Below are 57671 nucleotides of genomic sequence, written 5' to 3' on the forward strand. Positions count from 1 at the left end.
GTTCACAAATATCTTTAATAATTCTATCGGTCACGTTTTTTTTACCATTTTCAAGACCAGATATATGTGCTTTTGATTTAATTCCAATTCGATTTCCGAATTCCTCTTGTGAGAGATTCAAATGAAGTCGAATCTTTTTCAACCTCACGCTGATGTTATCCATGTTTTCAACTCCTCACCTATACTATACTACATGTATGTTCTCAATGCAAACTATTTGCACTATAAGCGTTGACAAAGTACTCTAAAAGAACTATAATGTACCTATAGAGAACTTTGTAGTGTTAAAAAGAAACTGTGGGGTGGATGAATGAAAGTGTCACCTAAAGAATCACAAGACAATTTCAATCGGCGCGCAAATGATTCCATTGAAATCGAAAGAGCATTTAAAAAGCTATCTCCCGCCGCCAAAGCACGCATTAAAGATATTATCATGGGCGCGTTAATCATACAGGAGACAGAAGATAAGGCGACCGGGTGAGCTACGACAACGGTCAACATAAATTCTGGAGGAATGCTCTTTGTGTACCGACGATAGAAAGTAATCGTCAAGGATGCTGACCGAATGATTAATCGACGGAAATTTGTTCAGTTGACCGCTGACTATCTTAGAAAAGGTGCTCCGAAAGCATATTGCAAGATGCTCCGCAAACACATTGATGCCCGAAAAAGCAAAGCACGAAGATGTCACAATATATTATAATCCCACGCCACACGGTAGTCAATAATTTCCAAAATCGATAGCGTTAACAATGAAAACGAACAAGCAGGATAATATTTTGATAAAGGTGCCCAAGCCATTGGCATATAGATAGACTGAGGTGGTAATCATGGAAACCATTATCAATGGCATTCGTTGTCGGAGTCATGTGTACAGTATCAGCACGGGTGAAACAAAGGACTTCCGGCCGGATATGTGCCATGATGTGCTGAAATCTTATTTGAGTAGATGTAGTGAAGAGGAAATCCATGCATTTCCGGTAGCATCCAGAGACAGCGAAAAGTCTGTTACCGTGGTAATTAAACAAGGTTGTGTGGTAGAAGTGAGAGATATAGAATCAAAGACCGCAATATGACAAACGCCCGAGTATTCGGGCTGCAAATAAAATGGACAAGCAATTAGACAGGAGTGTTGACAATGAAAAAGCATCTCAGGAGTGTTGCCCAAATCTGGAATGACTTTGAACAGTCGCCTGACCGGGAACAGCAAGCCCTCCCGACATCCTCCGAAATTCACGCTTACCAAGACGGCCAGAAGGTGCGCTGTGTGGCCAGCTGCACCCCGGAGTTGGCGGGCCGCACGATTGCCTTCCTGCTCCGTATATTCACAGATACCCCCTCCAGCACCTCCAGAATGCTCCAATCGGCTTACGAAAGCCTTTCAGACCGCAAAAGCCAATAAAGAAGCGGACATAAGACAGGAGAGGTAGACAATGAGTAAAGCATGGTACATCATCGCATCACGTAAACAGGACGAGCTTGAACTGCTGCTGGATCGCAAAGATATTGATTACTTCAACCCCACGGGCATACAGGCCCGCACAACCCGCCAAAAACTGCAATTGCAAGAGCAAAACATCATGGGCGGCTATGTATTCGCTTATTTGGATATCTCACAGGAGTACTACTACCTCAAGCACAATGAGATGTTTTACGGCAACGTTATTGCCATCTTGGGCATGGACAATGGCATTGCCGGCACGGTCGATGAGAATGAGGTTATCGAGTGGCGCCAACTGGCAGCGGTAGTTTCCGTTCCCCTGCGGCTGCGCTTTATAAAAGGCAAGTATTGCATTACCAATAAAGGGCTGCATAATACCAGAATCGTTCACTACTACCGCCGCAAGCTCAGTGCATTAATAGAGGTCATGGTGGCCGGGAAGATCCGTAAACTCATGGTGGCCGCCTATGACGTCGGCAACAGATCTGCCGCGGCGCTGGAACTGGCTTCCATCTACAAGAATTCACTGTACCTGTTGAAATCAGGAACCGGTTCTCGTTTTCAAAGGAAACGCCGGATCGCTGCCTTTTTGGAAACTGTGCGCGAGAATACCACCAATATTATCGCGGAACTGGAAAAATCCCGCCTCAAGTCTCACAGAATCACAATGATGATCGTAGATAACCCCAAGCAATACTTAAAAGACCTCAGACGGTCCGCAAAATACCGGATGGTTTCCTATGGGCGATGGAGGATCGCGCCGTTTAACAGTGATTGGCTCTACGTTACAAGACACAATTTCGCATTTGCCCAGCGCTTTCCGGTTGCAGGTTAACTTTTCATTTTGGATATCCACGTTTCTTTCGTGCCTCCCATATGCCTCCCCATGCGCCGTTCGTGCTAATGGCACCCGTCGCTTTGTCACTTTGATACAGATTTTTGTAATCCTGTATCGAAATGGCGAAGCTTGCCCATATCAGTATACCATTTTTTGGATGCTATTCAATACTCAATCGGAATATGATCACCGACATCAAGGAGGAAAACATTATGAATATCGGAGAAAAACAAGCAGCGGAAATCAAAACGATCAAGGAGCGCAACATCGCGCTGAAGCTTTCGGACGCCGATGTGGAACGCCTTTTTATCAAGGCGGGCGGGGCAGGACTGACCGTCTCGGAGTTGCTGGAGAACTTTATAGGTGATTTGGTAGGCGGCACCTACAGCAACGGCTCCGACGAAAGGGATTACGCCGAGCGCTGGTTTGACCGATGCTGGTTCAGCATGGGGTTTGGAGATTTCACGTTTTTACAGTGGTTGATTTCAAATGACTGCGTGGACGAGGCCGTGGATCTCTGGGAGATCATACAGGATTTTGCCGAGCAAGATGTTCTGGACGATGACGAAACGAACGATCTTGCCTGCGCGCGCAGCGAACTTGCCGATATCTTCAATGAGTATCGTCAGGAGAAACAGTCGGTCAAGGATTCCATTGTTGAGAGTGAAATGCCCAAGGTCATGCGGTGGTGGAACGATTTGCGCAAGATGAAGGTCGGGGAGGTTTAATATGCAGGAACTTGTCTATATTTGCTCACCACTCAGGGGTGATATTTCCGGCAATATTCTTCAAGGCGCTGAATATTGCTTTGCAGTTGCCCGCTGTGGAGATGTTCCCATCGCCCCGCATGTATATTTCACCCGTTTCCTGCGGGATGGTATTCATCAAGAGCGTGAACTGGGGCTGAGTATGGGACTGACGTTGATGCACCGGTGTGACCGACTGGCGGTATTCCTCAAAAATGGCATATCGGAAGGTATGTGGGGTGAAATTAACGCGGCTAAAGAGGCGGATATGCCGATTGCATACTATAGAGATGAACAAGAATACTTGGAGAGGAATCGAAAGAACAATGGAACGGATATGCTTTGTTAGAACAGGCAGATGCACCGGCTGCCTTCCCGATGAAACATATAAATTTAGGCGGTCATGCATCGGTTGTAATAAATTGGCTCAGTTTTTGGACTCGTTGAAAGGATGCGAAACAATTGAAAGAAACGAGTATCGTGAGAAAAATAGATGATGTGGGCCGTATCGTACTGCCAAAGCAATTGCGTCGGATATTGAAAATTAAAAATGGAACTGAATTAGAGATTCTCGTGGATAAGGATACGGTTGTTCTTAGAAAAATTCAATAAACTGACGATTTTCATGCTTTGTGCTACTGTCAGGAGGGTAGGGATGTTTGTTTCTTTATTTAAAAAACAGTTTGAGCCGCAATACCGTAAGCCATATGACAGAAACCTTGCGTCACACGGCTGCGGGTACTGGAGTGTGTGCTGGGAGCACGGCCGTTCTTGCCCATGTTCTTCTACTTCTGCGGTCATGCAAGGATTTAGTCTAGACACGTGGAGTAGTTTACTGTCGGAAATGGGGCATGTAGCCGAGGACGCGGAAAAGGAGGACAGAGAGTTCTTACATGAGCACGGCTGTACGTTTGAGCAGTATGTCAAAAATGGGTTCAAGGATGAACCGGATAACGATAATCCATGGCCATCAGAGGACTATTGAACGATAGACTCCATTTCATGGTCTTCTGTCCGCCGAATATTAAACCGAAACGGGATTTTGGTCCCGTCTGCCGGGAATGGCCGCCCGGCACTGCGGTTTGCAGACTGCCTATTCTAAATTGTTGGGTGCCGATGACAGCGCTGGACGGGCCCCCCTCCGTGCCGCGCGAGGAGCTTTGGTTAAATGCGCCGGTGCAGCCCAACTTGTGGAATATGTCCACTAAGCCCCCAAGTGCGGCAAATTGTCGCACTTGGGGAAAAAAATCTAAAGACCAGCTTTTTCAGCAACTGCGACAATAAAAGATGGGAGGATGTGTACATGCGCAAAAAAGACATAATAGAAGCAAGAGAAGCAATGAAAGGAACGTATCCGGAAATATTGCGGAAATTAAACGCTCTTATCGCCATCGGAAAGGGCCGCGCTCTTTTTACGGCAGTAATCTATATTGAAGACAATAAGACTTTGACAACTTCTCAAAAGCAATATATACTGAATAAAGTGGAAGCGGCGCAACATGAATGCAGGAGATTTCTGTACATTGGATGGCGCTTTGTCTGGCAGCTTCCCGTAGAAATGCGGGATGGCGTCGCTTATATGGATACGTTCAGATATATTCGATATCTTCCGGCCGGGCGACAACAGTTCAGGCTGCTCTTGAAACTGATAAAAATGGCGAACCATGAAAGCAACCCCGATTTTATTAAAAGCAGCTACAAGAAAGATCTATATTATGATGCGCATCGTGTATTGCGCAATTATTACATAAAATAACATTCCATAGGATGTGATTGCTTGTTCCGTTGCAAAAAGGAAATTGAAGAGCTTAGAAAAAGCAATGAGGAACAAAAGAAACTGTTATGCAAGCAATCTATCCTGTTGAAGGATCATCAGGTGCTTTTGGAAAACGCCGATCGCATACAGCAAGAGGGTGACTTCCATCTATACATCCAAGACGGACATTTGCATTACATACAGATCAAACCGGAAAAACCGGATTTTGTTTATACAGTAACATTTTCTGTTTACAGACTGAGTCAACACTATTATTCCTCTGGAGCCTGGATTTCACAAGCGGTGGGTAATATAGTAATGTGCCAAGATACTGATTTCCCTTATAAAACCAATAATACGTTTGACCTTACAAGCTTAGATACCATACCTGATTACCAAAGGCAAGGTCATGCCAGCCATTTGATTTCTGCGATTCTTTCATTTTCTTATGAGCACAAAGTTCAATTGGTCTCAGGAGACTTATATGCAGAAACACCTATCGGAATAGATAATTTGAGGAATTTTTATCAGAAAAATGGATTTAAGGTAGGGAAAAGCTCATTTAGTATGGCACTAAAATAGAATCGTATCGTAAAAGCAGCCTTCCAACCGGAAGGCTGCTTTTTACTGCGACAATTTGTCGCAGTAGGGCTTGTTATGAAAGGATGCGCCGACATGTGCAAAATGGTCATCGAAAACGGAGAATTAAAGAAATTTAAGGACACAGATACGGATACGGTGGTTACAGTGCCCAATGGCGTACATACAATTGGTTGTGGTGCATTTGCTCAATGCCAAAGCATCCAAAACATTCATTTACCGGAAGGGTTGATCAGAGTCGGAATCAGTGCATTTGAAAATTGCAGAGCCTTAAAAGAAATTTTTCTTCCTTCCACAGTTACACTGATTGAGGATCAGCCGTTTTCCAGCTGCGTTTCCCTCAAAAAGATCGAGGTTCAACCCGGAAATAAACGGTTCCTGTCAATAGATGGCATCCTGTTCAGTCGAGATCTTACAATCCTTTTACGATATCCTTCCGCAAGATGTCATACGGATTATACAATACCGCAAGGCGTTCGGACAATTGCTGACGGTGCGTTTCAGGAATGCTCAAATCTGGAAGCGCTCTTTACACCGGACAGCGTGACAAAATTGGGAAGCGAATCTTTTGGCTATTGCGGTAAACTGCATACGGTCATGCTATCAAATGGCATTACAGTAATTCCCTATTTTGCATTTTCTGACTGTAGCAATCTAAAGTATATTGCATTGCCAGACAACCTTAAAAAGATCGAAGAGGGTGCATTCTCTGGCACGGGGCTGAAATATATTCAGATTCCGGATGCTGTCGAAGAAATTGAATTTGATGCCTTTGCCGACTGCTTGGCACTGGATGACGTGAAGGTTGGCCTTAATACAAAAATGGACACCCATGCAATGCATATTTACAGCGATGACTGAATACCCTCTCCCATTGCTTTTACTTCAGAAGCAAGGTATACTGAATAAAAATGCAGTCGGGAGGATTGCGCGAACATGAGCGAACAAGCCAGTCTGCCGGAAATTATGGAAGTTCCAATTCGGAAAATCCAGACAGATACCGCAATAGATTCAGGAAAAAGATTTTCCAGTAGCTATATAGCGGAATTTATCAAAACGATGGATAATACCAACAGTGATATTTGTTGGCCTATACTCGTTAATTATAGGGCTGGAGTGTACCGGCTGCTTTCGGGTTTATTCTTCTTGGATGTCTACTTATATATGGCTGTAGATAGGGCAGTCTGTATTGTCTATCGTGACCTTACGGAGCTTGATGAGATTCGTTATGCATCTGCCGCACAGATGTGCAAACCGACATCAAGTTCCAGACTCAAGCATTTTATTTACTTGTATCATGGGCTTGGGATTGGAAATGGAATGGGGAAGCACGAGAGACGCAAAGAGATTGGTCGGATTATGTGTGAAACGCCCAGGCAAATTCAAAAATATGAGCGTATATTTTTAAAAGGAGATAAACAGCTCATACACGACGTATTACATGATCGCCTTGGTACGAACAAAGCTATTGAGATAATTAAAGCAAACAAATAGATTGAGAACCGGTTCCAAAAAACAGCCGCCTACGGGTGGCTGTTTTTTTATGTCATGGGGTGGAGGTGTTCTTATGGGCAATGAAATTCAACCGCACCAAGCATTGGCGGTGAAAGAGCTGCTGCAAACATTTGATTTTGCCTGCGGGGGGCAAATAGGATTCTGGAATTGCCCTTGCCCTGAAGAAGACATTATGGCAGCAAGGCGAAAGCTCGAACAAATTTTTTCTTCCGAACAGGAAGGCTTGTATATCGAAGCTGTCAAAAAACTCTGCGCAATCGGCAGATGGCGCTTCAATGAGATTTACCGGAAAAGACATTTTCGGAGTAACACATATTAAAGTGTACAAAAACGACGGATAACCCGGATCTGTGGGGCAAGGATTAGGTGGATTTTTGATCGGAGGGAAAATTCATGAAAAAAATATGTTTTGTGCTTGGCATTCTGTTTGCAATATTGTCTGTCGTGACTTTTGTGTTCAGAGTTTCGAGTTATTTCACACAAGGAATTATGTGTGTGGCATTATGCGTGGATTCATTTGTTATTTTCCGCTTGAAAAGATAAAAACATGCCGTTTCAATTTAGGAATCAGTTCTTAAATTCATATAAGCTGAAATTCCAGCTGAGTTGACAGAAAGAGGTAATGTAAAATGGCAACCACAATCTGTGTCATGAATCAAAAAGGCGGCGTGGGCAAAACAACCACCAGCGTCAATGTCGCCGGTATTTTGGCCACCAGAGGCTTTCGTGTCCTCCTGGTGGACAACGATCCGCAGGGATCGGCTACTGCATACTATGACAAATATTACGAAAAAGACGATCCTGCGGTTCCGCAAGGCATGAGACCATTTAGCATCTACGATGTTTACAATCGAGAAAATACGGTTCCTGTTTCCGAAGCAATCCGTAAAACCAAAATTGCAAGTTTGTGCTTGCTTCCGGCAGATTACAAATTTAAGTACACAAACGGTGAACTATTTCTGATTCAGTCTGGCAAGGAATTTGTCTTGACGGATGCTCTGGAACCGGTTCTCGAATCTTACGATTACATCATCATAGACTGCCCGCCTGCCGACAACAATTTGACGGCCAATGCACTCGTTGCTGCCAACTACATCCTCCTGCCGAACATCGCAGACGCAAACGCAATCAAAAGCATCACGTCCATGATTGCCATGATAAAAAACGTCAAACGCAGCAACCCGCGCCTCAAGATTCTCGGTACCCTCATTACCATGGACGAAAAGACCCGAAACAAAGCAGCCTATAAACGGGCGCTTTTCAACTACACGAATTTTCCCGCCCTGTCCACCGTAATCCGTAAGAACACACGTATCGCGGAGGCAATCAACAACCAGGTGCCCGTGCATGTGTATGATCTCGGTTGCACCGGTGCGGCCGACTACAACGCCCTGGTGGACGAGTTGCTGTCAAAAATGGGGTGAGCTTTTGAACACCTTTTATACTAAATGTGGTCGGTCATTCAAAAAGTTCACAAAAGCCGAAACGACCGGTTATCAGATGGCACAACAGAATGAGGCAGATGGCTCTCTCGGCCGAGTTATGGATATCGAATGTCAGAAATGTCCATTTGTCGTGGATGTGAAAGAAGGCTGGCCTGCCCGGCATAAACGGTATGAGTGCCGGGCAGGAAGCAAACCACCAAACCATCAAAGCGATTGGATCGGCAGTCTTGACGATAAGTGTTCCATTTATGTTCGTTCCCTTGACCACGATCTCTGTGATCGCATTATCTCCTATTGCAAAGAGAATCCATATCTTGCCGCAGCATACAATCAGGATCGCTCGGATTGCCGCAGAACAGTATCCATCAGCTGCACCGCAAACAAAAAGGGTGTTGCAGCCAAAAAAGAAGTCATCAAAACATTTTTCCCTGGCATTGCGGTCGCGCCAGACCCCACGAACGACCCGGACGATCCCGCTTATTCTATGACAGAGGAGCGCAGAAGCATGGGCAAATTCAGTGTTGACGATATAATGGAGTCTGCACAAAAAATCGCAGAAAAAGCCGAAGGATTGGAACCGGTTCCAGAATTTAAAGAAATTAGGTGTAGTCTGGTTGATTTCAATCCGGAAAATGTGTTTGCCAAAAAGGATACGGATGAAACGATAGCGGAATTAGCGGATGACATTGAAACCAACGGTCTTCTACACCCGATTGTTGTCAATCATGTTGGCGGCAGGTATCGGCTTATATCCGGTGAGCGTCGTTTCAAAGCCATCACGTCCGTATTACAGTGGCAGGTAATCCAGGCTAACGTGTATGAGGGACTTGATCAATTTGGTGAAATAAAGCGCCTGTACGCGGCCAATTATCAGGTGCGTCAGTATACGGCGGCAGAATCGTTAAGCCATTACCAACATCTCACGCAATTGCTTTTTGACAAATCCCACGATGATGCAATTTCAACTAAACAAAAAAAGAAAATTGCCGAAATGCTCAATGTCTCAGGCCGGCAGGTGAACAAATACGCAAGGATCTGCCAAGACTTGTCGGCTGACGAGCTGCAAGCTATCGCTGAAAACCGAATGAGCATTAATCAGGCTGATGCCCTTGCCGGCAGCCGGATGGAAACGCCAAAAAAGCCTTCCTCCGCTTTGCATAAACAGGAACCAGTTCCAAAGCAGCAGCAAAAGGTATCGTCAGTTGGTTCTCAAAAGATCACTGAGGTATCCGCACACACGTCTCCACTTCCTTCTTCACCTTTACTAGAAAAACAGGAACTGGTTCCCGAAAAAGCAAATCAGGAATCAGTTCCCGTACCACCTGTACCCATACCGCATGATACGTTGGGTTTTAATGAGTCTACAGCAGCCGACGTGGTCCGTCAAATAGAAGAGATCACAACTGGACTTTATCTTCTTAGTGACATGCTCAAAAAATCTGGCGTTGACATGGGGAACACAATCGATAAATTCATTGAAACAATGCACGAATACCAGCACGAATATCATGATCAAGTAAATGCCGGCAAGTAAAAAGACACTAAAAAAGGGGCGCACCCCCTCGTGCGCCCCGACAGGAAAAGCGGCATATACCAGACCGTTTTTCTTGTCTTGAATAGGATTGTCAAAAATGCAGGAAATTATTCCCGTTGGTCGGAGAGCGTAAAACGTCCCTTTTATACTGCCCTTACCAGAGCAATTGATGATTTTGCGTCTCCCGAAAGCTATTGTATCCAAATGGATGCGAAAATATTGTCGCAAAAGGCACGAAAATAGGCACTACAGAAAAGACAGATCGGAGGAATTTCATGGACAAGATCATATTTTTCGCTGTTACTGGGCTCTTGACACTGTTTGATGTATTATTCGTATTCTGCTGCTGCAAACTTTCCGGGAGAATTTCTCGTATGGAAGAGCGCGCAGATCAAAATATGCTTTTGCGTGCAGAGCTGCAAAAAAGTATTTGAAATTAAAATGTGGAAAGGAAAACAACATGACTATTTCAAAGGTGATCATTCGAAAAATGGTTGATGGGCCAAAGATCAAAGCAATTGTATCTGTGACCATCGACGGTGAACTTGCAATCCACGATATCAAAGTCATCGCGGGCGTCAATCGTCTGTTTTGTGCTATGCCAAACCGCCATTCTGAGGATGGGAGATTTCAGGATGTCGTGCATCCCATTTCTTCTGAGGTGCGGCAGATGATCGAGACTGCGGTTCTGGAGGAATATTATGCTGCAATTCATCGGGAGGCGACAGCCTCTTGAGTATCTTTTGCGCAGCGGATCTCCGACCAGGCGCAACTGTCGTGGTTAAAACAAACCACAACTTTTGTGGTATAGAAAGCGGAACGATAACCGGTCACAGCATTGGCGGCCACGACGGGCTGGTGTGCTATTACAATGACTCGGCTGGCAATCCCAGATGGTGTTTGGTCTCGCAGATTATTGATTTGCGATTGCGGACTTAGGGGGTTATATGAAAATATTCAGCTTTATTTGTTTCACGGCTGTGCTCTTCGGCACGGCCGTTATCGATGCCCGGACAAAGCATATTCCAAAATTTGTCCATTGGCTTCTGCTTGCCATAGGCATTGCACGCATTCTTTCAACCGGGCCTCCAGACCAAATTGTAAATAATCTGCTCTATTCTATCGCTGGAATGGCATTGGGATTTGTCCCTCTGTTTTTACTTGGCATAGCAAAGGGTGGTGTTGGCGGTGGTGACATCAAACTGGCCGGAAGTGCGGGATTTGCTTTGGCACAGCCAAATCTAGTTCTCTTATATCCGGGTGCATACTGGGCAATTCTTGGTTCCCTATTGCTTTTCCTACTGGGAAAACTGTATTTTAAAGTCCGTGATGGCAAACGTTTGAGCGTACCAATGCCTTTTGCACCGTATTTTGCGGCGGCGGGTATTGGTACTTATTTTTTACAACTGATATGGAGGATGATTACATGAATGAGGAATCTATCAAGCCGGAGCAAGCTGCAAATGTGGACAATCCACCACCTAAAGGGAAGGAAAAACATAATCTTTCTCCCGATGCAAAAAAGAGGATCATGGTTAGCGCATTGAGCATCGGACTGGCTGTTGTGGTCGGTTTTGGCGGGGTGTTTCTGGTCAACGAGCTGACGATGGCCACCGTTCCGGTTGTCCGCGCCAGAGAACTGATTTCGCAAGGTACACAAGTTACTTCGAATATGATTGAAATAGATCAGGTCAGCAAATATCAATTACAAAGCAATGTGACCGGTGACCCTTCTCTGGTTGTCGGTGCCTACGCTACTACCGACATATTGCCGCAGGATAACATCACCGGCAATAAACTCACAAAGGCAAATCCTGTGTATACCCTCGCAGATAATGAGATGCTCATGAGCGTACCGGTCAAGAATTTGTCAGACGCCCTCGCAGGACAACTGAAAGCCGGAGATATTGTCAGAATTTCCGCGCTGAAAGCGACCGGTTCCACAGCTGGCAGTAACAATGCGGGCGGTCAAGGCAATCAAGATACAACACCGACCGAGCTTCAATTTGTGAGGGTTGCGGCTGTTGCCGCTTCCGACGGGCAAAACGCCGCTGTTTCGAAAAATCAGTCTAAAACGTCTATTGGTGCCACGACCAACTCCAGCACGTCTAATCTTCCAGCATCCGTCACCCTCTATGTCAATCAACAACAAATTTCCCGCCTGACGCAAATGAGCCAATCCGAGCTCATTTTTGCGCTAGTATACCGTGGTGGCGGCGCAAAAGCCCAAACACTGCTAGACGAGCAGACGCAGATTCTACAGGGGGTGCAGCAATGATCCTGATTGGTGTGATTGGAACACCGGGTGTCGGAAAAACGACGTTTGCCTCTGCTTTGGCTAATGTTCTTGCCGGCAGACACAATCATGTGATTTTGGCAAGTCTCGATGACCATTGCCCCGCCATGAGCGTATGGGAGCCAAGAAGAACAGACGTGTCGTCTTTTAAAAGATTTGTCGAGGAAGACGGGACAATCGATGAGAACCGGATTTACGAGAAAGTGACATTCAGCAGTGCAAACGGAAACGTGATATTGTTTGGTTTTACAAAATCAGACCTCTGCGGTTCAACCCTGATCAACGAGAAGCTCGTTGACAGTATTGTGAGCATCATTACAGCCGATGAATCCGTTGACTTTATGATTGTGGATGGCAGCAATTATGAGGAAGCAATGACCAACTATGCAATCAGCCAGGCGGATATTTTGATCAGGCTGCTTCCTGCCGATTTTACCGGCGGTATCAATTACATGTGCCAAATCATCCGTGGCGCGGAAAGATCCACACAAGAACGATTGAATATCCTATTCCGCCGCGCACGATTTGACGACACCGACGAAGTGATCAGCACAACCAAAATGCCGGTTTTTGCAACGATCCCCTACACGGATGAATGCCATCACAAACTGGTAAATGGCCGCTTGATATCAAAATACCAACACGATACATACCGGCAGACAGTTGAAAAAACTGCTGAGTATATTCGAGGAAGGAGACAATTGTGATTTCCTATTCGTTTTTTTTGCCAGACCAAACCGAACTTACGTACCCGGATGCATATAACCTTGTCCGGTCTTATCTGTCCGAAGAGCACTCGAAAGAGTTTAACAGCAAGCATTCCGATGTGCCAAAACTAGCCGGAATCATCCGGCGTTACTTTGTAAGCCGGGGTATCCACGCAAACGAAGATCTCAATGATGTGGCTGAAAAAATGGCACAGGATATGGGTGGCCTTTCCTTTCTCTCTAAATATCTGGAACACCTCGACGAATATCCCACATTGGAAGAAATTAATATCAATGCATGGAACTCTATTGTTTTACGCTATTCAGACCGCCCGGATGAGTGGCTGTCGGAAAGCTTTATTGATCCCGAAAGTGCCCTTGCGACTATTAATAAAATCAAAAGCGACACGGACACCGACACCCTTAGCCCAGCTTTCCCCGGTTCAATCGGATATGTGTTTGAATCTGTTCGTGAAGCATCCATGTGCGCACCAATTGTGCCTAACTCAGTCGGGATATACGGTAGTATTCGTATTGTCAGACCGGCCCCGCTGTCCACACAATCTATTCTGGGTTCCGGCTGTATGACACAAAAAATGCTGGACCTCATCGTGATGTTTATGAAACACTCCGTTAACATTCTGATCGGCGGCAAACCACGTGCGGGCAAAACAACGATTTTGAATTATTTGCTATCCATTTTAGCCAGCGATCCTAACATTCGCATCGGTATCATCGAAGAAGGCAGCCGGGAAGTTGTCCTGACGACATTTGATGAAAACGGCAGGCCTAAAAATCAGGTTCTGTCTATGTTGACCCGCCCGTCAGAAGTACACAAGCAAAATTATGATTCCAATCGGCTTTTACAGATTTGCCTGCGGTTTGGCTTGGATGTGATCGTTGTACAGGAGATGCGCAGCGGCGAGGCCTACGTGGCCGTTAAGACCGCCAATACCGGTATGGCGGTTTATTCCACCATCCACAGCAACGACGGCGAGAGTACCTACTACCGAGGCGTAGATCTGATGGAGGAAGGTTCGCCGCAGCCGGAACCGGTTCTTATGCGCAAGCTGGTTCTTGGCTTTCCGGTCGTTTTGTATTTTAAACGGATGGAGGATGGCGTTCGTCGGTGCATGGAGATTATGGAGGGCTTTTACGAGCATGGAGAACTGAGATGTCAAACACTCTTTCGCTTTGTTACCGACGATAACGGCCGTGCCGAAAACGGCAAAGTCCATGTAAAAGGACATTTTGAACAGATCAATAATCTCTCCGATCGCACCCGGCGGATACTTTTAAACAATGGTGTCATGCTGGAAGATTTGAAAACGTTCACAAAGGACGGTGATGTAGCATGACGCACGGTTTTCCGCTGCTCCCTGCCATCATTGTATCGGTTCTCCTTGCCGTCGGTCTTGTGATCTGCATCGGATTTCGTGTACAGGACATATTGGTGCTGCTGCCTTCTGGTGAAAACAACCGTCGTCCGTCTCTCAAACGCCGTATCAGCGAAGCAAAGGGCCAGGTCAAACCTTTTTTTATTTTCCGTGTATTTCAAGAGGCAAGAGAAATACTCAAAGACACATATCGTGAAAAGGATTATGAAAACTACAAACGGTTATCCGTGAGAATGATGATCGCCGGTGCTATCATCGGGCTTTGTTTTCTCAATCCTTTTTTGTCAATTGCTCTGGCTCTTTTCGGTTTGTTCCTTCCGATTTTCATGATCCATCTCACAGCGGCCTCTTTCCGCACGCAGTTTGCCGGCGAAATGTACACCTGCATGTCTGTCATATCGACCGGCTGCCAGCGGAAATTCGATTTGGTTAATGCCGCAGAGGAAAACGTCGGCACAATGAATGAACCTATGAAAAGCCACTGGGAAGCGTTTCTGCGGGACTTTAAAAACTTTGACAACAATGTATCCAATGGCATTCGCAAATTACGCAAAAAAATAAATGACCCGGTATGGCAGGAATGGTGTGATGATCTTCTATTATGCCAAACCGACCCAACCAGAAAATTTCTTTTATCCGGTGCGGTTAAAAAAGCAATACAGCAAAGCCGTGTCCGAATGATGCTGGACTCCATTCTTGACGAGCCTATTTTTCAAGCGGTCGGCGTTATGCTGATTGCAATTGCATCTATTCCAATCTGCGGCTTTTTCTATCCGGATTGGGGATATCTGCTTATGCATTCCTGGCAGGGAAAATTGTCGATTGCCATTATCGTTCTTGCATGTCTGTATCTTGCGTTTAAGGCGGTACACGCGAGCCGCCCAATCGATCTGCTGGAGGAGGTGGAAAAGGGTGATTGATCTTTCGTTCTATGCTCATCGCATATTGACCTGCATCGGCGCGGTTAGTCTCCACATTGTTAGTGCCGCAGTTGCCGCAGTCGTTCTTTGCGCGATTTATATCATACTGTCTAATTACTTCGGTTTGCCCAGTTGGCGCAGCATTCTTATTATTCGTGCGCTTACGGCCTCTACACGGGATATGGCATTAAGCGACCGTATTACTTTGCCGATTGCGCATCTCCTTGAACCCTATATCCACTTAAACAGCTACACTAAAAAAGGATTGCAGTCAGATCTGCGTGCAGCAGGCATGGCTGAAATTTCCCCTGAACGGTATACAGCCATGTCAATCTCATTCGGTATCCTTGTAATGCTTCCAGGACTTTTGTTTGTGTTTGTGGGGATTGTCGCACATACCACGCTTTTGCTGATAGCTGCTACAGGGCTGATAACCTGTTCGGTAGTCGTCGGTATCGCCAAGCAGAGGAATGTGAGAAAAATTGCCAAACGACGCCGTGGGCGAATCGAATTGGAAATCCCCCAAATGACCGACTCTGTTTTGCACTCGTTATCTAAAGGCTCCGGCAATGCCGATGTTAAGGAAGTTTTACGGGATTACCAGCGTATCGCAGGGGCAGACATGTCAAAAGAAATCAGCTATATGCTGGCGGAAATGGAAATGGCGACGATTGGCGGCATCGAAAGTGCCTTTCTCAACACGGAGACTCGTCTAAATTCTGCTAATGCTACTTCACTGATAAAAGGATTGATTGGCATCTACCATGGCGAGGATATGCGCGCGTATCTGGAAGGACTCGTGATAGAGATGAACGAGCGTCAGATTGAGTTTGCAACCCGCGCTGCAAAGCGCCGGCCAAATGAGCTCACTGTTCCTATTTGGTTTGTAATGGGTGCAATGGTTGTGATGATCATGATCTTGATTGGATCAACCGTCTTGACGCATTTGCCTGTTGGTTTTTGATATCTTCCGCGCTGGATGATTATCTGGTGCTTTTTTGTTAACAGAAGCAATTGTAGAACTCTATGGAAAGGAGTGGTATCTGATCTGACTGCCACGAAATGGAGGTGATGTGGAGAAAATTGAGATCCGTGTAGTGTACATCAGATTGTAAAGAAAGAGGTTATAATATGTCGAAAATCCACCGCCTGCGAAACTCTGTTAGGCACCACATGACCCGGGGTTATCTTGAGGCCCTGACCGTTCGTGAAAATGTAAAAGGCGCCGCTGTTGCCGTGATGAAAAACGATGACGGATATGTCGATACGGCCATGAAAATTGTGATCGGCGTTGTCATCGGACTTGCGCTGTTGGGTATCTTTTGGCTCATCATCACGGTGACTGGGAATGCAGCACAGACCAAAATCACCAACGGATATAACTACAACGGCTAATCCTCAACGCTACATACCATCCAATGCCGCCCGTACAGGGCGGCTTCTTTTGAAAATAATTGCCGGAAGGCTTTATATAAAATATTACAGAAAGGCAGGCACACCAATGAAAAAACTTCTTGCAATACTGAAGGATAATCGGGGAGATGGACACATCGATACAATCTTTTACATGCTGGTTATGGGATTGACACTTGCATTTGGTATGTCTGTGTGGGTAGCATCGGCAGGCAAAGACAATTCTCATGATCTCGCCGAACTGGCCGCCAGACAGATCAGCGCCAACGGCGCTGTAGACGGGAATACAATCAAAGCGCTTTTGGGCGTTGCACAGGATGGCCGTTATGCTATGCAAGTCAACGCTCCAGATGTAGGTGTATCCATGCAGGTTCCAATCAGCGATTCCGAAACTTCGTTAGGATCAACAGCGATTCAGTATGGCACATCCTTTACGGTTACTGTGTATCAGGTTAAAGATGATAAAATCGGGGTTGATGCCCAAGGTGCGAAGACCGTCGCAGAGGGCGTTACCGTTCCGGGGGTAAGCGAATGCTGGACAAAATGATTCAGAACATCCGTGCACGCGCCATAAAGGGCTTATATGACCATACGGGTTCTTTCGCACCACTGACAGCTATTATTCTTCTCTGCGTATTTCTTCTGATTGGCGTTACGCTGGAACGATGGCGTAGTAATTACACCGCTACCGGCGTGAACGAGGCAGTGCGCTCCAGCCTGATTACCGCAAATATACAGAACGCCGAAACACTCTACAATGGGGAACAGGATATGATCGGCGGCAGCTTTGTTTACAATGCCAGCACGAACACCTGGAGTGAACCAATCGATACCACGCCCGTAACAGATCTATTATCCAGTAAACTTGGCTTGACGCAAGATGGATCAAGCTGGATCAGCGAGGTAAACGGTCAGGAAATCTACAAAATAGAGGACTTTACCGTCACCGAGTTCCAGACGGCCGCGTCCGATGGTTCGCCGGACAGTACCACGGGCCTTACTTTGACGGCCAGCTTTACGCTGGAGATCCCCTATAATGCAGCGGGTACCGTCACGAAAATCACCGTTCCCATGAATGTCCCGGTTGGGACGCAGGGAAAGTTTTAGGGGGATGAATCATGTCTGAAAAGTATCCACCGCCAATTTCAGATGAAGCTCTGGAAGTAATCTATAACCGTTTCTGCTTAGACCCAGCAAAGCATGTTTATCAAGTACCATTTTCAGAGTTTAGCTATGGGCGTGACAGCAAAATTCTATCTTGTATCAAATGGCGCCTTGAACTTCTTTTTGAAGCAAATGGTCTTGCTGTTATTTCTGCACTGGATTATAATAACAGTGAGATTATCATCTGTAAAGAAGGCGAAATGATGTCAATTCCGTACCGGTACACCTTAAAAATACCATATGAAAGCCGGTCGACCTATCTGCCGGCGATTAAAAAGTTAAGTGAGTTTAGTTCGGAATATGCTCGTCTGTTTGTAAACAATAACCCCTATCAGCTTGAAGCGTACCTTGTGATTGAATCATCCAAAAATCAAGTTGAAATAGAGCAAATCATAAAAAAGTATTCAATGGAACGCATTTTTGACAAGGGATTAATGGAGTTCATCATTGAAATGGGTAACCGAAGATGGGATTCAGTATCATTGCCAACACGGGACGGTCTACTTGAGTTGGTATACGCATCCCAATTTCATTTTTCAGAGAAAGAGTATTTGGAGAATAAAGGATATCACCCAGAGATTACGGTGCAACGTAAGAAGCTGTTTATTTCTTACTGCCACGTTAACAAAGCGTCTGTCGAGAACATAACAAGCGCCATGAAGAGTCATGGCATGTACTTTTGGTTGGATGAGCAGGAAATCGACGCAGGGGACGATATACTGGAACGAGTCCAAAACGGTATCCGTGAGAGTGATCTCGCCATCATCTTTATCAGCAGAGCAACTGTTGAAGCAATGTTTGCCAGGCATGAACTATCGACCATTTGGAAAGCCTTTATTCAAAAGCGAAAAGCTTGGTTTATCGTAAGGCTTGACGAAGTAAATCCGGAAGATATACTATTTGGCCTTTCGGATTACAAATATTACGATTTCTTTGAGAGCAATAGTGTCGATGATCTACTGGAAGCTATCAATCGAAAAATTAACAAGCTGTAATTTGTACTTGCTTTTGCAGAGGTGTCTTTAATCAGATGTCTCTTCATGTTTATGTCACGATTCTACAAGCTCATACGCAATTGGGCCTTCTGCAATAAGCGGAAGGCTTTTTTCTATTTATTATATAACCAAAAACGAGATGGAGGAAATGCACAATGGAAAAAACGGCAAAACCTCGCTGGCCGATCGGCGCGGCGCTGGCTGAAATCAGCAAGCTATCCCGCACACTGTTTTTGATCTGGATGGCGCTTTTTGCGCTGCCGGGATGGAAGCAGTTTACCGCAGCCAATCAAATTCCGATGGCGAAAATATATGTTGATGCTTGCGCCTTTGGATTTCTCTTCGGTTTGTTCTTTTACGCGGCAAATTTGATGGTGCATGGAGATGGTTTCCCCGCATTTTCTTTCCGGCTCCTGCCGCGACTTATCATGACGATCATATTAAAGCTCATACAATACAGCATTGTGGCTACGGTAGCAGCTTTCCTGCTAGGCTTCTTTGCTTATCCGTTCCATCACAATTTCCTACTATATGTTTGGGGGACTCTCACGGTCGTGTTTATCGTAACTCATGTAGTTGGTAAGCATCTGGCACGGAAGCGACAGACCGCATCACCCAATACGGAGACACATACCTGTCCCGATTCCCCACCAGGCCATAGCACCACAGACCCACATGGAGCAAAACTTCCATAACAAATAGCGCAGTGACCGTCTCCAATACGCTGTGAGTATGGTAAAATAGGGAGGTGAAAAAAGTGAATTGGAGTGACATAAATATAATGGACGTAATCGCAGGGGCCATTATAAGCGCGGCCAGCGCCATTGTCGTGTTGGCATTATCCATTTGGGCAACAGGGCGCAGAGACCGTGCTCTGGTCGAGAAAGACATAAAAATCAACAGTCAGGAACATGACAAATTGTCTGTTGAGCACAGTCGCATGAAAGAGCGCCTTTCCATGGAGCACCAGAGTATCAAAGACCTGTTGGCTCCCATTCGTGAAAACGCCAAAGCGACGCACAACATCCTGCTTGGCGAAGTGGGTCGCCGTGAAATACAGTACGACAATTTGTCGGAGTCGCAAAAAGATATGAAAGCGCAGTTTGAAAATCTTCAAAAAATGGCCGGCCAATGGGAAGCCCTTATTTCAGAAAACAAAGATTTGAAGGAGCAGATCAAGGAGTTGACAAAAGAGCGTGATCTCGCCCGGGAGAAAAACCGCGAATTGAACAATGACAAGCACCTGGGACGGCCACGGCATTTGTGAATCTCTGCCGAATCAAATACAAAAGGAAAATCCTCGAAAACACAACTTCCTTTGTCGTATAATAGACAATAAGACAGAGGGATGTCGATAGGGCGGTTAGCCACTCTCCCGGAAGGGAGGTGGTGCGAATGGAGTATATGGCGGCAATAATCATTATCTTGATTCTTGCTATCGCATATAACCAGAGCATAAAAAAATAACCGCCCTCCGGTCCAATGGAAGCGGTTATTTAACCTAACCTTGGGCTAACCGTTACTGGTACACCCTCTGTCTTTTATCATATCCATTTTTGATTGGAAGTCAACAGTTCCGGTTTTAATCAGTTGCTTCGTCCTCCGGCAAGTCCTTGTCAATCAGATGGTTTATGTACCCGTTTACCGAAAAGCCAAGTTCTTTTCCCCGCACCTCAATTTTTGCTTTGCGGCCTTTTTTAACCATTAAATGAATATGATCGTATGCCTTTTGGTTGTACTTATTACTCGCACGGCCATGTGCCTTGCTGACTGCCATATGAATCACCTCATTTCTAAGAGTAACACAGGTATGTGCACGTGTACACGTAAATCTTTCACGAATAACCATGTGCATATTCGTGCAATTTACATATTGAGCAACCGTGAACGCGGTTATATAATGCAAGTGTAGGAATAAACTTCCATCGAAACAGGCCGATATATACCAGGAATAGTTTCCTTCACGGCAGAATCGAATAAACCTTTTTTCATATACATGCGACATTATAAGGAGTGCTTCAGATGAAAAAGCAGACCACAGACAAAAGCAAAGTCAAGGAAACCCGGGCAAAACGTTTGATTGTCACAGTTGCCGCCATTCTGGCGGTTACCACATCATCAGTTGGTATTGTTTATGCACAGGCCGCGCCGATCCAGCCGATTATCACGGCCGCAGGGGTGCAGCGGCTGCAAAGCGTGTCCGGTGGAATCACCGACATCGACACACCGACGGCTGGTACCTCTGCGTCCGGTAAGGTCAACATTACGGGTTGGGCACTTAATGCTGCCGGTATTGACCGCGTAGACATCTATGCATGGGACGCAAGCGGCCACGCGCACGGGCTTGGCTCGGTTCCGGGGAGCGCACTTGCGGCAAGACAGGATGTTGAAAACGCATTGCCGGGTTTTGATACGCTCAACAGTGGCTACAGCCTGTCGGTGGATACGACCAAGCTTCCGGCGGGTCAATACACTATCGCTGTTGCGGGCATCGGCAAGGATGGCTCGGTCAACTGGGCAAGTACGCCCATCAGCATTGGCCCCGCGCCGCTGACCGACATTGACACACCGACCGGCGAGCAGGATGGCGCTTTTACGGTGGCGGGTTGGGCACTCAACCACGACGGCATTAACCGTGTGGATGTGTATGCGCTGGATGGCGCGGGACATTATCACGGGCTTGGCTCGGTGGATGGCAGCAAGCTGGCCGCCAGACTGGATGTCGCAAACGCCTTGCCGGCTTTCAACACCCTAAACAGCGGTTACAGCCTAAACGTCCCGGCGGGTACATTACCCAATGGAGGCTATACCCTTTGCGTCGCGGGCATCGGCAACGATGGCGACGTAAAGTGGCAGACAACCAATATTTCAGTTGGCCAGATGAAACCGCTGACGGATATTGATGCGCCAACATCGGGGATGCGCGTAACAAACGGGCAGCTTGCTATTTCGGGTTGGGCGCTTAACGCCGCCGGTATTGATCGAGTGGATATTTATGCACTGGACAGCGCGGGCAAATACCACGGGCTTGGCTCGGTGACGGGCAGTGCGCTTACCGCCAGACAGGATGTTAAAAACGTTTTTCCTTCATTTAAAACACTCAACAGCGGCTACAGCTTGACTGCCGATGTGAGCACCCTTGCGCCGGGCAGCTACACGCTTTGCGTGGCGGGCATCGGTACTGATAACAGTGTACAGTGGGCTACATCCCAGTTTAATGTCGTGGGCGCGACCTCCGCGCCTCCGATCACAGACCTTGATACGCCGTCCACCACTTATACCGGCGCCATTCCGGTTACCGGCTGGGCGCTCAACAGCTCGGGTATTAACCGTGTGGACATTTATGCGTATCCGGCGGGCAGTAGCAAGGCACTTGATCTTGGATCGGTACCGAGTAGCGCGCTTATCGCTCGTCAAGACGTCGAAAACAAATTCCCGGCTTATGGTACCTTGAACAGCGGATACAGCCTGACCGTCCCGGCCGGTACGCTTGTTCCCGGCAACTATACGTTGGCGGTTGCTGGCATCGGCAATGATGGTTCGGTCGCGTGGGCGACGCGGGGCATTGCAGTGCAGAAGGTGGCTAATTATCAAGGCGTGAATGAAACAAGAGCTTTCACCGATGAGATAACCGGTATTCAGCAAACGGTGCAGTTTCTCGGGGTAGGCGCTGGATATTATGAAGTGGCCGCTGGCAATGCCAGCGTTGTTACAACCTCCGCCTTAGGTTCTGCACATTCTGGATTGGCCACTGCGACAATAACCGGAACTAATGGCATAAATCAAAGTAGCGGAACGGCAGTCACAAAAGACGGCAGTGATGGCGGCACATTTACCTTTTCAAATTTGACTGTTGGCACATATACTATTCAGCTTACTGCGAACGACGGAACCGTCGTTGCCAAATACTCGTTCACAGTGGACTCTTTAGGAAATGTGAATTAACATTTCCTAAAACCGCAAGGTCATTGCCATTTAGGAGGTTTTTGCATGGTTCCGATAAAAAATCTGGTCACTCAAATGTCGGTTAAATTTTATAATGTGCTATCGTCCCGTAAAGGTAAAGTCTATTTCGGAATTGGTGGTTGTGTGGTCGCTGCGGTTGTCGTTTCTGCTATTGCTGTCAACAATATTGGTTCTTCCGCCACGGCAGCAAACAATCGATTTAAAATTGATGCGGTTGTATCATCCAGTTTAGGAATCAGTTCCAACAATTCCGGTCCGACGGTTTCTTCCAGCAGTACTAACGATACAGTAAGTATTCCCGTCGTCAGCGCCGCACCCGCGCCCAGTGGGGCTGCACCGAATGCCGCCGCCGCATTATCCACTATACCTGTTACGTCCATCGATTTTAACCACGCCAGCCTGACTTTACAGCCCAGCGAAACTGTGCAGCTTACCGCCAACATTACGCCGACTACCGCCACCGACAAGACGCTTGCGTGGACATCCACTAACAGTGCCGTGGCCACGGTGGACAGCAGCGGTAATGTCAAGGCCGTGAGCACGGGAACGACATACATTCGAGCAACAAACCCGGACGGACAGCGTGATACCTGCGTCGTTACGGTAACAGCGGTCTCAACCGGCCCCACACAGTTGCCTAAAGCAGCCAATAACACCACTGTGGGCAGTCCCAACTCGTCTTTGGCTCCCGGCAGTACAACAAACATTCCTGGCCATGTTGCTAATTATCAAGGCGTGAATGAGACGAGAACTTTCACCGATGAGATAACCGGTATTCAGCAAACGGTACAATTCCTTGGTGTAGGGGCCGGGTATTGTGAAGTGGCCGCCGGTAACGCTGAAATGAAAACGACCGCCGCTTTAGGTTCTGCACATTCTGGATTGGCCACTGCAACAATAATCGGAACTAATGGTATAAATCAAAGTAGCGGAACGGCTGTTACAAAAGACGGCAGTGACGGAGGCTCTTTTACCTTTGCAAATTTAACTGCCAGCACATATACTATTCAGCTTACCGCGCACGACGGAACTGTCGTTGCCAGATACCACTTTTCAGTTAATTCCGGCGGAAACGTTCAATAATTTTGACTATTTTCCAGCAGCCCTCCGCTTATATGTGGAGGGCTATTTTATTTTTTGGAGGAAAAGTGCTTATGAAAATCAAACGCATTCGAGGCAAACCCAAATTTCTATTTAAAAGTCTATTTCTCATCATCCTTGTTGTACTTATTTGTACGACACTGGTATCCGCTTCCGGAACTGGGGCAAATTTATGGCCCGGTGGACGCATTGGTTATCGACTTGACACACACTATGGACAGGTCGCGGCAAATGCGCCTGCAATTCCACTATATAACGATCCTGGTTGTACACAGCCTATCAATCACTATTTGCTGCCAGGGGATTGGGTCGTGGCATATTTTAATTCAGACGGCAGTTTCACCGGAGCCGTTACTTACCCCATCACCGTCCCACAAAACGGCGGCAGCGATGATGGCCTTGAATACACCACCCACTATATCCATCCCGAACATCTGTCCTACATTGTCAGCGGTGTCGGCAATTTCACCGGCACGGACTGGAATCAGACAACTTGGTTCAACCACCTACCAACAAACATTGGCTACACCAGTAAACTTCCCGGCAACGGGGATACCGTTTGGGTAGGCAACAATACGGACGGTGGAGTTGGCGGAGGATTTAACGTTGCATACGCAGGAAATGGATATTACAGGCTATTTTCTGGTGATTATTCCTCGTCTGTAATGTCTCCAACCCTCACTCAATACTGCTATTACGACGACTCTCATACCGACTACGTTAACGCAGATTATAGCTGGAGCCGGCTTTTCCAACCGTGGAATACCAGCGGCTTGCATCAAGGCTATAACCTTATCTCTTACGCGGGCATGGACGCTTCTGGCAACTACACCACCGGTCAGCGGTACCTGTGGTGGGATACCCTTGCACCCGACATGGCCACTAATTTGAACGCCATACAGTGCTCTACCGGTCATCATGGTTGGCTGAACCTCTCGGATTTTAACGGAGGCGGGAGCTACATTATTGTTTCCCGTGACGATACAAGCCAGACCACCGATGTTTCCGGGCTAAATCTGGCCTCGCTGCAAACGGTCTTTGACGGCGTAAACCAGTTCGGCAATTCCGCAGGCTATCAAGGCTTTGACTATAACGACGGCACAAACTGGGTAAAGTCCATGAGCCTGCATAGTACCATGCAGGCAATGGGCGTTCAAAACGATGGCGCCGGCGGCCAAGGAACGCATTCGTTTCAGTTCAGCAGCATAGATAACGCGTGGAACACCGCCGTGATCGGCGCGTCGGTGCAGATCGACACCATTCCCCCGACGTGTACGGTATCCTCCGGTGCGTCAAACTGGCAATCTGCGACCGCGCCAATCACATTGGACTTTGAAGATCCCGGGTCCACAAACGGCACGGGCAGCGGTGTGGCAACGGCACAGTACAGCTGGTCACAAAGCCAGACCGACACGGGAACGTGGCAGAACTACACCGCAGGCGGGCAGCTCACTCCTCCGGGTGACGGGACATGGTACCTGCACTGGCAGGCTACCGACGTGGCCGGAAACAGCGCAAGCGGCGTATTTGGCCCCTATAGCAACAGTGCCGGACTTGCAGTGTCTATTCAAACGCCAAATGCCGCCTATCTGACCGACACGGACGTTGTGACCTCCGCGATTGTCGCGGATAACAGTCCCGTTGCCGTCCTTCCGAGCGATTCCGTTACGCTGAAGCTTACGGTAAGCGCCTCGGACGGCAGTACTTATATCACACAGACAAAAGGCGTGGTTGTCCCCGGTAACGATAAAAACCTCATATGGTTTCGCTGGCACACGCCGTCCACACCCGGCACGTATACGCTCACGGCCACCGCTGCCAGTCCCAGCGTTCCCGCGCAATCGGGTTGGACAAGTACCCTCAAGTGGATCATCAATGCGCCTACAGAATCCACGCCGCCACAGCCGAAGCTATATGATAAAGCCCCACCATATTTTAGCATACAAACACCCGCTTCTTCCGGCTATTTCCCCTCTCTGACATGGAATGAATGGACGTATACCGGCGGCGCATTCCAGAAGGAAACATTTACGGCCAATCTAAGCGCGGCGCTGAAAATTACGCCGGAAATGGGCGAGGATGGCCAATCACGCATTGAAACGGCCACGCAGGATAGCAATGGCGTGTGGACGATGAAAAGTGGCTACGGTATCAATGAGACGGCCACCGGCAACGTTTCCGTCACGTCGGGAACCGGTTCCCAGATCAAAACCGACAGTACCACGCTTGCGCAGCTCACTGAGGGCCGATACCCGGAGTTCAACTATTGGTCAAATGGTTACTTCCGGCTGTTCCAAAACAACGGAAGCGGCAATTTTACGCTCCGACCCAACAAATACAGTGTCCTTAACCTCCCTGTACACTATACGCCCGTCTGGTTCCCGGACGGCCCGTACACAGCACAGGCCACCATATCACAGGCATGGACGCCTGCTGGAATGCTTGGCGACGACGCCACTGACACCATGCAGATCAAGGGCGCGTTGCCGCAAGATTGGTATGTACGTGTGTTCAAATAACAAGCAAAAGCGCCCATCGTGCCGACGTTGACACAATAGGCGCAAATCTGTATACTTTATTCAGACACAGGACAGACGCGGGCGGTTAGCCACTCCCTTGAGAGGGGGTGGTCTTGATGGAGTACATAGCAGCAATCATTCTTATTTTGATTCTCATGTATTTACTGAAAGATAAAACGAAGTAGCCGCCCCCAGCCAAGGATTCGGCTACTTCAACCTACGTTGGGCTAACCGTTTCGTGGTATGCCCTGTGTCTACTTATATTATAGAACTATCTCACATATTCGTCAACATTTAAGCGCCGGGTGCAAAAGCAGCTCAAGGGTGCGTTGCCGCAAGATTGGTATGTACGTGTGTTCAAATAAGCACATAAGCTATGTGGTTGATTCGTCAATATTCAAAGCGCCGGGTGTAAAAGCCCGGCGCTTTTGCTATCTATAGGGTGAAAGTGAAAACAGGCTTTAAACGGGAGGGATCATTATGACCTTACAACGCATGGCACGGGAAAGCAGCGAAGAAACGCTTCTGGTTTCAAGAGAATTTGAAAATTTTCTGAACACTTTACCATTGCAAAATGTGTGGACGAATTTCACGTGGGAAAACAACAGTTTTAAGGCAAAAAAAGAGCACGGCCATTTTTTAATTCAATATGAAGAGTATCGGACGGGAAGCGCCTTTGGCACATATACCTTCAACCGAAAAGGCAAACTGGTGTACTATTTGACCCCCAGGCAAAAATTAAAGAGGATTGCTTCTTTTGCCGCGCCCTTTCTCGTACTCATATTTGTATTTGTTCTGTTTATAGGTTTTCCGGGAGCTGCAATTGCGCTTGCCGCAGCGAGACCTCATGCTCATTTTACCATTCCAGGCTCTCTAATCCCGTACATCTTATGCTTGATTTCACTTGCAGCTTCGATTTTTATAAGCACTGATTCAATTACTAACGTAACCGGAAAAATGTTGGTTGCAATGAGTGTGACCGCGCTTATGATTGTGATTTTTAAGCAATTTTGCCCTTACATCACCTGATCTTTCCAAAAATCCAAATGTGAAATTGTGAAAGGAGATCAAATCTTGACTGAACCAACAAAAAAGAGTGGTAAAAAGAAACATCGGTGGGCAGTTTTACTGCTGACCATATTTATCCCCACGACGGTCTTTGCCGCCGGTATTGCATTTGTCCCGAGTTTCCGCAACGCGGTATTAGCCATTTTTACATCGCAGAACGCGGCAGGAAAGAAGGGACCGACATCATCTGTATCCAGCAAAAAATCACCTATCGGCTCCGGTCCGGATACTGCGGCAGGTTTCGGAGACAGTACCGTAGTCGCATCCCAAGTGCCAGCGACCGCAGACAGAACGTCTTACACACCATCCACGGTGGTGTATGGCACTACCGGAAGCACCACCGGGCAGTGGAGCGCGACCGTCAACTACAATCTCGCAGAGTACCAACAGGCAGTATTTTATGAGGCCGAAGTCGCAACAAGTTATGAAAAGCAGGCTGACGGCACCATGAAAAAGGTCATGACCGACACCAAAACTACCCGGCTGGGCGAGTCTCAGATCATCGGGCCAGGGCAGCATTTTAACAAGATTGTTTGGGACGCACCTTTATCCGGGCAGACCAGGATCATCTGCGCTGAGATGCACAGCTATAAAGTAGTGGATGGGCAGTACGCCGAGGTTACGCCGCTGTTCGTTCAAAACCTGACGCTGGATATTCAATAGAAGTACAGCGATTTAATATCATCTCGCTATCAACCGGCATGACCGGATGATAAATAAATATTTTTCAGGAGGGACTTATATGTCCATCATCAACCACTTCCGCCGACACTTCGGCGGAAAAATCGCAGCCGCAGCTATGGCCGCAGCGCTGATCGCGGGCGCAGCGCTGCCCGCATCCGCCGCGACCACCCAAACGGCGACCGGAACGGGCAGCACGTCTGCAAGTGTGCCGATCACTGGCACGATCAACCCGACCACCATCAGCGTAACCGTCCCCAATAGCGTGGCTTACACGATCAATCCCGACAGCGACACCTTTACCGCACCCACGCTTGCCGTGACCAATAACACGGTCGTACCCGTGACCATCGGTGTACAGTCTCTGACCGCCGACAGCTCCGGCACTTTTACGGACAAGCTGCCGACTGATGAAACATGGGACAGCCTTGGTGCATCCGATAGCGCAAAATACATTGCGCTCGGCGTAGGCGCTACCAGCACCGGTTGGAGCACCGGGTACAACAGTAGCACCGATTGGGCGGCATCCCATTCGGCTGTCACTATTGGCTCTCTTGCATCTGGTGCGACCGGCAATCTTGCTCTGTCCGCAAACTTTGGCCGCGCAATCAGCACCACGCAAACACCCACCGGCGCCGCAGTTTTCAGTGTTTCCCTGTCGTAACGCTACATCATTCGTATAAACCGCTGGGCGGCTGGGAAACCAGCCGTTTATTTTGTTGATTTGCCTTTTGGCTTTATATATCGCCTATGACTACGAAAGGGGAAGAAAATGAAAAGAAAGATTTCTGTTAGAGTTGTCTTCGCTTTAATTTTCACTTTGGTATTTGGTAGTATCAATCCTGTTCTGGCGGATACCTATGTCGGAGAAAGTACAGCATGTAATACAATCGCCGCATCAGATTCTACGGGGTATACAATTGGTGGTGCTAATCATAATTCTTCATCAATACCGGATTATTATCTGCGTTTTACCACATATAGTGCTGCAGAAGGTAGTTCAAACGCAAAAACATACAATGAAACGTCACCAACTAATATAGTTGCTATAAGCAATACTACCCAATATACTTATGCTTGGAATTGCAAAGTAAATATTACAGAGCATAACAACTATTATGGATGGTATACGACAGACATCTCACGGGTTTTAAACGATGGGACTATCGTGGCATATACGTCTGCGACAACGTATGTTTCTCCGATTGATGTAACCTACGCCTATAATTTATTATCCAGTACGGCGGTAAGTGTATCCCTGACGTATAACGATGTTTTGAAAAATTCTATTGCTACTGAGAAGTACGCATCCGGGAATCAGTCATTGTCCTATTTTGAAGGCGGGTCTGGAACTTCGTTCACAGGTACTTCAGTATCACTTCCATCTGCTGGACATTATACGATCTATGCAAAAGATAGTGCGGGGTACGAAAAGACGCTACCGATTGAGGTAAACAATACGCAGGGAGCACTTCGTCTTGGCGTAACACAGGTTTCGACTGTTGCATCTACTACACCGACAGTAAATGTAATGGCTTGGACTGCAAATGATGTTGATAATCAAAGAATTTCATTATCTGCTGGAACTCCAACGCAATCTACAGTATCTGATTCTTCTGCGCCGGAATCATCTGTAACACATATTACCTATCAGGATGATTCGCTCGCTCATAGTTTTTATTATCTCAGTACTGGGCAGGATTTTGAAAATGGAGATAGTATTTTATGCTCTTATTGGTATAAAAGCAGTGACTCAACTAATTCCGCTGTAACGAATGGTGGTATTCATACTGCTTCATGGCAGGGTGTTTCAAACTCGATTTTGGAGAGGACATCGAGCACAATCAAGGATGACAGCTGGCACTTTGGTTACATTATAGAAAAGTTAAATACGAATCTTATAAGTGGGTATCTTAATAATTTTACATATAGTGCCGCAACTGGCGCGCAAGATATTTATTTGAGTGGTTTGCACATCACAAAAATTCCGAATGGCTCAGATTTATCTTCCGGGGTCGTAATAAAAAAGTGGGCATATGGGACGCAAACTGCCAGCTATTTTGATGCAGGAAATGGCACATCATTTTCCGGGAATTCATTCAGTGTAGCACAGAATGGTGTGGTTTCGGTGTTTGCCAAAGATGCAAGTGGAAACGAACTCGTGCGCACCTACACGGTATCCAACTATGATCCCTATGCAGGAGACACTACACCACCAACTGGCAGTTACAATTCATCCACCACAGCATGGACAACTGGCAACGTAACGATCAACGTCACGGCCACGGATGCGCAAAGCGGCGTCAAGTCCATCACAGCGCCGGGCGGCACGGTCGTAACCGGCAACACATGCAGCTACACAGCCACGGGCAACGGCACTTATAATTTTACGTTGACGGATAACGCCGGCAATACCTGCACCTACCCGGTCACAGTGTCTAACATTGACCGGTCTGTGTCCGTATCCTACTCATCCAGCACGTCCTATACGGTCGATCCTAATAATACCGTCAACCCTACTTCGGGCGGAGAGATCACGCTGACCAACAACAACACCCATGTAGGCGCGCAGGTTACATTGCAAAGTCTTACGTCCGCGCTTTCCGGTACCAACGGCTTTACTCTCGGCGCTCAAATAGAAGAATCGGCATCCGGAAACACAACCTGGTCGGAGATTGACAACAAGAGCGTGCAGCTGGCAGGCGGGGCTTCAACCGTCTTGGGAGTGCTTTCTCCGGGAGGTACCGGGCATATCAAGCTGGTAGGGCAGCTCGGCAGCCTGCGATGGCCAAGTGCTGCTGGAGATACGGGCAACATACAGCTGACGTTTACAGCAGTGTCGTAAAGCCGATATATAGTAAGATTTTATTTTAAACCGGTGAGCTTCGTGCTCGCCGGTTTTTTATTACCAGTAGGGTGAAGGGAGGTGATACCATGCAGCCGTTTTCAAAAGAAACCGTACAGAAAGCCAAAAACATCAGCTTGCTCGAATACCTTCAGCGCAAGGGCGTTGAAATGATCAAAGACGGCAAGTATTTCCGCATGAAAGAGCATGATAGCTTTGTGGTAAATCCAGAATCTAATCTGTGGAGCTGGAACTCGCGGAGCATCAACGGAAAAAATGCCATCGACTATTTGGAACGGATAGAAAAAATGACGTTCGTCTCTGCCGTTTCTGAATTGTTGCAAATCGCCCCGGACATCCCTCTAAAGCAAACCAAGGCTTCTAACACCAGCCCGCCCCCAGATAAACCGTTTGCTTTACCGCCCCCAGCACCGGATAACCGGCGCTGCTTTGCCTATCTCCACAAACATCGTGGCATTCTACCGCCCGTGATTAATCACTTCATAAAAGCTGGGGCCTTGTATGAGGGTGCCAAATATCACGATGCTGTGTTTTTGGGCTTCGATGATAAGGGTATCCCGTGCCATGCTCACAAGCGTAGCACAAACACCTATCTACCCAAAGCGGGAACAGATGGTAAGCGCAGACATGATCGATGGGATGTTGAAAGCTCGGATAAGCGGTATGGATTTTCCCATGTTGGTAAATCCAATCGGGTATATGTGTTCGAGGCTCCTATCGACATGTTGTCGTACATATCCATCCGGATTTTAAGGGAAGATGCGCATTTGTGGAAGGAGGACAACTATATCTGCCTTTTCTGTCTGGCTGACAACCGTCTAAAAGAGTTTCTGCGCTTCCACCCCTATATCCACCATATCGTGTTCTGCCTGGACAATGATGTGGATGGTAAGCTGCCGGACGGAACACCGGAAAACCATGGTCAAGTTGCGGAGGATCGTTTGATTGCCGAATACACCCGCAAGGGGTACGATGCAACACGAATTGTTCCGCCACAAGGCAAGGATTTCAATGACGCACTGCTTTTTATAATACGTACAAACACCATACGTGGCTGAGGCCAGTAATGAAACAGGAGGATTTATATGCAAAATCTTATTCAGTGGATTAACAATGTTCAAACGCTTTTGAAACAGCTCGGGGTTCCTTTGGGCATTGTTTTCATGATCGTGGCTGGTATCCTTTTGATGACCGGACAGGAAGGTGCCGCAAAAGGTAAAAAATGGCTGGCCTATATTTTGATGGGGCTGGGTGTCATCATGTTTGCAACACAGATCGTATCGTCTTTTAGCACCTCCGCATTTATTGCGCCTGTAGGCTTGAGGCTGTTTTTCAGGTAAGCAGTCCGAATTTGGGCTACTTTAAAACGAAAGAGGTGAAATTGTTTGCAGGAGGTATACAAGGGGCTTTCTTTTTTACATGGCCATATCAACATCGCTACCCCTGGAATGGATATATTGAGATGGTTTGGATACATCATTCTGTGTGCTCTGGCGCAAGTTTTGGATGCTTTGGGGCAAGCGGTCAATACCGTATTGGGAACAAACCTTGTAGCCAATATTCCTATTGTCAATACCTTTACCACGCAAATGTCTTCAGTCGGATGGAGCGTGTTAAGCGTTTCGCTGGTCGCAGCAGGGATCTATTTTATTGTCTGGGGCAAGAACAATCATACTTTTCAACATTTGTTTTTTGCCGTTTTGCTTGTGATGGCCATTCCCTTTATCTTTACACAGCTTGACAATTTGCAAAGTGCGGGAATCAGTGATTTGTCTGGTCAGCTGTCTGAAAACGGTAATGTGGGTGAAACGATGCTCAAGGGGTATATCGTTGATATCGCATCTTCAGGGAGTACAAAATCCTTGAAATACTTAAGCACCGATAAAGGTGATATCAGCCCATATGGCATGGATATCAATGCCCGCCTTCCATCAGGTGATCCGTGGGGATATAAGGTAGACCATGTCACAGGCAACGCCCAGTCCGGGTACAAATTAATTGGTGAACCGTTAGGAGACGGTTTTTTTGGTCTCGGTGCCCAACGTCTCTACGCGTATGATTGTTCTTTTTTGCTTCCGGCGGCAAGTTTGATCATCATGATCGTAGCGATGGCCTTATCTGGTTTTAAAATAGCAAAAGTCGCCTTTGATATCCTTTTCCATAAAGTAATTGCCAGTGTCGTATTCGCCTCGGATATTAACGAAGGGACGCGTACCAAAAAATTTCTTAACAATTTGGTTGGTCTTTACATCATGCTGATACTCACTATGGTTGTCTTCAAAATTTTTATTGACGCCAGCCAGTGGATCAACATAAATGTAGCAGGTATTCTCCCACGCATTCTTCTACTCGGCGGATGCGGATGGGGCTGCATTGAGGGTCCTGATATTGTTATGCGGCTGTTGGGTGTTGACGCAGGTTTGCAAAATGCTGCACAAACAGCCATCGCCGGTATGATGGGAGCCAAAGCGGTCGCAGGCGCAGTAAAAGGCGCCGGACACATGGCCGGCGGCGCAGTCAATGCTGTAGCTGGAACCGCCGGAGGTATTTCTGCATTACCAGGTATTAAAGATGCATTTGCGGCAGGAAGAACAGCCAAATCCAGCGGTGATTTTTCCAATGCAGCCGATTTCAATAATAGCCTGTCCAAAGGCGGTAAAGGCTTTTTTGGCGGGCAAAGCGGTGTCTCGAATGCCGCAAAGACATTAGGCTTTATGACGGGAAAAAAGCCAAAAGCGTCAGATGCAAAGGGCGAAGCAAAAACAACATCTCCCGCTTCCTCTTCGTCTGATGGAACACCATCTCCAAATTCAACTTCTTCTAAGGATACGCCACTTTCGCAGGCTTTTGAGGCAACTGCAAATGATAGCTCATCACCTTCAAATTTTTCAGAAGAACCAGCATCTTCTTTTAGTGATGATTCTTCTGAGAATGTGACGCCTCCATCAGACTTCGACGTTTCCGCGCCTGCGATCCCACCTACTGAAGAAAGTGCTTCCAGCATTTCAGAGGCCGCAGCTACGTCCTCCAACCTCAATGTAACCCCTTCATCGACCAGTTCCAGCACGTCCGGCGCAACAGCACCGTCTCCTTCCGGTTCCAGCGCGTCCGGTGCAACACCACCGTCTCCTTCCGGTTCCGGCACGTCTGGCGCAACACCACCGTCTCCTTCCGGTTCCGGCACGTCTGGCGCAACACCACCGCCTTTTTCCGGTTCCGGCACGTCTGGCGCAACACCATCGCCGTCCTCCGGTTTTGGCGCTTCTGGTTCTACTACACAGCCACATGCAGGCCCCAGTACAGCAGCTCCATCGTCATCAGGTGCATCGACACAGCAAAGCGATATACCACACGGTTGGCAGAAGGCAACAGATGCCGTTGAAAAGCAGAAACCCAAACGCACGTTTTGGCCGAAAAAAGATGAAAGGCAGTGAGGCTTATGGGAATCATACCAAGATCAACAAAGCTCAAAGTCAAGGTTGTTGCCGGCCAAAGCATCCAGTGGCTAATGGGATGTGTCATGGTCATGATGCTGGCCATGTCTTTGAGCAACCAATATGTACATGCCTACTTACATGTTCCATTTTTTATTGTCAGTTTTATTCTTTACGTCATTTTACAGCGGCCCGCCCCGACCAATCCAACGCGTCCGACTTGGCAGTGCCTGGTTTTATGGATTTTTTATTGGAAGTCCCCAAAGCGGCTCCTTTCTATCCTCGGGTGTGCGTTTGAGGAAAAAAGGCACACCCGAGGCAATCTTTCCAATACACCAAAATCTTCGCCAATCGCGTTGAGAAAGGGGTTTGCACTGCAATGACCAATACCGAACAGCATTTTGTAACAGAAGCCTGTCAGTTTAAGCATATCGTGGGCAACAAATATCTGGCCGTAAAATTTGGGGAGAAAATTCGCTATGCTGGCGGACTCCTAATCTCCGGTATCGACATTTACAACTACAATGGGGCCGACAGGCAGCTTTGTATGATCTCTTACGGTGACGCTGTCCTGCTCAGCAAAGGATGCAGTAAAAACATCTTTATTGCCCGTCATCCGGATTATTCTCGGCAGCTTGCCTGGTTGAGCCTGCACGAACAGACACAAACGAGTAATAATTTCAAAAACATTCTCGCACGACAGAAAAATGTAATCAATTATTGGATGGAGAAAGGTGTGGAAAGGCGATCCTGCATCATTGCTTATGGGGATTCAACACAAGAGGTGGATGATGAACTGGGCAGATACGCAGGACAGTTGCAGCGCTCAGGCGCTTCGGTCGAAGTCTGCACCATAGAGGATTTTATTACAATTTATAAAGCACTCTTACAGGGAGGGGAGGAACAATATGGATCTGCAACAGACGTTAAGGAGCAACCTTCGGGATAAACTCCATTTATTTATGCCCGGAACAGACAACCAAAGTTCTGATCAAACGGAAGAAGATATCCAGTTTATTAAACAGATATTGCCTTCCGGCATTACGCAATCAGAGAATTATTTAAAATCCGGCAATTGCTATATGACTGTTTTTTTGGTCAATAAATTTCCAACGAGGATACAGGATTTGGCATTTACAAGTCTCTTTAACGCGCCTGGGGTAACCGTAACGATGGATTTAGAAGTCGCTCAAAAATCTCAGGCCATGGAAGAACTGGAGAGCAGTATCAATGAGCTTGACACACGTGTCTTTGTCAACCGTCATTCCAGTGACAATCGAAACGATTCCTACGATTTGAATGATTTGCTTGCACTTCACAAAGATCTCCAGCTCACCTCGGAGGATATTGCCTATATATCTTTACGCTTTTGGGTGTACGCAAAAACGATCAAGGATCTGGATGCCAAAGTAAATCATTTGAGGGATAACTTAAAAACCTATGGTATGTACGGTTTTGTCCCATCATTTGAGATATTAGCGGAATACAGGGGAATGCAAACCACAGCCAATACAATTCGTCAACCAATTCCGATCTTGGGCACACTAAAGCAGCAATTTCCTTATTACTTCCAGTCTTTTACCGATCCGCATGGGTGGGTATGGGGCGAAACAAAGACTGGTGGTTTAGTACTCCTTGATACAAGCAGGCGTACCAGCCAACGCAAAAGCTCCGATATTGTTTTCATTGGGCAAAAGGGAGCTGGGAAAAGTACCGAACTCAAGTACCATGCGCAGATCCGCCTTGCGCTGGGGGATAAAGTGCTGGCTTACGATGTGGAAGGCGAAATGTTGGAGTTTGCGGTCGTCAATGGCGGACGAGTTGTGCAGCCCGCAGATCCTACCGGATACGTCAATTTTCTGGAGCTTCATCAGATGTTTTCCAAAAAAATTGAGGAAGAAAGTTCTAAAACGGTAACGATAGCAGCGGATGAGACAAGCGTTATTGCGGAAAATTACACCTATGAAATGTCCCGTCTCCTCAAAAACTTTCAACAGCTTTTTTCGGAACTGGAAGATGAGCATTTTGATGAACTTCGCGACATGCTCATGCGCACATTTTTAAAGTTCCATATAACCAAAACCACCCCATTGATCAGTTTGGCACACGAGGACTTCCCGGTCATACACGATCTGTATGACACCATTTTCGATGCTCTTTACGAGACCGGAACAGATGGCAGAATGAATTATAAGGCATCTGTCAGTGAACACCGCCGCAACGTATTGGAGCGCCTCTTGGCTAAAATAAAGCCCTATCAGCGCGATGGCATTTATGCCCCTTATTTTGATCACCATTCCGCATTTGACATAGCCAATGAACAACTGGTCGTATTTGACATGTCATCCCTAAACGGCCTTGAGGAAAACATATCAAACGCCTACATCATGCACACGATGTCCCTGATGTGGAGCGAGGTTTATAAGAACCGCATACGCAATATGAGGCGACGCAACGAGGACATCCATGAATGCATCCTGATTTTTGATGAGGCACACAAGGTGCTCAATACGAAAAATACCGAGGGCCTTGCTTTGTGTGACGATATGACCAGGCGAGACCGAAAATACGATGCGGCAATCTGGCTGGCATCTCAGCAGCCACGTGATTTTGCGCCGTCCGGCTACAAAGAAAATCTGGATAAGATCCGCAATATTTTTGGTCTTATCCAGTATAAAGTGCTGATGCAACAGGATCAAAGCAACTTCCCAATCTTGAAAGAATTGTTCCCGCAGTTTACCGACAGTGAGATTGAGTCCACCGCATTGTATGAGAAAGGTGAAAAACTGATTTCCATCGGTGCGGGAGCAAAAATCCGATGCACGTTAACGCTGCCGGATGACTATCTTGCCTACTTTGGCGGGGGTCGCTAACATGGGTTCTATTCTCTATGGAATCGCATCCAAGCTCAAATGGAAACTGCTCATCGCCACCATACCAGTCATTTTCATTTTGATTCTGGGATTATTCGTGGCTATAGTCGCAGCAGTATCAATCCCCCATGCGTCCTCGTCCGAGACAACCGCGTCTACCACAAGCGGTGCAATGTACATACCCGGACAAGTGACCAATCTGCCAATTAGCAAAATGGGACTTGCTTTTATTGAGCAATGGGAAGGCGCCTATTCCAACTGGTACGATGACGGCTATGGCAATATGACCATCGGATACGGTCACACAGGGCCGCTTCCCGCCGGCTTTACCTCCCCGCTTACAACAGGCCCGGGCGGCACGGCGGAGCAGCTTCTTATACAGGACTTGAGCAGCGGTGGATACTGTTCTTCCGTCCAAAAAGAATTTCATGGCATTGTCTTAAACCAGAATCAAATGGATGCGCTGATCAGCCTCGCTTATAATATTGGAGGCAACGCATGGAACAGTTTGAGCCTTACACAAGCAGTCAAAACCGGCGCGCCACCCAATGTTATTACAACAGATTTTGAAAAAATCTCTTACGCAGGCACCACCTATTCGCCTGGTCTGTACCGGCGGCGTGTGGCAGAAGCACTGTTGTATACACAAGGGTCTTATACATATCCATAAAATTGCTGTAGGGGGTGTAATCTTGCAATCAAAAGGCCGGATATACGGTGTCCTATTCGTTGTAATCATAATCGTATGCGGGTTCTTTTTTTCCTCAAAGTTCTGGCTGCCAGATGATCGTTCGCTCAAAAATCTGAACTATGATCAAGTGCTTACTTTGGGGGACTGGATGATACGTTTTCAAGACGCATCGTTTGATAAAACGGCAGGGACGATGACAGTCAATGTGCTGGAAAAAGCGCAACTTGCTACTGACGGCCCATTTAAAGTTGCGGTCTATTTGGGCGACAAAAGCCTCGGCAAAAAGTTGCCGTTTCAGCTAAATCCCGTGATGGACAAACCAAACTTACAGACGTTGAGCATAGAAAAAATTCCAGCGGATTTTTATTATGTTACGGTTGAGGTTGTCGTTCCACAAAGCTATGCATCTCCCTCATCCGAAACGCCAACAGGCGATTCAAGCCAAGACATATTTGGCACGGATTCAACCGTACAACAGAAAGAGCAGCCTATAACGGCTGAGGTACATATTGACTATCGAAAAATTCACATAGTCAAAAATGCTGCGGATAAAAAGGAGTCATAATGCAAGCGGTATACATCATTATGATCGTGTTGTTGTTCGTTGCAGGAGCTTATGGATCGGCACTGAATACGCACCGAAAATCTGTACAAAAGCCATCTAAAAAGGAGTTGAAGCGCAATGCCCAAAAACCGCAGTAAAGACAGCAATATTCCACATGGAGTTTTTAAATCAGCAAGTGAAATTGCCATTGCACTGGGAACAACGTGGGAAGATGTGCTGACTGAATTTGTCGACGCATATGTCCATGAGAATATGGAATTGCTCGCAAATTTAGCCAAAGAGGGGCGGCTTCTAAAGGAAAAAGAAGCCGCCCTAAAAAGCGCACAACCATCCGTCGTAACACCAGCTTCTCGCCCAGATATTTCCGAAACACCTTCCGCTACTGCCCGTCCCTCATCATCCACCGCATATAACAGAGACGAAAATCCCACACCATAATTTCCACCACGTCGCCCCGATGAGAACCGGACGGCAACCGGTCGAAATGCCCCCTAAAAAGGGGCATAGGCGATAGCCAAATAAACGAAAACGAGAGGTGACATGTAATGGCCGATCTGCACCTTACAATGATATCTCCGCTTCTCATTGCAAAGATGGATCACTATCTAAAGCAAACCCACGAATACCCAAATCGCAGTGCATTGGTGAGCGACGTAATGGATCGGTTTCTGCTCTATCAAGACGAAGCCTTTCTGAAATTTATGCCGGATACGATCCGTATTTTATCTGAAGATGCCGTACAAAAGGAAGCAAAATGGCGCGGGGATGCCCTCAATCTAATGCTTGAAACCGTCCATAAATGCGTGGATCTTTTAAACTCTATTTGGGCGGTATTGAGGAATGAAACTGTGCCAAACGAGGACGAAAACGAGGAATTATAACTGTGGGTCGTGTGTGGCCACACTCTCAAAACCGTGGGTCGCGTGTGGGTTGAACCCCCGGAAATAGCCAAAATCCTCCTAATAAATGGTATTTCTTCTACCCACGCGCTACCCACAATCCACACTCTCACGAACGCGAACAAATCCTGTCACTGACAGGATTTGCAGGTTTCACGGGCGTAGCCCCTTATGCTCTTTCTGAAAATCACCACAAACCCCGAAAATAGGCTGTGAGCCGGAATCTTGGAGGAAAATAAAATGCCAAGAAAGCACTTTATTTTGGAGGACGAAGCTGACCGCATTTTACCCGAGTTAGCGGCACGCGAAGGAATGACGCAGGGAAAGTATATTAGCTATTTGATTAGGCAGGAATATGCCCGGCAGAAAGGCGAATTGCAAATGGATGAGAGACTGCACCGAATGGACTTAAGAGAAAAAGCAATGGACCAAAAGTTAGCTATACTCCTTGATGCAACAAATAGCTTTTATCACCAGTTTGAAACAGGCGCGACCGCCGAAAATTTCCGTTCTGTTGATGACGATCCGCACCCGTGGATTGAAAAAGGGTATGAGTTTGAGGAACACCGCCGTCGCAAGGCCAATTTTAAAAAGCTAAAAAACCCACCAAAATCGTCCTAATGAGAGCCGGATGGCAACCGAACGAAAGTGGGTTAAAAGGCAAATGTATATCTTGACAATACGTGTAATACGTGCTATAATAAATTATAGAAAAAGGGGGCTTACCCATGCCGAGAACACCGAAAGAAATGATAAAATATTTACAGCAGAATGGGTTTGAGTATGTCCGGTCAAATGGCTCACACCGAATGTACCGTAACCCCGAAACGGGTAAGCAGACGACTGTTCCCTATCATAATAAGCCCCTTAAACCCGGTACTGAAAATAGTATATTAAAACAGGCTGGCCTTAAATAATTTGTTCCAAGATAGGAGGGCATTATGTCCAAACTTTTTTATCCTGCAATTTTTCATCCGGAAGATGTAGGCTATTCCGTAACGGTTCCGGATATTGGTGGGTGCGTATCTGAAGGTGACAGCCTTGAGGAGGCCTACGAAATGATTACGGACGCAATCGGGCTGTGCATCACGGACATGCTGGAAAACGGTACGACTGCGCCTATTGCATCTTCCCCACAAAACATCAAACACGAAAAGGACGATTTTGTCGTGCTGGTTGAATTTGATCAACTTGCTTACACACGTCGGCATGATACGAAAGCGGTCAAAAAAACACTTACAATTCCGTCATGGCTCAACACAATGGCAGAGGAAAAGCACCTGAACTTTTCCGGCATATTACAGGACGCACTCAAAGATCAACTGAACCTCCCCAAACAATAACTGCTGAATAGAATCATCTTGAAAGTCCCCGTTGGGGGCTTTCTTTTTTTGCGCATTTTTTGAATTAGAGGGTGATACAAGATGAGAGATACCCCCGGTGTCGTTACCGTCCATCGTTTTGTCCAAGCAAAAAACGCCAAGGGTTCATATAGTGATTATGCTGTCGGTTATATGGGCAGACCAGAAGCGTTCGACGAGGAAAAACATCTGGACGATACGCTTTATCATGACAGCAATCCTCTGCGTGATGTCGGCGGATATATGGGTAACAACGAAAAAACAGACGGCCTCTTTGATGCAAATATGGATCTGCTTGAGGATCGGGACAAACGCGACTATTCCGAAATGTTCAACGCGGCGCAGGCTGCTGACTCCTGCTTGTACCAGACGGTTATTTCCTTCGACAACGATTACCTCCGCGCCCATGGCGTTGACTTTTCGTCCGTAGATGGCTTGCACGACATCAAGAATATGACCCGCCTTGCAGTGTCCGATCTCATCGCCAACAGCCACCTTGACGAGCGCAATGCCATATGGACAGGCGCTATCCACACCAACACGGATAACATTCATGTTCATATCGCCATTGCGGAAATTGAAAAGACTAAATCTCTTCGTGACATGCTGCCGGAAAAGGCTATTGACAAAATGAAATCCCGCGTGGCCAACATGCTTATGGGGGACGAAAAAATCATACAACTATCGGATTACCTGCATAAGGAGCTGCCCCATGAAATCGGCACTGCGGCATTGGAGGCCGGTAATGAGCTGACCGCCCTGGCGCGTCTGCTCCCCGCCGATTGTTCCTGGCAGTATAACCGCCCCAGCATGGCTCTCTATCGGTCTAAAATCAACCAATGCGTCGATACTATCATCCGCAGTAACCCGGAACTGGCCGCAAAATACGCCGACGCGATGGGGCTGTTAGAAGAGTACCGGCAGGACGTGCTGGATGTATATGGCCATGGGAAACATAGTGACCGATCGCAGGATATGGTGGACAACAAACTGGCCGACTTCTACGCCCGGGCGGGGAACCAGCTGCTTGCGGAAGCCAAAGAACTGAAACGCGATATGGCCCTTGAAGAAGGGCGCGAAAACGGCCTGCCCGGCGGACCAGAAGGGGGAAAAAGGGAAACGGATGATTTACCAGCCTCATCGCCGCCCCTTGTGGATGAGGAAGCGGATCTTATAACTCACGCCCGCCCTTCCCCGCCAGGGGGCAAAACCGGGCAGGCAGGCCGACCAGAAGGGGGAAAAAGAGAAATGCCGGAAAATCCACCTTTGCCGGATGAAATGGACATGCCGCCTGAACCTGACGGGCCGCCCGACTTGGGTTATGCTCCAGATCCACCGGCAGAAATTCTCGACGATATTGACCGACTCTTAACCCGCGCGGAACACGGTGACGCCAAAGCGCAATACGATCTTGGAATGCGCGCTTTAAAAGGCCGAGGTGTTGAGAAAGATCCCGCGCTCGCTTTTAAAATCATCAAAGATTCGGCTGACCGCGGCAACCCGGCTGCACAATGCAAACTGGCAGAATTGTTTCGCGACGGCATTGGCACAGAGCAAAATGGATTTCACGCAGACGAGTATTTTTATAAAGCCTTTCAGGGCTTCTTGGAGCAAGCTGAGGACGGCAATGCTTACGCCAACTACCGTGTAGCCATGATGTATGAAAAAGGCAACGGTGTCCCACAAGACGACCAAAAATATCAGGACTATCTTCGCGAAGCAGCATACCTCGGCCATACACAGTCTATGTATCTGCTCGGACAAAAGCTTATCAACTCGACAATCTCAAATTTTGATGAAGGCATTCGATGTCTGGAAATGGCTGCGGATAAAGGCCACGGTAAAGCAGCAAGTACACTCGGCCAGTCCTACCTGTCCGCCGGTGACAATGAAACAGCTTTTACCTATATGCGGCGCGCTGCCGAACTTGGTGATCGGCCGGCAACGTATATGCTTGGTAAGATGTACCGTGACGGTATCGGCACGCCAGCCGATGCCAAAAAGGCGGCAGATTATCTCAAACAGGGCGCAAATATCTTTTGGACAGACGAATACAAGGCCGCGAGAGCTTACCTATATGGATCAAAAAAAGTTGAACAGGATTTTTCCGCCGCGCTTGAACTGCTCAAAGAAGAAGCAGCAAAAGGCAATGCGTTTGCCATGTGCGACGTTGGCAGAATTTATGATCGGGGCCTCGGCATTGATCCCGATCCAGACATGGCCATGAAATATTATGCCGATGGTCTTGCTGCTCTACTGGCGGTCGAGGAGATCGGCCATGATGCCTACATACAGTATCGCATCGGTAAAATGTATCGTTTCGGGCAGGGCACAGAACCTAACGACGTGATTGCCGCCGAATGGTTTGAAAAATCTGCCGATCAGGGCAACCAGTTTGCACAGTACTCTCTCGGCGGGATGTACTACCGTGGCCAGGGTGTGGAGCAGGATTTCGCGCGGGCATTTGAGCTTTACGGTGCCTCAGCCGAAAAAGACAACGCCTTTGCCGCGTATGAACTCGGTAAAATGTATCATGATGGGATTGGAACGGTTCCGGACGTTGCCGAAAGCGAGCACTGCTTTGAACAGGCATTCGCCGGTTTTGCCGCGATTGAAAAAGCCAACCCGGATGATAAAATCCAATACCGGCTTGGCAAAATGCTGGAGACAGGTACCGGCACGTCAAAGGATATGGTTGCCGCCGTCCGGTACTATGAAAAGTCCGCAAAACTCAAAAATCCAAACGCACAATACGCACTTGCGCGAATCTATTTGACCAGCCAAGACACTGCGAAGGTAAAGCAGGCCATCATGTGGCTGAAAAAATCCGCTGTCCAGCAAAACCCATATGCGAGATACACTCTCGGCAAATTGTTGGCGGATGGCAAGGTCATCAAGCAAAACCACAAAGCCGCGCTGATCTGCTTTAGATCCATTGCTGATACCAACCCTTATGCCGCCTATACCGCCGCAAAGATGTACCGGGACGGTATAGGCACCGAAAATAGCACGGAGCAGGCCGACAAATATTTTACCGTGGCGTTCCAAAGTTTCACTGCGGCGGAAAATGAAACACCGGATGCTAATCTGGAATATCGGCTGGCCACCATGCTGCTGTCCGGAGAAGGCTGCAATCAAAATTCTGCACAGGCAGTCGCTTATTTGGATTTGGCTGCCGGCAAGGAGCACCCCTCCGCACAGTACATGCTCGGGAAAATGTATCTGAAGGGCGATGTCGTTGCAAAAGATGAAAAGCAGGCGTTCCGGCTTATCAAATCTGCCGCCGACAACGATCATCCCCATGCAGCCTATACCACGGGACAAATGAGTCGGGACGGTATTGGCACCGAAAAAGACGAACAGGCCGCCCAGAGGTACTTCCAAAAAGCATTTGAGGCATACCGGAAGGGGGAAAAAGAAGAACCAGTTCCAGCAATAGAATATCGGCTCGGTATGATGTTGCTTGTCGGCGAGGGATGCCAAAAAAACGTAAAAGCGGCAGTCGCTTATTTGGATTTGGCTGCCGGCAAGGGGCACGAATCCGCCCAATACGCCCTCGGCCGTCTGTACCTCACCGGCGAGGATTTTTCAAAAGACGTTGGCAAGGCCGTAGGCTACCTGGATGCCTCCGCAGCACAGGGCAACCAGTATGCACAATACGCGCTTGGCCGCCTGTACCTCACCGGCGAGGATCTTCCAAAAGATGTCGGCAAAGCCGTAGGGTATCTGGATGCCTCCGCAGCACAGGGGAACCAATTCGCGCAATATGCGCTTGGCCGCCTGTACCTCACCGGCGAGGATCTTCCAAAGGATGTTGGCAAGGCAGTGGGGCATCTGGATGCCTCCGCAGCGCAGGGGAACCAGTATGCACAGTATTCTCTCGGTGTGTTTTATCTTGATGGAAAGGAGGTGCCAAAGGACGTGCCGAAGGGACTTGAATTCCTTGAGGCTTCCGCTACGCAGAACAACCCGTTCGCGCAGTATGCTTTAGGCCGACACAATCTGTCGGAAGGAAAACAGGGGCGGGCGCTTGAGTGGTTCCGCAAATCCGCCGCCCAGGGCAATGAGTACGCGAAAAAGGCAATTGATTATATCAACCGACCGAAAAGCCGCCATCAAGCACAGCGGCAGGCCAGCATCATACCGGCAAAAGCATTGTCCGCGGTACGAAGGCTCACAAATGACTACAACCGCCGCGTCGCCCAGCTAAAGCGTGAATTTGACCGTGAAATGGAACTGGAAAGAGAAAAGACACAATCTCTTGAACGGAGTCAGGAAAAAGGCAGGAGCCTGTAAACGAAAATGAATCGAGGGATTGTATGAACCGAAAAAAACAGCTACACTATATCTACAAGGATACCTTGAGGCACATCACATCCTACCCCGATCGCTGGAAACGGTTTTTAAAGTTTTGCGATCAGGTCTATCCGATGTCGTTTGAGAACATGGTGCTGCTCTATGGCCAGAGCCCAAAGGTCACGTTGTTGGCCACTGAAGAACAATGGAAGGCAATGGGGCGGGATGTTCTTGATAATTCAAAAGAACTCTTTGCCTTTGATACAACAAGCGGTGATGAGATCCATGCGGCAAAATTTTTCGATGTAAAGCAAACGAACGGGGAACCGGTTCCCGAACGCTGGCGGCTGGATGAAGACACACAACGCAGCTATTTGAGTGCCATCAACCGGCATCGATCCGAGCCGGCCGACTCGGTTGAACGCTATCTCCGGGACATGATTGCAAAGAATGTACAGAATTACGGTGCCTTTGCCGAAGATTCTTTTCTCAGAGCGCTACGGGATCGTGAGTATAATCCCGAAAAAGTAGCGGTTCTACAGAAATCCTTTCGCCCCATGCTAGAACGCAATATCCGTTACCTGGTTGGAAACCGTTGTGGCTTTCCCACGCACAGCCTTCCCGCAACCGGGAAATTTCGATACATCCGTGATTTTAACGATGTGTATTCCGCCACACTATTTGGCGTGGTCTCCACCGATATGGCACGCGCAGTGCTGACACGAGTTGAACACTACGTACAACGGCTTGATGCAGATGCAAAGGAGAATTTGATCTATGAAACTGAATTATACCAAACACGGGCGTTTTCTATCTCCAGAAATTCAAATCTCGAACGATCCGAGGGACGACTGTCCGCTGGGGAATCTCGGGAAGAAAATCTTCAAACAGCTGAAGCTGGAGAACAAGTGGAACTTTACGATGCTGCTGGTCGAAGGCGAGCTGATGGGCAAGATGCACCGGGCAGAGGAAACAGCCAATCAGAAACTGCCGCAGATGATAGAGGATCTGATGTCAAAAGAGCAGCTTCCGGAGGATTTGGATCTTCGCGAGCAACGGATGCGGGAAATCCGGAATCAGGCGGAAGAGCAGATTATCCGGGAGATGGTTCAGAGTTTGAGCTGACCGCGTCCAACACTTCGGAGCCGTCGAAAGATGGCTCCATTTTCATGCCGGAAATCGTAATGGAAGAAGAGCTGGCAACAGTGCTGCTTTGTTTGCCGGAGCAGCCGCCGGCAGAAAAGCAAATGGGCTTGAGCGCAGATAGCCTGCATAAAGCGGTCGGCGGCCCTTATATGGAAATTGGGTATAAAACCGGAGTTTCCTGTATTTGCAAACCACCCAATTATGATGGCTACGACGCATTTAATCGCGTGGTATCCGGAGAATTGACGGCAGGCCCCATCGTCTTTGTCCATACAAATCCGGATGGCTCGTATACAAGCCTCTCTCCAGAAGAACTTCATGATCTAAAACTGAAATTTGCGGCACCTTTGACCGATGTCGGCCGCGAAATGGATCTTTCACATGCACTTTTGGATGCGGTGCAAACCAATGATGGTGAAAAAGTGTCCCGGATGCTCATTGGCCATAAGGAGGACGCCAATAAACTAATTGCCGGCGCCACTCCGCTGCATTACGCTGTTGAGCATGGCGCCGATAAAAGCGTGGCAGCCCTGCTCAAAAAGGGTGCGTATGTGGACGCTATCAATGAGAATCGCAAGACCCCGCTGTTCCGGGCAGTGGAACGCGGTGACGCAAAGATGACAAGGCAGCTGCTCAAAGCTGGCGCCGACCCGGAACTCAGCGATGGTAAGCGCTTTATACAGGACATCTCCGCATCTAAAGCAATCAAGTCCATGCTGGATGAATATACCGTAAACAAGCAAAACGGCCTGGGGCGCGGGATGAGCCCCAGATCCAGCAGGAGGCGATAATCTTGAACAAAAAATCCAAGCTGTATTTTGCCTTAATCGCTTTGGGCATAACCTGCTTTCTGATGTGCCTTACAGCAATGTTGATCAACGTTGCGCTTCACTACATTGTTCTTCTAATTGGTTCGCTGCCGGCGGTCATCAGAGCCGTCAAATCAAATACTAACGTTTCTCCAATGTTTTCGTTCAAATCCAGCTACTTGTTTGCCCCGGTTCCACGTTTTCCATGGTATCTCCCGTGGCTATTTGCAACTTTGCTTGTCATGCTGCGAGGGAGGAAACTGGTCTGGAGGGTGAGCGACCATATTTTACGCAGACTGCCGGGACAGGAACCGGATCTGGAAGGAAGCCAGCGCTGGGCAACAAATAAAGAAATCAAGCGTTATCTTCAACCGGTACCTAAAAGTGGCATAGCCCACGCCAAAGTCGCGGGGATATTGTTGGCAGAGAGCGAATTTTTTTATTTTGTGGACAAGCAGGCGGTCAATACACTCATCATCGGCACGACCCGCAGCGGTAAAGACATGCTTATCATTCTGAACACCATCCGTTTGGCCAGCCAGAGCCACAATCAGGAATCCTTTCTGGTGTTCGATTTAAAGGGTGAGGATCTTGAAAACTGTTATATGTTTTTACATAGCAATGGCTATGCTGTGGATGTTGTCAATTTGGCCGATCCTAAACGCAGTTCGAAACGCGATCTCCTTTTCACTATCAAGAAAAAATATCTGGAAGAGGCAAAAAGCGGAGACGAGGACTATTCGGGATCAATTGAACTGGTCAAAGAACTGGCACAGATCCTTACAGACAATCCACAGTCCGATCCGGTCTGGCCAAACAGTGCCCGGGCTCTGCTCACCGCTATCATCATCTATATGCTCGAAGACGGTTACAAGCGTGGCCAACTGGAACTCGTCAACATGTACAGTGTCCTCAATTTTTTCCTGGAATATGGCAGCGCGACGATTCGTATTGGTAAACAGAAAGTGAACGCTTTGGACAATCTATTTGCTCAATTACCGGTTGGCCACCCCGCAAAGCTCGCGTATGCACCCAGTAACTTTGCTGATGGTGAGATGCGTTCTTCTATTTTCTCAACTCTGGCCACAAATCTTGATATTTTTGCCGACACCGGTATTGCCCGCCTGACCAGTGGAAACGATGTGGACTTTGCAGAACTTGCAAATCCGGATAAACCTCATGCTCTGTTTATCATCGTACCTGAAGGGCGCACGACGCGCTATCCTTTGGCAGCGCTTATGATGGCACAGGCATACTCCGAACTGGTGGAAATCGCCCGTAGATGCCCTGGAAAGCGTTTGAAACGGCGTGTGCGAAACATCTGCAATGAATTTGGCAATATGCCGCAGATAACAGGATTTAGTACAAAGATTACAACAGCCCTCGGTCACAATATGATGTTTGACCTCTATGTGCAGTCCCTGTCTCAGTTGGAGGAGCGATATGGCCGCCTCAATGCCATGGCCATTCAGGGCAACTGCGGCAACTGGGTATACCTTAACAGTATGGATGTCAACACCAACAAATACGTGTCGCAACTGCTTGGCAACGGCACCAAGGAATACAAAACATATAATTCAGAAACCGGCGACCTGGTCGATCAGCACCGCATGAGCCATTATAAATCCCGTCCCTTGAAAATGCCGGAAGAACTTCCCCGTATGCCCTTTGGTGACATGGTCGTCGTCCGGCAGCGTTGCTATCCGATATTTTCACAAATCACGCCGTTTTATGCGTATAAGCTCCCGATCACACCAATTGAGCAGATTACTCTGCCAGAGAACAAAGCCCCGCTGCGGGATCTCCTTTATCCGTTTAAACCCGTCACAGCACCCAAAGAAGACGCTACTCCTTTACCCAGTGATGACAATGTGCCGCCGGCCGCAGCCGATGCCAATGGCGGCCATAAGGTAATCAGCATTGATTCCAAGCTTCAGAGCGTCTTGAATAACATCGATATTCTGACGCACGGGAAATTCGGACATGCCGTCGAGAAGCGTAACGTAAACGCTTTATATACTATAATTTCAAAGTATCAAGAATCCGGTCAACTGAATATGGAACAGGCCGAATTACTTGAAGTCTATGTCGATAATCTTTCTGATTCAAAGGAGTAAAAATGTTATGAAAAAGGCAATCGCTCTGTTGGCCGCTGTAGCACTGCCTGTCGGCCTGCTGGCCGGATGCAGCAATATATCGAATGCACCCACGTTTGTCTCATCCACGCCAGTTTCCTTTGCTTCGGCCGAAGGCGGCGACATATCCGTATACTTTCCGCGTGCCGGTCAAGACGCGGAGGGCCAGCTGATCAGCGAGTTGGGCACCGCCAAGAAAACGCTGGATGTGGCCATTTACAGTTTTACCGATGCCAAGATTGCTGATTCCATCGCCGCGGCAAAAAAGCGCGGTGTGACCGTGCGTCTAATTTCTGATCGAGATAGCGCCGGCAGTAGCTCGCAGAAAAAAGTGCTGAATATCGTGAAGGCTGCTGGTATCCCGGTCAAAGTCAATAGCCATTCAGGCATTATGCACTGGAAAGTGTCCATCATCGATGACAGCGTAACGACGTCAGGCAGCTTTAACTATACCAAAAGCGCGCAGTCCGAAAACGACGAAAATCTGGTGATCCTCAACAACGTATCAATCTCGCAGCAGTACGAAGCGCAATTCAATCGCATGTGGAACGACACTACGGACTTCCAGAACTGGAACGGTTAAAATTTGTTTATTCTTTCACTTGGGGAGGCGGGAAACCGCCTCCCTTTTTTTATCCATAGGTTAAAAGTCATAATTTTATGGTAATATGTAGGAGAGTGTAACATGCCAAATTTTGAACCACGCCACTTAAAAAGGGCTGTCATCAAAGAAGAATACATAGTAATCACGGGAGATATGATGGAATCTGTAATTTTGAATCAATTGATATATTGGAGCGAAAAGGTCAGGGATTTTGATCAGTTCATTTTTGAAAATGTGAAACAAACAAGAGAAAACGATACTGCTGAGAGCCTACTCCTTCATGGCTGGATATACAAGTCTGCGGATCAGCTAAAGGATGAAATTATGAGTCAGGACAGTACCCGTACCATAAATCGGAAATTGGAAAGTCTGGTCACCAAGAAATTCCTCTTGCGTCGCCGGAACCCTAAAGACCGTTACGACCATAAATACCAATATCGCGTGAATTTTATTGCAGTAATGGTAGCACTGGATGAGGCCGGTTACGCACTGGAAGGGTATGCAAAATTTTTCCCTGCACAGGCACAGATGTCCAGCTCGGAAGACAGCGTAAACGAATTAGCCGACTTGCCCAGCAGACAAATTGTCAAAACGAAAGGACAAATTGGCGGTTCGGGTAGACAGATTGGCGCGACGAAAAGACAAATTGACGCTTCGGAGCGTCACGGTGTCGCAACAATAGCAGAGACTATAACAAAGATTACGACAGAGACTACTCCAGAGATATCTTCCCCTTCGTGCCCCCCCACATCCGGTTTAGAAACAGAGACCATGACGGAGGATGAATCGGGCGAATTGGATTCTTTTTTTACCGGGATTGGGTTTGAGCAGCTGCGGCACCAAGAGGCCGTGCAGCGGCTAAAGGCCCTCATGACCGACCTGTGGCACACCAGACGTATCGGCAAAGAGCAGATATCGCCTAAGACTATCCGGGAGGCCTTCGGCGCACTGACGCCGCAGACGCTGGATTCTCTGCTTGACCGTGTTTACCGGCAGAGGCAAAAAGGAGACATCCCCTTGCCGGAACTGTACGTGCAGCGGGCAATACTCAACGCTGCCCAAAGTGCCGGGTTTGACAAAATGGCCCGGCAGGGCAGCGGCGGGGAGGCCCATGCACCGACTTACGATATGCAGGACTACATAGATTTTTCGATGCAAAGGCTATTGGATGGGAGTAACTAAAACGGGAACCGGTTCCCGTTTATCATAAATATATTGAGCAGGGCTTTTATAAGCTATTCTATACATTCTTCCGGCACTTTATCATCCCTTAGCCCCTTAAATACCGGCTGTCTCAGCCCTCCGCTTGGGGTTTTCTCCATGTACTTTACAGTGCAGACCAGTTTAATATCCACCCAAACTGCGTTTTCGTTCGATTTTGAAACAAAGTATGCATTTGAGTGTGGCAGGCTCGCTATTCTTGCAAAATCCTCCCGCGATACCCCGAGCGTAACGTGTCCTTTGTCAATCAGCTTGCCTACCTGGTTATACTGACCCAGGATGACGCTGACCACATTGGCGGACTTCTCAACGTATCCGCATACTACGAAATCCTCATCCAAAAGATTTTTGAATTTGATCCAATCCTTCGTGCGCTTGCCGGGGTAATATAAGCTGTCCTTGCGCTTGGCGACAACACCTTCCAGCCCTTGCTTTGCCGCAAGATCATAAAGTGCGATACCTTTCCCCGCAATAAAACGAGAAAGTGCCAGCGTTCCGTTTTCGCGAAAAGCCGTTTGAAGTAGTCTTTTTCGCTCCATGAGAGGTCTATCCATGACCGGTTCATTTTTGCAATAGAGGACATCGTAAGCGGTAAAGCTGGCCGGGTGCTGCTTTGACGCCAGTTCAATCCGCATTCGGTTGGATAGGAGCGATCGGCGCTGAATCTCTGAAAATTTTGGCTTCCCATCGACCATCACGATCAACTCACCATCGAGGATACATTTTACTTTTGCGGCCTTATGCAGCTCACAGAGTTCCGGATACCGCGTATTTAAAATAATACCACGTTTATTTTGCAATACAGTGGAGTCTTTGTCCAGATATACAAGCACACGTTCCCCGTCCAGTTTCAGCTCGTAAATATAGTCTGGACTGTCAAATGGCTTCTGTTGCTCGGCAATAAGCATGGGATGAATGCTTTTCTGATCGAAGATATCCATTTTGCTATGCGCCTTTTTTACGGGAGGTTTTGCGCCCGGTACCTTTCCCTGCGTTTTGCTGATCCACACTGGCTTTTAATGCGTCCATAAGATTGATAACATTACCCTGCTGCTCGGTCTGCGGGACCACCACCTCTTTACCGGCAATCTTCGTTTCAATCAGCTGGCGCAATTTACCTTGATACTCATCTTTATATTCAGCCGGGTTAAATGGCGTGTCCATTGAGTTGATAAGAGTTTTTGCCATTTCCAACTCTTGTGAGGCTACCTGCGGTCTATCATAACCTTTGGGCAGCGCTTTAATGTCGTCCTCATAATACATCATGGCGATTAACATGCCGTCATCGCGCGGTATGATTGCCATGAGTGTGTCTTTGGTGCCAAAAACCGTCTTTCCAATTGCAATTTTCTGCTGCTCCATCAGTGCCTGACGAAGTAGTTCAAACGCCTTTTCCCCGCCAGGTTCCGGCACGGTCTGATAAGTCTTTTCGTAATAGACCGGCGATATCTGATTGAGTTGCGCAAAGTGCAAGATTTGGATGGATTTTTCTTTGTCAGATTTGATTTTTTCCACTTCATCATCGGACACAACTACAAATTTGTCTTTGTCATACTCATATCCTTTGACGATATCGGCCGTGGTTAGTTCTTTGCCGCAGTGAGCACACACTTTTTTATATCGGATGCGGGAGTTATCTTCTTTGTGCAATTGGTTAAAGTGTATGTCGTTGTCTTGTGTGGCCGTATACATAGCAACAGGGATGGCCACCAGTCCAAACGATATTACAGACTTATGCGCAACGGGCATAAAAATCACCTCACGCTTAGTATCTGTTAAAATTCGCTTGTCTATGTCGGGGAATAATTACCTGTTTACAAATTGATGTGCAGTGCCTATAATGTAAGCAGGGTACATTGTACCTCCATGGAGGTGAAATAAGATGCCGCGCAATCACAAAGAAGAAATTTATTACTATATCAATGAATTTTATCGAAACAACGGATATGCGCCGTCATTGGCACAGGTTGCACAAGCGGTCGGGATGTCCTCACGTTCGGCTGTCCAAAGACAAATTTGGCAGCTCGCGGAGGACGGGCTGCTTATCAATGTCGGAGGAAAATATCTGCCTGCGGGTGCGACAGTTTCCACCGAAGTGCAGATGGTACCGGTGCTGGGTACGATTGCCGCCGGCGTCCCCATCGAGGCTATCCAGGAGCTGGACGGCTACGTGGCCTATCTGCCAAAGACCCCCGGCCGTGATAAAACAATGTTTGCCCTGCGCGTTAGAGGCGATTCGATGATCGAGGCAGGAATCAAAAATGGGGACATTGTGATCGTGGAGCAGCGTCCGGACGCCGAGAATGGGCAGATCGTTGCAGCCATGATCGACGGCGAAGCCACCGTCAAAACCTTTTACAACGAAGACGGCCATTTCAGGCTTCAGCCGGAGAATACCACCATGAAACCAATCATCGTTGACCATGTGGAAATTCTGGGCCATGTGGTCGCCATCCAGCGGTATTATTGAGGTGGAAATGTGCTATGGAACGCACTATATTGCATATAGACATGAATCACTACTACGCCAACGTGGAATGCCTGTATGACCCGTCTATCCGTAATAAGCCAGTGGTTGTCGGTGGGGATGAATTGCAACGTCATGGTATCGTTTTGACGAAAAACCCGCTGGCCAAGCGTTACGGCGTTAAGACCGGAGAGGGTCTTTGGGAAGCAAGAAAAAAGTGCCCTGGGCTTGTCGTCGTCCCAGCACACTATGATCGGTATATCCACTTTTCTAATCTGGCGCATGATATTTACAAGCGGTTTACCGACCGTATAGAGCCGTTTGGGTTAGATGAGTGCTGGGTGCGCCCGTAAGTTCCGAAAACGGAACGTGGGCAGGAACAGAACGCGCTGATTGCAAGGCGCTAAGCGAGACACAGTTGCTTATCACCGTCCAGCTTAACCGGATGGGGAAACCCAATGGCGACAACAGCACGCTGGAAAAGGCGCAAGTCTTCCAATCAACAGGAAGCGACTGAGCGACTGAGATGAAAATCGCGTACGAGGATAAAAGCTAAACTGCTTGAATGATAGCCGGAGGAGTTCTATCGTCAACCATAGCGAAAGTTGATTGAAACGCTATGCGGTCAAGGGTGGGGACTTAAGCCACAAAGTTACTCACATGTGTCCCTGACCGGTCGCCGCCATAAGCGGTAAAACGGCGAACGTCATATCCGACAACGTGGGTGCAGTGTCTGTTCCTGTGCTAAACGGGGATTGCCTAAATCGAAACGCACTTCTGTGCTATGGGAAAAGTCCCTGAATATTCGACATGGCAACGGAGTTCCAATAGTAGTCGGAGCCGTGGAAAGCACGGTACATGGCGAAGGGGGACAGTCTATGCTTGATACCGATAACAGGAAGGATGCGTGAGGCATTGAGAAGTCCGGTTGAGGTGTTAAACAGCTTACAAACCAAAACCGCAGTCAAAGGCTACCTATTTGAGAGATTATACAGGAACTTGTATAATCCCAACTTTTACCTGATTGCATACCAGAACATCTACAACAACAGTGGAAGTATGACCAGAGGCATCGACGGGCAAACGTTGGACGGCATGGGCATGGAACGTATTTACCATATTATCAAAATGCTCAAAGACCACAGCTACCGACCAAACCCAGTTCATCGGCAATACATTCCGAAAGCAAACGGAAAAGTCAGGCCGCTTGGCATTCCATCGGCGGACGACAAACTGATTCAAGAAGTCGTCAAAATGATTCTGGAGGGCATCTACGAGCCTACATTTTCAAAATGCTCCCATGGGTTCCGGCCGGGCAGAAGCTGTCACACAGCGCTCGACCAGATTCAGCGCACTTACACGGGAATCAAATGGTTTGTAGAAGGCGACATCAAGGGGTGTTTTGACAATATCGACCAGCATGTGTTAATCCAAATCCTTCGCAGGAAAATCCGGGATGAGCACTTCATAGCCCTGATATGGAAATTTCTCCGTGCAGGTTATATGGAAAACTGGCGATACCACGAGACATACTCTGGCGCCGCCCAAGGCTCCATCATCAGCCCAATACTGGCCAATATATACATGAACGAACTGGACGTGTATATGCAGGAATACAAACAGCATTTCGACACAGGTCAAAAACGGGCAGACAACCTCGAATACTCCAGAAGAAAAGCACGATGGTACGAATTCAAAAAGTCGGTCGAGAAGAAATGGAATACGTTATCGGAGGAAGATCGCTCCTATGCGCAGGCAAAGCTGGAAGCAAAACGTCAGGCATGGGCAGCGCTTCCCTCTATGAATCCCATGGATGAATCCTATCGCAGGATAACGTATTGCCGTTACGCAGATGATTTCCTTATTGGTGTTATCGGAAGTAAAATGGATGCGGAAAGAATTAAAGAGAACATTAAAACGTTTCTTTCGGAACATCTGAAGCTGGAACTGTCTCTGGAAAAGACATTAATCACACACACCACGGGAAAGGCAAGATTTCTTGGCTATGACGTCACCACGACAAAGCCATCGTCGGAATTCATCAGAAGAAACGGAGCAAGATATCGGCGAACCGCAGGCATCATAAAACTTTATGTTCCCAAAGAAAAATGGGTCAAAAACCTGCTGGAAAAGAACATCTTGTGGATACAAAAGGATGAAACCGGCAAAGAACGCTGGATGCCGGTGGCAAGGAGCAGTTTCGTAAATCGAGCGCCGGTAGAAATCGTGGGAACGTTCAACGCTGAAATCCGTGGATTGTATAACTATTACGCGCTGGCGTGCAATGTCTCGGTTCTTTCAAAATACCGCTATGTGATGGAATACAGCATGTACAAAACATTTGCCTGTAAGTACCGGTGCCCGATGGTCAAAGCAAAACTTCGCTATTGGAGAGACGGGATATTCTCTGTTCCATATGTAACATCCACCGGTACAGAAAAGCAAATTCCATTTTATCATGACGGTTTCAAGAAAAAGAAACTGAGCCGAGATAATCAAATAGACATTTCTCCCAAGCCTGTTTCCGTGTACAATTTCCACCCCAAAGAACTAATTGTTCGTATTCTAAAAGGCAAATGCGAATTGTGCGGAAAACGGGATGACACCTTGAAAGTCTATCAGGTGAAGAAATTAAGCGAATTAAGGGAAAACCTCGAGTGGGAGGCGCTTATGACTCGAATGCGCCGAAAAACACTTGCGGTCTGCCACGACTGCTACGACAGGATTCAAAGCTGATGCATAGATGGAGAGCCGTATACATTGAGAGGTGTACGTACGGTTTGGGGGCGAGTACACGGAAACCTGCCATGGCAACATGGCAAGGCGTCGGGTGCTTAGCCTACCTGGATCTTACAGGCACGGAAGATCTGTTTGGAGATGGCAAGCATGTAGCGGACGAATTAAGGCGGCTTATCCGCAAAGAGCTGGGTATCACGGCATCTGTGGGAGTGTCATGGAACAAGGTTTTTGCAAAGCTGGGATCCGATTACAAAAAGCCTGATGCCACCACAGTGTTTGCCCGCCAGAACTTCAAAGAAAAAGTCTGGCCGCTTCCCGCGAGTGATCTCCTCTATGTCGGCCCGGCTACCACTAAGAAACTACATGGGTACGGGATCAACACCATAGGCGACCTTGCAACGGCTCCGCTTTCACTCCTGAAACGTCGATTTGGAAAATGGGGTGGATATCTGTATGCGTTTGCGAACGGGCTGGACACCACACCCGTTGCATTATATGACCGCCGAAACATAATCAAGAGTATAGGAAACAGCATGACTACCCATAGGGATATAGAAACCCCGGATGAAATACGCCAAGTATTTTTGAATCTATCAGAAAGTGTAGCAAGACGCCTACGAGAAAATGGTTTTAGGAGCAAAACCGTTCAGATCAGCATACGGGATGACCTTTTGAACTGGTGTGAGTACCAGATGCATCTGATACAACCAGCCTGCACGGTGATGCCTCTCGTCGATGCCGCCACGATGCTGTTTCAAACGAAATATAAGTTTACGCGCCCCTTGCGCGCGCTGGGAGTGCGGGCCTGCGATCTGATCAGCATGGAAAGCGGCCTGCAAATCAATTTCTTTGCAGATGCGAAGAAACAGGAACAGTGGGAAAAAATTGAAAGCTGTGTTGATCGGCTGCGTGAACGGTTCGGGTGCGATGCAGTAAAGCGCGCGTCTATCCTTCGTGCAGACATTACCGGCGAGTCTGACCCGCTTACTCACGATGTACACCCGGTAGGCTACTTTGGCAGGTGATGGCTATGAGAAAGGTATACGTGAAAGTTAATGCCGACCATTTTACAAACGGCATGGTTCTGCCGCGATCTTTCCAATGGGAAGACGGGACATCGTATGAAATTGACCGAGTAATTGATCGATGCAGGGCTGCATCAACAAAAGTCGGCGGTGTTGGTTGGAGGTACAAAGTTCGAATTTACGGCAAAGAAAAATTTATGTGGTTGGAAGATGGAGGACGATGGTTTATGGAAGGAATTTTGCCTTAGCAATTATAATATTGACATATGTATCCACATAATATATAATATACGTATCCACAAAATAGAGGAGGACTTTAATGCCACGAACAGGACGGCCAACAGAAAACCCAAAAACTTTAAGTACAAGGATACGTTTATCGGAAGGTGATGTTCAAAAACTGGAGCGCTGCTGTAAGGTGTTGGGTCTTACCAAAGC

General features: G+C 47.6%; 63 protein-coding genes and 1 other RNA gene (1 of these 64 running past the window's edge). 60 read left to right on the top strand and 4 right to left on the bottom strand.

All coding sequences use genetic code 11. The annotated features are described in order from the left end of the window. On the bottom strand, positions 1–163 hold a 163-nt coding region (locus tag ABF463_RS00005), incomplete at its 3' end, for a helix-turn-helix domain-containing protein (protein WP_415531574.1). 147 nt (positions 164–310) lie between these two features. Between ABF463_RS00005 and ABF463_RS00010 the strand changes: the two genes are divergently transcribed. From ABF463_RS00010 to ABF463_RS00150, 29 genes are all read left to right on the top strand, one after another. Then, positions 311–481, top strand: coding sequence for a hypothetical protein (locus ABF463_RS00010; RefSeq protein ID WP_415531477.1), 171 nt, complete (start codon positions 311–313; stop codon positions 479–481). Positions 482–1138: 657 nt separating this feature from the next. Further along, entirely contained in the window at positions 1139–1402 is a 264-nt protein-coding gene (locus tag ABF463_RS00015) for a hypothetical protein (RefSeq protein WP_415531478.1), read from the top strand. A gap of 31 nt (positions 1403–1433) precedes the next feature. Next, complete coding sequence (locus ABF463_RS00020; protein ID WP_415531479.1) at positions 1434–2276, top strand: hypothetical protein; 843 nt, start codon at positions 1434–1436, stop codon at positions 2274–2276. A 215-nt stretch (positions 2277–2491) separates the two neighbouring features. Beyond that, the gene (locus ABF463_RS00025; protein WP_415531480.1) at positions 2492–3007 is read left to right on the top strand and encodes a molecular chaperone GrpE; all 516 of its coding nucleotides are present in this window, start codon (positions 2492–2494) and stop codon (positions 3005–3007) included. A 1-nt stretch (position 3008) separates the two neighbouring features. Next, complete coding sequence (locus tag ABF463_RS00030; RefSeq protein WP_415531481.1) at positions 3009–3374, top strand: DUF4406 domain-containing protein; 366 nt, start codon at positions 3009–3011, stop codon at positions 3372–3374. 113 nt (positions 3375–3487) lie between these two features. After that, entirely contained in the window at positions 3488–3637 is a 150-nt protein-coding gene (locus ABF463_RS00035; RefSeq protein ID WP_415531482.1) for an AbrB/MazE/SpoVT family DNA-binding domain-containing protein, read from the top strand. Between the two features lie 43 nt (positions 3638–3680). Then, the gene (locus tag ABF463_RS00040) at positions 3681–4010 is read left to right on the top strand and encodes a hypothetical protein (protein WP_415531483.1); all 330 of its coding nucleotides are present in this window, start codon (positions 3681–3683) and stop codon (positions 4008–4010) included. Positions 4011–4052: 42 nt separating this feature from the next. Beyond that, positions 4053–4119, top strand: an RNA gene (locus ABF463_RS00045) — hammerhead ribozyme type II. Positions 4120–4328: 209 nt separating this feature from the next. Further along, positions 4329–4781, top strand: a complete 453-nt coding sequence (locus tag ABF463_RS00050; RefSeq protein ID WP_415531484.1) for a hypothetical protein — start codon at positions 4329–4331, stop codon at positions 4779–4781. Positions 4782–4802: 21 nt separating this feature from the next. Continuing rightward, complete coding sequence (locus ABF463_RS00055) at positions 4803–5363, top strand: GNAT family N-acetyltransferase (RefSeq protein ID WP_415531485.1); 561 nt, start codon at positions 4803–4805, stop codon at positions 5361–5363. A 93-nt stretch (positions 5364–5456) separates the two neighbouring features. Then, positions 5457–6242 carry a leucine-rich repeat domain-containing protein gene (locus tag ABF463_RS00060; RefSeq protein WP_415531486.1) on the top strand — a complete coding sequence of 262 codons (786 nt, stop codon included), beginning with the start codon at positions 5457–5459 and terminating at the stop codon, positions 6240–6242. Positions 6243–6317: 75 nt separating this feature from the next. Further along, on the top strand, positions 6318–6875 hold the full coding sequence (locus ABF463_RS00065; RefSeq protein ID WP_415531487.1) for a hypothetical protein: 558 nt from the start codon (positions 6318–6320) through the stop codon (positions 6873–6875). Between the two features lie 73 nt (positions 6876–6948). Then, positions 6949–7215 carry a hypothetical protein gene (locus ABF463_RS00070; RefSeq protein WP_415531488.1) on the top strand — a complete coding sequence of 89 codons (267 nt, stop codon included), beginning with the start codon at positions 6949–6951 and terminating at the stop codon, positions 7213–7215. A 310-nt stretch (positions 7216–7525) separates the two neighbouring features. Beyond that, a complete protein-coding gene (locus tag ABF463_RS00075) occupies positions 7526–8320 on the top strand; it encodes a ParA family protein (RefSeq protein WP_415531489.1) in 795 nt (264 codons plus the stop codon). 526 nt (positions 8321–8846) lie between these two features. Beyond that, positions 8847–9875, top strand: a complete 1029-nt coding sequence (locus ABF463_RS00080) for a ParB/RepB/Spo0J family partition protein (RefSeq protein ID WP_415531490.1) — start codon at positions 8847–8849, stop codon at positions 9873–9875. A gap of 275 nt (positions 9876–10150) precedes the next feature. Continuing rightward, positions 10151–10309: a hypothetical protein gene (locus ABF463_RS00085; protein WP_415531491.1), complete on the top strand. Its 159-nt coding sequence runs from the start codon at positions 10151–10153 to the stop codon at positions 10307–10309. Positions 10310–10335: 26 nt separating this feature from the next. Beyond that, complete coding sequence (locus ABF463_RS00090; RefSeq protein ID WP_415531492.1) at positions 10336–10611, top strand: SpoVG family protein; 276 nt, start codon at positions 10336–10338, stop codon at positions 10609–10611. Between the two features lie 211 nt (positions 10612–10822). Continuing rightward, a complete protein-coding gene (locus tag ABF463_RS00095; RefSeq protein WP_415531493.1) occupies positions 10823–11305 on the top strand; it encodes a prepilin peptidase in 483 nt (160 codons plus the stop codon). Continuing rightward, on the top strand, positions 11302–12153 hold the full coding sequence (locus ABF463_RS00100) for a Flp pilus assembly protein CpaB (RefSeq protein ID WP_415531494.1): 852 nt from the start codon (positions 11302–11304) through the stop codon (positions 12151–12153). The genes ABF463_RS00095 and ABF463_RS00100 overlap by 4 nt, the downstream gene beginning before the upstream one ends. Continuing rightward, positions 12150–12878: a hypothetical protein gene (locus ABF463_RS00105; RefSeq protein ID WP_415531495.1), complete on the top strand. Its 729-nt coding sequence runs from the start codon at positions 12150–12152 to the stop codon at positions 12876–12878. The genes ABF463_RS00100 and ABF463_RS00105 overlap by 4 nt, the downstream gene beginning before the upstream one ends. Positions 12879–12997: 119 nt before the next feature. Continuing rightward, positions 12998–14236, top strand: coding sequence for an ATPase, T2SS/T4P/T4SS family (locus ABF463_RS00110; protein ID WP_415531496.1), 1239 nt, complete (start codon positions 12998–13000; stop codon positions 14234–14236). Beyond that, the gene (locus tag ABF463_RS00115; RefSeq protein ID WP_415531497.1) at positions 14233–15195 is read left to right on the top strand and encodes a hypothetical protein; all 963 of its coding nucleotides are present in this window, start codon (positions 14233–14235) and stop codon (positions 15193–15195) included. The genes ABF463_RS00110 and ABF463_RS00115 overlap by 4 nt, the downstream gene beginning before the upstream one ends. Next, a complete protein-coding gene (locus ABF463_RS00120) occupies positions 15188–16159 on the top strand; it encodes a hypothetical protein (RefSeq protein WP_415531498.1) in 972 nt (323 codons plus the stop codon). Before ABF463_RS00115 ends, ABF463_RS00120 begins: the two co-directional genes overlap by 8 nt. Before the next feature lie 167 nt (positions 16160–16326). Next, positions 16327–16590: a DUF6133 family protein gene (locus tag ABF463_RS00125; protein ID WP_415531499.1), complete on the top strand. Its 264-nt coding sequence runs from the start codon at positions 16327–16329 to the stop codon at positions 16588–16590. Between the two features lie 106 nt (positions 16591–16696). Next, positions 16697–17155, top strand: a complete 459-nt coding sequence (locus tag ABF463_RS00130) for a hypothetical protein (RefSeq protein ID WP_415531500.1) — start codon at positions 16697–16699, stop codon at positions 17153–17155. Then, positions 17140–17715, top strand: coding sequence for a hypothetical protein (locus ABF463_RS00135; RefSeq protein WP_415531501.1), 576 nt, complete (start codon positions 17140–17142; stop codon positions 17713–17715). The genes ABF463_RS00130 and ABF463_RS00135 overlap by 16 nt, the downstream gene beginning before the upstream one ends. A gap of 11 nt (positions 17716–17726) precedes the next feature. Beyond that, on the top strand, positions 17727–18767 hold the full coding sequence (locus ABF463_RS00140) for a toll/interleukin-1 receptor domain-containing protein (RefSeq protein WP_415531502.1): 1041 nt from the start codon (positions 17727–17729) through the stop codon (positions 18765–18767). Positions 18768–18922: 155 nt separating this feature from the next. Further along, positions 18923–19462 (top strand): hypothetical protein, encoded by a 540-nt coding sequence (locus ABF463_RS00145; RefSeq protein WP_415531503.1) that lies wholly within the window; start codon positions 18923–18925, stop codon positions 19460–19462. A gap of 62 nt (positions 19463–19524) precedes the next feature. Then, the gene (locus ABF463_RS00150; RefSeq protein ID WP_415531504.1) at positions 19525–20034 is read left to right on the top strand and encodes a hypothetical protein; all 510 of its coding nucleotides are present in this window, start codon (positions 19525–19527) and stop codon (positions 20032–20034) included. Between the two features lie 315 nt (positions 20035–20349). Here the strand turns inward: ABF463_RS00150 and ABF463_RS00155 are convergent, their stop codons facing one another. Further along, on the bottom strand, positions 20350–20544 hold the full coding sequence (locus ABF463_RS00155) for a hypothetical protein (RefSeq protein ID WP_415531505.1): 195 nt from the start codon (positions 20542–20544) through the stop codon (positions 20350–20352). 245 nt (positions 20545–20789) lie between these two features. Between ABF463_RS00155 and ABF463_RS00160 the strand changes: the two genes are divergently transcribed. From ABF463_RS00160 to ABF463_RS00280, 25 genes are all read left to right on the top strand, one after another. Beyond that, entirely contained in the window at positions 20790–22712 is a 1923-nt protein-coding gene (locus ABF463_RS00160) for an Ig-like domain-containing protein (RefSeq protein WP_415531506.1), read from the top strand. 45 nt (positions 22713–22757) lie between these two features. After that, positions 22758–23816, top strand: coding sequence for an Ig-like domain-containing protein (locus ABF463_RS00165; RefSeq protein WP_415531507.1), 1059 nt, complete (start codon positions 22758–22760; stop codon positions 23814–23816). Positions 23817–23887: 71 nt separating this feature from the next. Then, entirely contained in the window at positions 23888–26353 is a 2466-nt protein-coding gene (locus ABF463_RS00170; protein ID WP_415531508.1) for a hypothetical protein, read from the top strand. Between the two features lie 480 nt (positions 26354–26833). After that, a complete protein-coding gene (locus ABF463_RS00175; RefSeq protein ID WP_415531509.1) occupies positions 26834–27382 on the top strand; it encodes a hypothetical protein in 549 nt (182 codons plus the stop codon). 45 nt (positions 27383–27427) lie between these two features. Next, positions 27428–28084 (top strand): hypothetical protein, encoded by a 657-nt coding sequence (locus ABF463_RS00180; RefSeq protein ID WP_415531510.1) that lies wholly within the window; start codon positions 27428–27430, stop codon positions 28082–28084. A gap of 79 nt (positions 28085–28163) precedes the next feature. Further along, entirely contained in the window at positions 28164–28766 is a 603-nt protein-coding gene (locus ABF463_RS00185) for a hypothetical protein (protein ID WP_415531511.1), read from the top strand. A 108-nt stretch (positions 28767–28874) separates the two neighbouring features. Further along, a complete protein-coding gene (locus tag ABF463_RS00190; RefSeq protein ID WP_415531512.1) occupies positions 28875–30947 on the top strand; it encodes a hypothetical protein in 2073 nt (690 codons plus the stop codon). A gap of 89 nt (positions 30948–31036) precedes the next feature. Beyond that, positions 31037–32026: a DUF3991 domain-containing protein gene (locus tag ABF463_RS00195; protein ID WP_415531513.1), complete on the top strand. Its 990-nt coding sequence runs from the start codon at positions 31037–31039 to the stop codon at positions 32024–32026. A 27-nt stretch (positions 32027–32053) separates the two neighbouring features. Continuing rightward, entirely contained in the window at positions 32054–32308 is a 255-nt protein-coding gene (locus ABF463_RS00200) for a TrbC/VirB2 family protein (RefSeq protein ID WP_415531514.1), read from the top strand. A 45-nt stretch (positions 32309–32353) separates the two neighbouring features. After that, positions 32354–34402, top strand: coding sequence for a pLS20_p028 family conjugation system transmembrane protein (locus ABF463_RS00205; protein WP_415531515.1), 2049 nt, complete (start codon positions 32354–32356; stop codon positions 34400–34402). A gap of 379 nt (positions 34403–34781) precedes the next feature. Further along, positions 34782–35351: a hypothetical protein gene (locus ABF463_RS00210; RefSeq protein ID WP_415531516.1), complete on the top strand. Its 570-nt coding sequence runs from the start codon at positions 34782–34784 to the stop codon at positions 35349–35351. Then, entirely contained in the window at positions 35311–37275 is a 1965-nt protein-coding gene (locus ABF463_RS00215) for a VirB4 family type IV secretion system protein (RefSeq protein ID WP_415531517.1), read from the top strand. The genes ABF463_RS00210 and ABF463_RS00215 overlap by 41 nt, the downstream gene beginning before the upstream one ends. A gap of 1 nt (position 37276) precedes the next feature. Next, the gene (locus ABF463_RS00220; protein ID WP_415531518.1) at positions 37277–37945 is read left to right on the top strand and encodes a lysozyme; all 669 of its coding nucleotides are present in this window, start codon (positions 37277–37279) and stop codon (positions 37943–37945) included. A 22-nt stretch (positions 37946–37967) separates the two neighbouring features. After that, positions 37968–38531, top strand: coding sequence for a hypothetical protein (locus ABF463_RS00225; RefSeq protein ID WP_415531519.1), 564 nt, complete (start codon positions 37968–37970; stop codon positions 38529–38531). 117 nt (positions 38532–38648) lie between these two features. After that, positions 38649–38969, top strand: coding sequence for a hypothetical protein (locus ABF463_RS00230; RefSeq protein ID WP_415531520.1), 321 nt, complete (start codon positions 38649–38651; stop codon positions 38967–38969). Between the two features lie 107 nt (positions 38970–39076). Then, positions 39077–39412 carry a hypothetical protein gene (locus ABF463_RS00235; RefSeq protein WP_415531521.1) on the top strand — a complete coding sequence of 112 codons (336 nt, stop codon included), beginning with the start codon at positions 39077–39079 and terminating at the stop codon, positions 39410–39412. Between the two features lie 243 nt (positions 39413–39655). After that, positions 39656–40051, top strand: a complete 396-nt coding sequence (locus ABF463_RS00240) for a hypothetical protein (RefSeq protein ID WP_415531522.1) — start codon at positions 39656–39658, stop codon at positions 40049–40051. A 128-nt stretch (positions 40052–40179) separates the two neighbouring features. Then, a complete protein-coding gene (locus tag ABF463_RS00245) occupies positions 40180–40347 on the top strand; it encodes a type II toxin-antitoxin system HicA family toxin (RefSeq protein ID WP_415531575.1) in 168 nt (55 codons plus the stop codon). A 24-nt stretch (positions 40348–40371) separates the two neighbouring features. Next, a complete protein-coding gene (locus ABF463_RS00250; protein WP_415531523.1) occupies positions 40372–40773 on the top strand; it encodes a type II toxin-antitoxin system HicB family antitoxin in 402 nt (133 codons plus the stop codon). 81 nt (positions 40774–40854) lie between these two features. Beyond that, on the top strand, positions 40855–45087 hold the full coding sequence (gene mobL, locus ABF463_RS00255; protein ID WP_415531524.1) for a relaxase MobL: 4233 nt from the start codon (positions 40855–40857) through the stop codon (positions 45085–45087). 777 nt (positions 45088–45864) lie between these two features. Next, positions 45865–46212 carry a TnpV protein gene (locus ABF463_RS00260; protein ID WP_415531525.1) on the top strand — a complete coding sequence of 116 codons (348 nt, stop codon included), beginning with the start codon at positions 45865–45867 and terminating at the stop codon, positions 46210–46212. Positions 46213–46601: 389 nt separating this feature from the next. Beyond that, complete coding sequence (locus tag ABF463_RS00265; protein ID WP_415531576.1) at positions 46602–47024, top strand: ankyrin repeat domain-containing protein; 423 nt, start codon at positions 46602–46604, stop codon at positions 47022–47024. A 2-nt stretch (positions 47025–47026) separates the two neighbouring features. Then, the gene (locus ABF463_RS00270) at positions 47027–49159 is read left to right on the top strand and encodes a VirD4-like conjugal transfer protein, CD1115 family (protein WP_415531526.1); all 2133 of its coding nucleotides are present in this window, start codon (positions 47027–47029) and stop codon (positions 49157–49159) included. A 7-nt stretch (positions 49160–49166) separates the two neighbouring features. Then, a complete protein-coding gene (locus ABF463_RS00275) occupies positions 49167–49760 on the top strand; it encodes a phospholipase D family protein (protein ID WP_415531527.1) in 594 nt (197 codons plus the stop codon). 102 nt (positions 49761–49862) lie between these two features. Beyond that, positions 49863–50963, top strand: a complete 1101-nt coding sequence (locus ABF463_RS00280; protein WP_415531528.1) for a hypothetical protein — start codon at positions 49863–49865, stop codon at positions 50961–50963. Between the two features lie 53 nt (positions 50964–51016). Here ABF463_RS00280 and ABF463_RS00285 read toward each other — a convergent pair whose 3' ends face one another. Next, entirely contained in the window at positions 51017–51943 is a 927-nt protein-coding gene (locus tag ABF463_RS00285; protein WP_415531529.1) for a DNA ligase, read from the bottom strand. Between the two features lie 4 nt (positions 51944–51947). Further along, on the bottom strand, positions 51948–52751 hold the full coding sequence (locus tag ABF463_RS00290) for a Ku protein (RefSeq protein WP_415531530.1): 804 nt from the start codon (positions 52749–52751) through the stop codon (positions 51948–51950). Between the two features lie 133 nt (positions 52752–52884). Here ABF463_RS00290 and lexA point away from each other — a divergent pair, with 133 nt between their 5' ends. From lexA to ABF463_RS00320, 6 genes are all read left to right on the top strand, one after another. Next, a complete protein-coding gene (lexA, locus tag ABF463_RS00295) occupies positions 52885–53472 on the top strand; it encodes a transcriptional repressor LexA (RefSeq protein WP_415531531.1) in 588 nt (195 codons plus the stop codon). A 14-nt stretch (positions 53473–53486) separates the two neighbouring features. Continuing rightward, positions 53487–53822: a DNA polymerase Y family protein gene (locus tag ABF463_RS00300; RefSeq protein ID WP_415531532.1), complete on the top strand. Its 336-nt coding sequence runs from the start codon at positions 53487–53489 to the stop codon at positions 53820–53822. A 562-nt stretch (positions 53823–54384) separates the two neighbouring features. Then, on the top strand, positions 54385–56205 hold the full coding sequence (locus tag ABF463_RS00305; RefSeq protein WP_415531533.1) for a reverse transcriptase domain-containing protein: 1821 nt from the start codon (positions 54385–54387) through the stop codon (positions 56203–56205). A 71-nt stretch (positions 56206–56276) separates the two neighbouring features. Next, positions 56277–57233 (top strand): DNA polymerase Y family protein, encoded by a 957-nt coding sequence (locus ABF463_RS00310; protein ID WP_415531534.1) that lies wholly within the window; start codon positions 56277–56279, stop codon positions 57231–57233. A gap of 5 nt (positions 57234–57238) precedes the next feature. Continuing rightward, entirely contained in the window at positions 57239–57481 is a 243-nt protein-coding gene (locus ABF463_RS00315) for a hypothetical protein (RefSeq protein ID WP_415531535.1), read from the top strand. Between the two features lie 71 nt (positions 57482–57552). Then, positions 57553–57671: the 5' portion of a hypothetical protein gene (locus ABF463_RS00320; protein WP_415531536.1), read on the top strand. The gene runs 58 nt beyond the window's last position; 119 of the gene's 177 nt are visible here — the first part of the coding sequence; its start codon is at positions 57553–57555; the stop codon falls past the right edge of the window.

It is taken from the genome of Ethanoligenens sp., assembly GCF_047718355.1.
Classification (GTDB): Bacteria; Bacillota; Clostridia; order Oscillospirales; family Ethanoligenentaceae; genus Ethanoligenens.

Excerpts from the sequence above, each read along its gene's own strand:
- ABF463_RS00130 (WP_415531500.1), top strand. The coding sequence starts at position 16,697 with ATGAAAAAACTTCTTGCAATACTGAAGGATAATCGGGGAGATGGACAC.
- ABF463_RS00145 (WP_415531503.1), top strand. The coding sequence starts at position 18,923 with ATGGAAAAAACGGCAAAACCTCGCTGGCCGATCGGCGCGGCGCTGGCT.
- ABF463_RS00170 (WP_415531508.1), top strand. The coding sequence starts at position 23,888 with ATGAAAATCAAACGCATTCGAGGCAAACCCAAATTTCTATTTAAAAGT.
- ABF463_RS00140 (WP_415531502.1), top strand. The coding sequence starts at position 17,727 with ATGTCTGAAAAGTATCCACCGCCAATTTCAGATGAAGCTCTGGAAGTA.
- ABF463_RS00230 (WP_415531520.1), top strand. The coding sequence starts at position 38,649 with ATGCCCAAAAACCGCAGTAAAGACAGCAATATTCCACATGGAGTTTTT.
- ABF463_RS00215 (WP_415531517.1), top strand. The coding sequence starts at position 35,311 with ATGGATCTGCAACAGACGTTAAGGAGCAACCTTCGGGATAAACTCCAT.
- ABF463_RS00080 (WP_415531490.1), top strand. The coding sequence starts at position 8,847 with ATGGGCAAATTCAGTGTTGACGATATAATGGAGTCTGCACAAAAAATC.
- ABF463_RS00075 (WP_415531489.1), top strand. The coding sequence starts at position 7,526 with ATGGCAACCACAATCTGTGTCATGAATCAAAAAGGCGGCGTGGGCAAA.
- ABF463_RS00160 (WP_415531506.1), top strand. The coding sequence starts at position 20,790 with ATGAAAAAGCAGACCACAGACAAAAGCAAAGTCAAGGAAACCCGGGCA.
- ABF463_RS00060 (WP_415531486.1), top strand. The coding sequence starts at position 5,457 with ATGTGCAAAATGGTCATCGAAAACGGAGAATTAAAGAAATTTAAGGAC.
- ABF463_RS00220 (WP_415531518.1), top strand. The coding sequence starts at position 37,277 with ATGGGTTCTATTCTCTATGGAATCGCATCCAAGCTCAAATGGAAACTG.
- ABF463_RS00235 (WP_415531521.1), top strand. The coding sequence starts at position 39,077 with ATGGCCGATCTGCACCTTACAATGATATCTCCGCTTCTCATTGCAAAG.
- ABF463_RS00135 (WP_415531501.1), top strand. The coding sequence starts at position 17,140 with ATGCTGGACAAAATGATTCAGAACATCCGTGCACGCGCCATAAAGGGC.
- lexA (WP_415531531.1), top strand. The coding sequence starts at position 52,885 with ATGCCGCGCAATCACAAAGAAGAAATTTATTACTATATCAATGAATTT.
- ABF463_RS00260 (WP_415531525.1), top strand. The coding sequence starts at position 45,865 with ATGAAACTGAATTATACCAAACACGGGCGTTTTCTATCTCCAGAAATT.
- ABF463_RS00070 (WP_415531488.1), top strand. The coding sequence starts at position 6,949 with ATGGGCAATGAAATTCAACCGCACCAAGCATTGGCGGTGAAAGAGCTG.
- ABF463_RS00020 (WP_415531479.1), top strand. The coding sequence starts at position 1,434 with ATGAGTAAAGCATGGTACATCATCGCATCACGTAAACAGGACGAGCTT.
- ABF463_RS00125 (WP_415531499.1), top strand. The coding sequence starts at position 16,327 with ATGTCGAAAATCCACCGCCTGCGAAACTCTGTTAGGCACCACATGACC.
- ABF463_RS00175 (WP_415531509.1), top strand. The coding sequence starts at position 26,834 with ATGACCTTACAACGCATGGCACGGGAAAGCAGCGAAGAAACGCTTCTG.
- ABF463_RS00030 (WP_415531481.1), top strand. The coding sequence starts at position 3,009 with ATGCAGGAACTTGTCTATATTTGCTCACCACTCAGGGGTGATATTTCC.
- ABF463_RS00090 (WP_415531492.1), top strand. The coding sequence starts at position 10,336 with ATGACTATTTCAAAGGTGATCATTCGAAAAATGGTTGATGGGCCAAAG.
- ABF463_RS00290 (WP_415531530.1), bottom strand. The coding sequence starts at position 52,751 with ATGCCCGTTGCGCATAAGTCTGTAATATCGTTTGGACTGGTGGCCATC.
- ABF463_RS00065 (WP_415531487.1), top strand. The coding sequence starts at position 6,318 with ATGAGCGAACAAGCCAGTCTGCCGGAAATTATGGAAGTTCCAATTCGG.
- ABF463_RS00105 (WP_415531495.1), top strand. The coding sequence starts at position 12,150 with ATGATCCTGATTGGTGTGATTGGAACACCGGGTGTCGGAAAAACGACG.
- ABF463_RS00285 (WP_415531529.1), bottom strand. The coding sequence starts at position 51,943 with ATGGATATCTTCGATCAGAAAAGCATTCATCCCATGCTTATTGCCGAG.
- ABF463_RS00280 (WP_415531528.1), top strand. The coding sequence starts at position 49,863 with ATGCCAAATTTTGAACCACGCCACTTAAAAAGGGCTGTCATCAAAGAA.
- ABF463_RS00115 (WP_415531497.1), top strand. The coding sequence starts at position 14,233 with ATGACGCACGGTTTTCCGCTGCTCCCTGCCATCATTGTATCGGTTCTC.
- ABF463_RS00190 (WP_415531512.1), top strand. The coding sequence starts at position 28,875 with ATGAAAAGAAAGATTTCTGTTAGAGTTGTCTTCGCTTTAATTTTCACT.
- ABF463_RS00010 (WP_415531477.1), top strand. The coding sequence starts at position 311 with ATGAAAGTGTCACCTAAAGAATCACAAGACAATTTCAATCGGCGCGCA.
- ABF463_RS00310 (WP_415531534.1), top strand. The coding sequence starts at position 56,277 with ATGGCAACATGGCAAGGCGTCGGGTGCTTAGCCTACCTGGATCTTACA.
- ABF463_RS00300 (WP_415531532.1), top strand. The coding sequence starts at position 53,487 with ATGGAACGCACTATATTGCATATAGACATGAATCACTACTACGCCAAC.
- ABF463_RS00100 (WP_415531494.1), top strand. The coding sequence starts at position 11,302 with ATGAATGAGGAATCTATCAAGCCGGAGCAAGCTGCAAATGTGGACAAT.
- ABF463_RS00015 (WP_415531478.1), top strand. The coding sequence starts at position 1,139 with ATGAAAAAGCATCTCAGGAGTGTTGCCCAAATCTGGAATGACTTTGAA.
- ABF463_RS00315 (WP_415531535.1), top strand. The coding sequence starts at position 57,239 with ATGAGAAAGGTATACGTGAAAGTTAATGCCGACCATTTTACAAACGGC.
- ABF463_RS00165 (WP_415531507.1), top strand. The coding sequence starts at position 22,758 with ATGGTTCCGATAAAAAATCTGGTCACTCAAATGTCGGTTAAATTTTAT.
- ABF463_RS00210 (WP_415531516.1), top strand. The coding sequence starts at position 34,782 with ATGACCAATACCGAACAGCATTTTGTAACAGAAGCCTGTCAGTTTAAG.
- ABF463_RS00095 (WP_415531493.1), top strand. The coding sequence starts at position 10,823 with ATGAAAATATTCAGCTTTATTTGTTTCACGGCTGTGCTCTTCGGCACG.
- ABF463_RS00245 (WP_415531575.1), top strand. The coding sequence starts at position 40,180 with ATGATAAAATATTTACAGCAGAATGGGTTTGAGTATGTCCGGTCAAAT.
- ABF463_RS00050 (WP_415531484.1), top strand. The coding sequence starts at position 4,329 with ATGCGCAAAAAAGACATAATAGAAGCAAGAGAAGCAATGAAAGGAACG.
- ABF463_RS00155 (WP_415531505.1), bottom strand. The coding sequence starts at position 20,544 with ATGGCAGTCAGCAAGGCACATGGCCGTGCGAGTAATAAGTACAACCAA.
- ABF463_RS00275 (WP_415531527.1), top strand. The coding sequence starts at position 49,167 with ATGAAAAAGGCAATCGCTCTGTTGGCCGCTGTAGCACTGCCTGTCGGC.
- ABF463_RS00185 (WP_415531511.1), top strand. The coding sequence starts at position 28,164 with ATGTCCATCATCAACCACTTCCGCCGACACTTCGGCGGAAAAATCGCA.
- ABF463_RS00200 (WP_415531514.1), top strand. The coding sequence starts at position 32,054 with ATGCAAAATCTTATTCAGTGGATTAACAATGTTCAAACGCTTTTGAAA.
- mobL (WP_415531524.1), top strand. The coding sequence starts at position 40,855 with ATGAGAGATACCCCCGGTGTCGTTACCGTCCATCGTTTTGTCCAAGCA.
- ABF463_RS00250 (WP_415531523.1), top strand. The coding sequence starts at position 40,372 with ATGTCCAAACTTTTTTATCCTGCAATTTTTCATCCGGAAGATGTAGGC.
- ABF463_RS00195 (WP_415531513.1), top strand. The coding sequence starts at position 31,037 with ATGCAGCCGTTTTCAAAAGAAACCGTACAGAAAGCCAAAAACATCAGC.
- ABF463_RS00040 (WP_415531483.1), top strand. The coding sequence starts at position 3,681 with ATGTTTGTTTCTTTATTTAAAAAACAGTTTGAGCCGCAATACCGTAAG.
- ABF463_RS00265 (WP_415531576.1), top strand. The coding sequence starts at position 46,602 with ATGGATCTTTCACATGCACTTTTGGATGCGGTGCAAACCAATGATGGT.
- ABF463_RS00025 (WP_415531480.1), top strand. The coding sequence starts at position 2,492 with ATGAATATCGGAGAAAAACAAGCAGCGGAAATCAAAACGATCAAGGAG.
- ABF463_RS00085 (WP_415531491.1), top strand. The coding sequence starts at position 10,151 with ATGGACAAGATCATATTTTTCGCTGTTACTGGGCTCTTGACACTGTTT.